The sequence below is a fragment of the Pseudomonas sp. FH1 genome (genome assembly GCF_000510895.2).
Taxonomy (GTDB): Bacteria; Pseudomonadota; Gammaproteobacteria; order Pseudomonadales; family Pseudomonadaceae; genus Aquipseudomonas; species Aquipseudomonas azotoformans_A.
In genome coordinates this window covers 1-57,671 of the sequence record NZ_AOHM01000032.1, presented here as the reverse complement: position 1 = coordinate 57,671, position 57,671 = coordinate 1, and the positions used below count along the sequence as shown (strand labels likewise).

The 57,671-nt window shown below is 60.4% G+C and carries 45 protein-coding genes and 1 pseudogene (1 of these 46 running past the window's edge); 25 read left to right on the top strand and 21 right to left on the bottom strand.

The annotated features are described in order from the left end of the window. From H096_RS12110 to idi, 7 genes are all read left to right on the top strand, one after another. Positions 1–288, top strand: partial view of a DMT family transporter gene (locus tag H096_RS12110; RefSeq protein ID WP_032902217.1) — the end only. The gene continues 648 nt to the left of window position 1, outside the view; only the last 288 of its 936 coding nucleotides appear in the window; its start codon lies beyond the left edge, outside the window; it ends in the stop codon at positions 286–288. A 37-nt stretch (positions 289–325) separates the two neighbouring features. Next, positions 326–4,420 (top strand): SDR family oxidoreductase, encoded by a 4,095-nt coding sequence (locus H096_RS12105; protein ID WP_032902216.1) that lies wholly within the window; start codon positions 326–328, stop codon positions 4,418–4,420. 4 nt (positions 4,421–4,424) lie between these two features. After that, entirely contained in the window at positions 4,425–5,432 is a 1,008-nt protein-coding gene (locus tag H096_RS33125) for an NAD(P)-dependent alcohol dehydrogenase (RefSeq protein ID WP_032902215.1), read from the top strand. Positions 5,433–5,462: 30 nt separating this feature from the next. Beyond that, positions 5,463–6,095 (top strand): adenylyl-sulfate kinase, encoded by a 633-nt coding sequence (gene cysC, locus H096_RS12095; RefSeq protein ID WP_050587212.1) that lies wholly within the window; start codon positions 5,463–5,465, stop codon positions 6,093–6,095. 868 nt (positions 6,096–6,963) lie between these two features. After that, a complete protein-coding gene (locus H096_RS33120) occupies positions 6,964–9,159 on the top strand; it encodes a cytochrome P450 (RefSeq protein ID WP_241495492.1) in 2,196 nt (731 codons plus the stop codon). After that, positions 9,156–9,962 carry a class I SAM-dependent methyltransferase gene (locus H096_RS12085; protein ID WP_033898442.1) on the top strand — a complete coding sequence of 269 codons (807 nt, stop codon included), beginning with the start codon at positions 9,156–9,158 and terminating at the stop codon, positions 9,960–9,962. Before H096_RS33120 ends, H096_RS12085 begins: the two co-directional genes overlap by 4 nt. Before the next feature lie 31 nt (positions 9,963–9,993). Then, complete coding sequence (gene idi / locus H096_RS12080; protein WP_051422014.1) at positions 9,994–10,536, top strand: isopentenyl-diphosphate Delta-isomerase; 543 nt, start codon at positions 9,994–9,996, stop codon at positions 10,534–10,536. 2 nt (positions 10,537–10,538) lie between these two features. Here idi and H096_RS12075 read toward each other — a convergent pair whose 3' ends face one another. Continuing rightward, entirely contained in the window at positions 10,539–14,831 is a 4,293-nt protein-coding gene (locus H096_RS12075) for an AvrE-family type 3 secretion system effector (protein WP_033898439.1), read from the bottom strand. 179 nt (positions 14,832–15,010) lie between these two features. Between H096_RS12075 and H096_RS12070 the strand changes: the two genes are divergently transcribed. Genes H096_RS12070 through pgeF form a run of 3 tightly spaced genes read left to right on the top strand, consistent with a single transcriptional unit; the run spans position 15,011 to position 18,408 of the window. Further along, positions 15,011–15,790 carry a PhzF family phenazine biosynthesis protein gene (locus tag H096_RS12070; RefSeq protein WP_033898437.1) on the top strand — a complete coding sequence of 260 codons (780 nt, stop codon included), beginning with the start codon at positions 15,011–15,013 and terminating at the stop codon, positions 15,788–15,790. 36 nt (positions 15,791–15,826) lie between these two features. Further along, positions 15,827–17,656 carry a gamma-glutamyltransferase gene (gene ggt / locus H096_RS12065; protein WP_051422012.1) on the top strand — a complete coding sequence of 610 codons (1,830 nt, stop codon included), beginning with the start codon at positions 15,827–15,829 and terminating at the stop codon, positions 17,654–17,656. A gap of 26 nt (positions 17,657–17,682) precedes the next feature. Then, entirely contained in the window at positions 17,683–18,408 is a 726-nt protein-coding gene (gene pgeF / locus H096_RS12060) for a peptidoglycan editing factor PgeF (RefSeq protein ID WP_033898434.1), read from the top strand. On the opposite strand, the gene ddlA is transcribed toward pgeF, so the two are convergent. Genes ddlA through H096_RS12040 form a run of 4 tightly spaced genes read right to left on the bottom strand, consistent with a single transcriptional unit; the run spans position 18,398 to position 21,001 of the window. Next, on the bottom strand, positions 18,398–19,492 hold the full coding sequence (ddlA, locus tag H096_RS12055; RefSeq protein ID WP_033898433.1) for a D-alanine--D-alanine ligase: 1,095 nt from the start codon (positions 19,490–19,492) through the stop codon (positions 18,398–18,400). The genes pgeF and ddlA overlap by 11 nt on opposite strands. Before the next feature lie 44 nt (positions 19,493–19,536). After that, positions 19,537–20,175: a LysE family transporter gene (locus tag H096_RS12050; protein ID WP_033898431.1), complete on the bottom strand. Its 639-nt coding sequence runs from the start codon at positions 20,173–20,175 to the stop codon at positions 19,537–19,539. A gap of 33 nt (positions 20,176–20,208) precedes the next feature. Further along, complete coding sequence (locus H096_RS12045) at positions 20,209–20,430, bottom strand: helix-turn-helix transcriptional regulator (protein ID WP_033898429.1); 222 nt, start codon at positions 20,428–20,430, stop codon at positions 20,209–20,211. A 7-nt stretch (positions 20,431–20,437) separates the two neighbouring features. Continuing rightward, complete coding sequence (locus tag H096_RS12040; RefSeq protein WP_033898428.1) at positions 20,438–21,001, bottom strand: DUF2975 domain-containing protein; 564 nt, start codon at positions 20,999–21,001, stop codon at positions 20,438–20,440. Positions 21,002–21,199: 198 nt separating this feature from the next. Here H096_RS12040 and H096_RS12035 point away from each other — a divergent pair, with 198 nt between their 5' ends. After that, a complete protein-coding gene (locus H096_RS12035; protein ID WP_033898427.1) occupies positions 21,200–22,021 on the top strand; it encodes an AraC family transcriptional regulator in 822 nt (273 codons plus the stop codon). On the opposite strand, the pseudogene H096_RS12030 reads toward H096_RS12035, so the two are convergent. Then, positions 21,998–23,325 (bottom strand): annotated as a pseudogene (locus H096_RS12030) (MFS transporter). The gene H096_RS12035 and the pseudogene H096_RS12030 overlap by 24 nt on opposite strands. A gap of 122 nt (positions 23,326–23,447) precedes the next feature. On the opposite strand from H096_RS12030, the gene H096_RS12025 reads away from it, so the two are divergent. Then, positions 23,448–24,332 carry a LysR family transcriptional regulator gene (locus H096_RS12025; RefSeq protein ID WP_033898426.1) on the top strand — a complete coding sequence of 295 codons (885 nt, stop codon included), beginning with the start codon at positions 23,448–23,450 and terminating at the stop codon, positions 24,330–24,332. Positions 24,333–24,335: 3 nt separating this feature from the next. Here H096_RS12025 and H096_RS12020 read toward each other — a convergent pair whose 3' ends face one another. From H096_RS12020 to H096_RS12010, 3 genes are all read right to left on the bottom strand, one after another. After that, on the bottom strand, positions 24,336–24,911 hold the full coding sequence (locus H096_RS12020) for a flavin reductase family protein (RefSeq protein WP_033898424.1): 576 nt from the start codon (positions 24,909–24,911) through the stop codon (positions 24,336–24,338). 53 nt (positions 24,912–24,964) lie between these two features. Continuing rightward, a complete protein-coding gene (locus tag H096_RS12015) occupies positions 24,965–26,281 on the bottom strand; it encodes a methyl-accepting chemotaxis protein (RefSeq protein WP_033898423.1) in 1,317 nt (438 codons plus the stop codon). A gap of 105 nt (positions 26,282–26,386) precedes the next feature. Continuing rightward, positions 26,387–26,719, bottom strand: coding sequence for a DUF2790 domain-containing protein (locus tag H096_RS12010; RefSeq protein ID WP_033898422.1), 333 nt, complete (start codon positions 26,717–26,719; stop codon positions 26,387–26,389). Between the two features lie 226 nt (positions 26,720–26,945). Here H096_RS12010 and H096_RS12005 point away from each other — a divergent pair, with 226 nt between their 5' ends. From H096_RS12005 to H096_RS11995, 3 genes are all read left to right on the top strand, one after another. Further along, positions 26,946–28,265 (top strand): OprD family porin, encoded by a 1,320-nt coding sequence (locus tag H096_RS12005; protein WP_033898420.1) that lies wholly within the window; start codon positions 26,946–26,948, stop codon positions 28,263–28,265. 344 nt (positions 28,266–28,609) lie between these two features. Continuing rightward, positions 28,610–29,284 (top strand): heavy metal response regulator transcription factor, encoded by a 675-nt coding sequence (locus H096_RS12000; RefSeq protein WP_033898419.1) that lies wholly within the window; start codon positions 28,610–28,612, stop codon positions 29,282–29,284. Next, entirely contained in the window at positions 29,281–30,717 is a 1,437-nt protein-coding gene (locus H096_RS11995; RefSeq protein ID WP_033898417.1) for a heavy metal sensor histidine kinase, read from the top strand. The genes H096_RS12000 and H096_RS11995 overlap by 4 nt, the downstream gene beginning before the upstream one ends. Here H096_RS11995 and H096_RS11990 read toward each other — a convergent pair. From H096_RS11990 to H096_RS11980, 3 genes are read right to left on the bottom strand one after another with little or no spacing between them, the layout of a single operon-like run. Next, a complete protein-coding gene (locus H096_RS11990) occupies positions 30,641–33,778 on the bottom strand; it encodes a CusA/CzcA family heavy metal efflux RND transporter (RefSeq protein WP_033898415.1) in 3,138 nt (1,045 codons plus the stop codon). The genes H096_RS11995 and H096_RS11990 overlap by 77 nt on opposite strands. A gap of 18 nt (positions 33,779–33,796) precedes the next feature. Beyond that, a complete protein-coding gene (locus tag H096_RS11985; protein WP_033898414.1) occupies positions 33,797–34,903 on the bottom strand; it encodes an efflux RND transporter periplasmic adaptor subunit in 1,107 nt (368 codons plus the stop codon). Positions 34,904–34,921: 18 nt separating this feature from the next. Then, positions 34,922–36,142, bottom strand: coding sequence for a TolC family protein (locus H096_RS11980; RefSeq protein ID WP_033898412.1), 1,221 nt, complete (start codon positions 36,140–36,142; stop codon positions 34,922–34,924). A gap of 242 nt (positions 36,143–36,384) precedes the next feature. Here H096_RS11980 and H096_RS11975 point away from each other — a divergent pair, with 242 nt between their 5' ends. After that, complete coding sequence (locus H096_RS11975; protein ID WP_033898410.1) at positions 36,385–37,755, top strand: gluconate:H+ symporter; 1,371 nt, start codon at positions 36,385–36,387, stop codon at positions 37,753–37,755. A 40-nt stretch (positions 37,756–37,795) separates the two neighbouring features. Here the strand turns inward: H096_RS11975 and H096_RS11970 are convergent, their stop codons facing one another. From H096_RS11970 to H096_RS11960, 3 genes are all read right to left on the bottom strand, one after another. Continuing rightward, a complete protein-coding gene (locus H096_RS11970; protein ID WP_033898408.1) occupies positions 37,796–38,293 on the bottom strand; it encodes a DUF4411 family protein in 498 nt (165 codons plus the stop codon). Then, on the bottom strand, positions 38,290–39,426 hold the full coding sequence (locus tag H096_RS11965) for an ImmA/IrrE family metallo-endopeptidase (RefSeq protein ID WP_033898406.1): 1,137 nt from the start codon (positions 39,424–39,426) through the stop codon (positions 38,290–38,292). Before H096_RS11965 ends, H096_RS11970 begins: the two co-directional genes overlap by 4 nt. Positions 39,427–39,496: 70 nt before the next feature. Beyond that, the gene (locus H096_RS11960) at positions 39,497–40,801 is read right to left on the bottom strand and encodes an MFS transporter (RefSeq protein ID WP_033898404.1); all 1,305 of its coding nucleotides are present in this window, start codon (positions 40,799–40,801) and stop codon (positions 39,497–39,499) included. A gap of 184 nt (positions 40,802–40,985) precedes the next feature. Here H096_RS11960 and H096_RS11955 point away from each other — a divergent pair, with 184 nt between their 5' ends. The 5 genes from H096_RS11955 to H096_RS11935 all read left to right on the top strand — a co-directional run bounded on the left by H096_RS11955 (position 40,986) and on the right by H096_RS11935 (position 46,598). Further along, positions 40,986–42,404, top strand: coding sequence for a TIGR00366 family protein (locus H096_RS11955; protein ID WP_033898403.1), 1,419 nt, complete (start codon positions 40,986–40,988; stop codon positions 42,402–42,404). A gap of 126 nt (positions 42,405–42,530) precedes the next feature. After that, positions 42,531–42,851, top strand: coding sequence for a hypothetical protein (locus tag H096_RS11950; RefSeq protein WP_033898402.1), 321 nt, complete (start codon positions 42,531–42,533; stop codon positions 42,849–42,851). An 82-nt stretch (positions 42,852–42,933) separates the two neighbouring features. Then, entirely contained in the window at positions 42,934–44,634 is a 1,701-nt protein-coding gene (gene acpA / locus H096_RS11945; RefSeq protein ID WP_033898401.1) for an acid phosphatase, read from the top strand. Between the two features lie 122 nt (positions 44,635–44,756). Beyond that, the gene (locus H096_RS11940; protein ID WP_033898400.1) at positions 44,757–45,926 is read left to right on the top strand and encodes a hypothetical protein; all 1,170 of its coding nucleotides are present in this window, start codon (positions 44,757–44,759) and stop codon (positions 45,924–45,926) included. A gap of 147 nt (positions 45,927–46,073) precedes the next feature. Continuing rightward, positions 46,074–46,598: a hypothetical protein gene (locus H096_RS11935; protein ID WP_033898398.1), complete on the top strand. Its 525-nt coding sequence runs from the start codon at positions 46,074–46,076 to the stop codon at positions 46,596–46,598. On the opposite strand, the gene can is transcribed toward H096_RS11935, so the two are convergent. Further along, positions 46,595–47,239, bottom strand: coding sequence for a carbonate dehydratase (gene can, locus H096_RS11930; protein ID WP_003188288.1), 645 nt, complete (start codon positions 47,237–47,239; stop codon positions 46,595–46,597). The two genes, H096_RS11935 and can, sit on opposite strands and share 4 nt — an antisense overlap. A 154-nt stretch (positions 47,240–47,393) precedes the next feature. On the opposite strand from can, the gene H096_RS11925 reads away from it, so the two are divergent. Further along, the gene (locus tag H096_RS11925; protein ID WP_033898397.1) at positions 47,394–47,696 is read left to right on the top strand and encodes a hypothetical protein; all 303 of its coding nucleotides are present in this window, start codon (positions 47,394–47,396) and stop codon (positions 47,694–47,696) included. 11 nt (positions 47,697–47,707) lie between these two features. Here the strand turns inward: H096_RS11925 and rimI are convergent, their stop codons facing one another. Together rimI and H096_RS11915 are read right to left on the bottom strand one after the other, a co-directional pair. Then, positions 47,708–48,160, bottom strand: a complete 453-nt coding sequence (gene rimI / locus H096_RS11920) for a ribosomal protein S18-alanine N-acetyltransferase (RefSeq protein ID WP_005784514.1) — start codon at positions 48,158–48,160, stop codon at positions 47,708–47,710. After that, positions 48,153–48,899 (bottom strand): hypothetical protein, encoded by a 747-nt coding sequence (locus H096_RS11915; protein WP_051422010.1) that lies wholly within the window; start codon positions 48,897–48,899, stop codon positions 48,153–48,155. The genes rimI and H096_RS11915 overlap by 8 nt, the downstream gene beginning before the upstream one ends. Positions 48,900–49,086: 187 nt before the next feature. Here H096_RS11915 and mksB point away from each other — a divergent pair, with 187 nt between their 5' ends. From mksB to mksF, 3 genes are read left to right on the top strand one after another with little or no spacing between them, the layout of a single operon-like run. After that, the gene (mksB, locus tag H096_RS11910; protein WP_033898394.1) at positions 49,087–50,364 is read left to right on the top strand and encodes an Mks condensin complex protein MksB; all 1,278 of its coding nucleotides are present in this window, start codon (positions 49,087–49,089) and stop codon (positions 50,362–50,364) included. Further along, positions 50,354–51,061, top strand: a complete 708-nt coding sequence (gene mksE / locus H096_RS11905) for an Mks condensin complex protein MksE (RefSeq protein WP_012722059.1) — start codon at positions 50,354–50,356, stop codon at positions 51,059–51,061. Before mksB ends, mksE begins: the two co-directional genes overlap by 11 nt. Further along, positions 51,058–53,898: an Mks condensin complex protein MksF gene (gene mksF / locus H096_RS11900; protein ID WP_033898391.1), complete on the top strand. Its 2,841-nt coding sequence runs from the start codon at positions 51,058–51,060 to the stop codon at positions 53,896–53,898. Before mksE ends, mksF begins: the two co-directional genes overlap by 4 nt. Before the next feature lie 61 nt (positions 53,899–53,959). On the opposite strand, the gene H096_RS11895 is transcribed toward mksF, so the two are convergent. From H096_RS11895 to H096_RS11885, 3 genes are read right to left on the bottom strand one after another with little or no spacing between them, the layout of a single operon-like run. Beyond that, positions 53,960–56,263, bottom strand: a complete 2,304-nt coding sequence (locus tag H096_RS11895) for an MlaD family protein (protein WP_033898390.1) — start codon at positions 56,261–56,263, stop codon at positions 53,960–53,962. After that, positions 56,256–56,879 carry a paraquat-inducible protein A gene (locus H096_RS11890; protein ID WP_033898388.1) on the bottom strand — a complete coding sequence of 208 codons (624 nt, stop codon included), beginning with the start codon at positions 56,877–56,879 and terminating at the stop codon, positions 56,256–56,258. Before H096_RS11890 ends, H096_RS11895 begins: the two co-directional genes overlap by 8 nt. Further along, the gene (locus tag H096_RS11885; RefSeq protein WP_033898387.1) at positions 56,866–57,525 is read right to left on the bottom strand and encodes a paraquat-inducible protein A; all 660 of its coding nucleotides are present in this window, start codon (positions 57,523–57,525) and stop codon (positions 56,866–56,868) included. The genes H096_RS11890 and H096_RS11885 overlap by 14 nt, the downstream gene beginning before the upstream one ends. Between the last annotated feature and the right edge of the window lie 146 nt (positions 57,526–57,671).

The following is a 57,671-nucleotide window of genomic DNA, read 5'->3' as shown; positions in this document are numbered from 1 at the left end:
GGTTTACGATTCCTGATTGGAGGCTGGTCGGCCATGGGCCAGGGCGACTGGTGGATCATGATCGTATTGGCGGTCCTGATGGTAGTCGTCAGCATCGGGCTCGCCAAAGCCTACCAAGTTGGTGAGACCTCGGTCATTGGTGCGTTTGACTACACCTACCTGATTTTTGCCATCGCCTGGGGCGCCCTGTTGTTCAACGAAATGCTGAACGGCCGAACCGCTACCGGCCTGGTCCTTATTCTGCTGTCGGGTTTCATTGTGCTGAAAAAACCCGCAGGCGAGCGCTAGACACCTCACGTGTACAGGCCCTGCCCAGGAGCTGTTTATGCTGACGTCATCTCATCTGCCCAACGTAATTCTCTGGGCCGTCTCCCGGAGCCGCTCGACCGCCTTCGAGCGGGCCGTGATGCAACATCCAGACGTGAGGGTGCTGCATGAGCAGCTGTCGGAACCCTTCCTGTTGCAGCACTTTCCCGCCAAGCATGCGCTGATCGAGCGCACCCGGCAGGCCGAACAAGGCCCCGTGGGCATCACCCGCTACAGCCAAGCGATGGACCTGCTGTGCCAACGCCCCGCTTTGCCCCTGCGACTGCAATTTGCTAAAGAGATCGCCTATTTTTTTGACTTCCAGGCCATTGATGGCGCCTGGTTGACGGGTTTCAAGCATGTCTTCCTGGTACGCCAGCCACTGGATGTCATGCAATCGCTTTATCGCGTCAGCCAGGGCGGCGGTACCACTTATTTCGATGCCGCCGAGTCGGGTTTCGATGAGCTGGCGAGCATTCATAATCTAGTACTGGAGCATTGCCCCAGCGACCAAGTGCTGTACCTGGACAGTGACGCCGACTTGATGGGGGAGACCCAAGGCACCCTGATGCGTTTCTGCGATTTTGCCGGTATCGACTATTCCCCACGACTGTTGTCATGGGAGCCGGAACAGATTGCGCAATGGCAGTTTTTCAAGGGTTGGCATGATGAGGCCGAGCGCTCATCCGGGTTCGCCCCGGTGACACACTCGGCCATGGAATTCCCTGAGATAGTGGAACAAACGGCGCGGAACAAGCAGGTGATTTATCGGTTTTTCCAGCTATCCGCCACCTGGCAACGGCTGGCTGATGCAGCGGATCACCTTAAGTGCCTGCATGAACCGATCACGACGCGACTCCAAGTCCTGTTACTGGCCCCATCCGACGAGCATCGCAGTAGCGCCCTGCAACTGGCGGCCCATCTCCCCGAAGACTATGCCCTTTGGCTGTTGGACAGCAGCGGCCAGATGCTGAACGAGGAAACCATGCGTGAACTGGCCATGTTGCAGGACGGGCCTCTGGTGCTGCTGACGACCGACGAAAATATAGCCTATTGCTCTCCCGCGCAGGCGCGTCAGCGGTTCCTGTGCCTGATGGCACCTGACACGCCATCGGCCAGGGCCCTTGACTTGCCCCTGATAGCCATCGATCCGTCCAACCCTGGCGCTCAGGCCCCGCGAATCAGTGCGCAACTGGCAACCCTTGCGCTAAATGCGAGCCTACGTAGCCGCACGCATCAAATCGCCAGCAACCGCCACGCCAGCACTGCCAGCGCGCCGGGCCTATCATGGCAGCAACACTTCTTTCGCTTACTGGACCAAGCCCCTGAGAGGTTGGTCGCGATGACACCGCATAGGCAACTGAATGCCAGGCAACTGCATGCCCATGCCACCACGCTGGCCGAACGCCTGTCGAAAGTTTGCACCCATAGCGGCTGGGTGGCTATCCGCCTGGACAAGGACCTTCCAAGCCTGATCACCATGACCGCCTGCAGCCTGCTGGGCTGGCCCTACCTCGATATTCCTCACTGGTATGGCCTGGAGGCTACCGCCAAGGCCCTGACCAACCTCCAGCCGGTGGTGGTGGTAGGTGACACCACCAGTCTCAACGACTTGCCGCCCGGTTATCGCACCCTGGTGTTCGACGAACTGGACCCCGCGCCCGCTGCCGTAACCCGACGTGCAGCTGTCGTCAATGACCTAGCTTACGGCCTGCTTACCTCCGGCACTACCGGCACGGCGAAGATTGTCACCATCGCCGAACACGGTCGCCTTGATTCCCTGGCGCTTTGGCAACAGCACATCCGCCCGGGCGACCGAGTGGGCCTCAATGCTTGGATGGCTGGATATGTCTACTACCCTATTTTCAGCGGTGCCACCGCCTGCCTGATTCCGGATGCCATGGTGTTGGATCCTCAGGCTCTACGGGCATTCGTCCAGTGGGGCCAGCTCAGCCAATTGATGATCACCCCCAGCCTGGCGGCAGGCCTGATGCAGGATGAGCCGGCGTTCAAACAAGCCTTTGCCGCAGTGCATTGCCTGTGGCTGAGCGGCGAACAACTGCCAGCGACCACGCGCCAGAATCTCGTGCGCTGCCTGCCGCATTGCCGGGTGATCGACCTGTATGGCTCGAATGAAGCCGGAGATGTCGCGTTATCCGCCCCGGACGGACATCTGCAATTTACCGCCGGAACCCAGGCCTACGTGCTAGACCCGGCCCTCGATTGCACGCCGCTGGGTGGCCACGGTGAACTGTACGTCCATACCCCAGGCCTCAGCATGGGCTACCTCAATGACGACGCGGCAAACCGCAGTGCCTTCGTGGAAAATCCAATGGCCACCGACTGCCCGACGCTGGCACACCGGCTGCTGCGCACCGGCGATATGGTGCGGCTGAGCGAGACCGGAGAGGTTTATCTGATAGGGCGTGCGACGACCCATTTGAAGGTGCGCGGTTTCAAGATCTTCAGCGCAGACGTCGAGCGGGTATTGATGACTCACTCCGAGGTACGCAGCGCGCTGGTCACTACCCGTGGCGAGGGCCAGGATATGCAACTGGTGGCCTTTATCAGCGCCCGAGACCCCGACAACCCTCCAGCTGCTGGCGCCCTGCGCCAGTGGGCAGGCCAGCACCTGCCCGCATTCAGCGTGCCACTGGGGTACTTTCTTGCCGCGTCGATTCCGGCGGGAGCGAGCCAGAAGCGTCTGGGTGCCCAAGCCCTGTTGCTGCAGCCTTTAGCACCGCTGTCGGATGACCTACCGCCGCTGACGCCGCTGCAAGTACGAGTGGCAAGGCTGTGGGCGCGCTGCATGAACCTGCAAGGGGTCACCCTGGGGCCCGATAGCGACTTTATCGATATTGGCGGCAGCTTGTTGCTGCTGGATTTGATGACGCGCATCAATCGCGCATTCGAGACGAACCTTACGATTGCCGATATCACCCGCGACTCGACGGTGGCAGGGATCAGCAGGCTGCTGGCCCATCGGCTGCAAGGTACGCCGCTGTTGGAAGTGGCCTTTTCGGTCACGGCAGAAGCCGAGCGTTATTTGGCCCGGTTGACCACGGCTGTGGCGAGCCTGCAGCAGGCGCCGCGACGCCTGGCCCGACGCACAATCATGGTCACCGGAGCGACTGGGTATCTAGGGCGCAGGGTGGTTGCCGAACTGCAACAAACAGCCGGTGTGGAGACGATCTTGTGCCTGGTCCGTGCGGATGATGCGGCCCAGGCTCAACGTCGGGTAGCCAAATTGGGATTGTCGCCCCGCACGGCTCGGGTCGAGGGCATGGCCGGGGATCTGGCGCAACCACAATTCGGCCTAGCGAGCGCGGCCTATCAGCGGCTGTGCCAAGACGTGGACTGCATCATTCATTGCGCCGCCGACGTCAACTGGCTCAAGCGCTATGAACGCCTGGCCCAGACCAACGTCGGCGGTGTGGTCGAGGTGCTCGGCCTGGCAGCCGCAAACGGGGCCGGCGTGGTGTTTGCCTCGACCCTACCGGAGCCGGTGCCATCGACCGGCTATAACCGCGCCAAGCTGGTGGCCGAACACTTGGCCATTGCGTTTTGCGAAAGCCGCGGGCTGTCCCTGAACATTCTGCGCTGTGGCGACATCAGCGCCCCCGCACATCCCGACAGTGGCGCGTCGATAAACCAGGAGGACTATGTCGGGCTACTGATTCGCAGCTGCTTGGCCCTCAATGCCTGGCCAGACGAAGCGAGCTGGTCAATGAACCTGACCCCCGTGGACTATGTCGCGCAGGTATTTACCCACACAGCGATCCACGGCCAGGCCTTGGGTTCACCGCCCGTACAGCACCTGTATAACCCTGCGGCGAACCTCAAATGGACCCAGTTATGCGCCTGGATACAGACGCTTCTGGGACCAACCCAGTATGCACCACTGCCCCTGGAACAATGGCAGGCCAGACTCAAGGAACAGGCCCCTGGCAAGGCCGTGTTGCAGCGCACGCTGTTAATCCTGCCGATGATCATTGATGACTTCAGCTACTTCAACCCTCCACCGCCGCTGCTACTTGATCATTTGGAGTGCCCGGTGATCGACGCTGAATGGACCCAACAGTACCTCACGGCACTGAACCTAACCCAGGAGTGAACCCATGACACGCACTACTAACGGCTGGGCCGCCTATGGGCCGGGCTCTCCACTGGAACCGTTCACCTACCTGCGCCCGGATCCCGGGGCCAACGAAGTGGAGATCCAGGTGACCCATTGCGGAGCCTGCACCAGCGATCTGCATTTGATTGAAGGCGATTGGGGTGAAGCTTCCCAATACCCACAGGTGTGTGGCCATGAAGTTGTGGGGCGCGTGGTGCGCACCGGGTCGGCAGTTACCCACCTTAGCCCCGACCAGCGCGTCGGCGTCGGCTGGTACAAGGGCGCCTGCCTGGCGTGCGAGTGGTGCCTCAAGGGTGAAGAGCAACACTGTGCGGCCGTGCTGCCAACCTGCAGTAACGGGCAAAAAGGCGGGTTTGCCGACTTCCTGACCTGCGACAGCCGCTTCGTGTTCTTGCTCCCCGACAACCTGCCCTCTCATGTGGCCGCGCCGCTGTTCTGCGCCGGGCAGACGGTGTTCACCGCGTTGCTACGGGGCACCCGGCCAGGCATGCGCGTGGGCGTGTTGGGCATCGGTGGGCTCGGCCACCTGGCCATCCAGTTTGCAGCCAAGTTCGGCTGCACGGTCACCGCGTTATCGAGCTCCGATAACAAGAAAGCCCAGGCATTACAGCTGGGTGCGCGCCATTTCTACACCCTGGACTTGGCCACGTTGCAGGCACAGGAAAATACCCTGGACTTCTTGCTAATCACCGCTTCCAACGACCAGGACTGGGAACGGGCCATCGCCCTGCTGCGCCCCCATGGCACCCTGTGTTTTGCCGGGATGCCCGGCCCGGTCACGCTGGACATTCCTGCCATGACCTACAAGACCTTGACCGTCAGTACCGCCAACGTCGGCGGGCGTCACGACATGCTGAAAATGCTGGAATTTGCCAGCGAACACCATGTCTGGCCGATGGTGGAGATTTTCCCGACAGAGCAGATCAACCAGGCCTTGGACGCCCTGCGCAACAACACAGTGCGCTACCGAGCGGTAATTGAATTCTGACTGTCATCCGCCCCCATGGAGATGTCTTTCATGCCCCCGTCACTGGTACTACCGTCACATCCCCTGCGTACCCCGGACCTGGTGCCCCACCCGTTTGAGATCGAACGCCAGGCCCAGTCCACCCTCAAAGGGCATCGCTCATTGCTCTTGTGGTTCACCGGTATGTCGGGGGCCGGCAAGTCGTGCATTGCCAACCGCGTGCAGGCCGGCCTGCACGGTAAGCGGCTGCACACCTGCCTGCTTGACGGCGACCGGCTACGCCAGGGCTTAACCGCCGACCTGGGCTTTGCCGATAACGACCGCAAGGAAAACATTCGGCGCACGGCCGAGGTCGGCAGGCTGATGGTAGATGCTGGGGTCATCACCCTGGTCTGCCTGATCTCGCCCTTCGAACAGGAACGCCGCATGGCCAGGGCGCTGTTCGTCCCCGGCGACTTTATTGAAATATTTATCGATGCGCCTCTGCATGTCCTGGAGCTGCGCGACCCCAAGGGCCTCTACGCCAAGGCACGCAAAGGCCTGATCAAGAATTTCACCGGCATTGACTCGCCCTATGAACGCCCGGAGGCCCCCGAAATTGTCATTGACAGCACAACCTCCTCAATCGAGCAGGCCGCACACACCATCGAGAGTTTCCTCAAACGCCAGCGGGTATGGGGGTAACCGTTACATCAGCAACAGGCAAGCACTACGAAACACTTGTTGTCGTCCAGGCCGGTTTCAACGGTGTGGCGGCGTCCAATAAAACCAAGCATCGGAAGCTCGTACCAATACGCTTAGCACTAACTGGTTAGCGCCGAAGCCGCAAACGACATCCCATCTGCGGAGATAGCTTGTTTGACGACTGTCGCCAACACCAAAGTCATTAAGACTTTCAGACCAAGCCCCTGAACATAGGAAGGCTCCGCATTCCTATGTTCAGGGGCTCACATCAAAATAACGATTAGCGGCTAACCATCTAATCCAACATCACCCGCAAATCCAGTTTTTCCAGCCTATTTGGCTAGTAATGCCACTCGGAGGCAATGGACGCCATGTTTTGGTAGATCAGTCCGAGGTCCGTCGTTTTGTCGAGACGCACGACATTATGCCAAGATCAGGTATGAGAGGTGCATTCGTTGAGATCCCGGCGGCATGTATGCCTATATGTATGCCAACCTGACTTAACAGCTAAAAATAATAATAAATACAGTAGGTTATGAATTTGGTTCAAATGACTGTGTAGCCACCAAGTACCGATCCATAGATGTCTACAGCAGTCTATGAATCACCTCAAGAAGCCCGCCTCGTGCGGGCTTTCTTGTTTCTGGCGTTTCAAAACACCACAGCCTCACAGCGCCTTCTCCTGAACGCCCTCCTTCCTGAAACCCCATTTCGCCTTCAGTTTTGCGGGGGTTCCCGCGCCTCAGTCGGAAACACCTGACATCCAAAGCCATTTACTTCCAAGCATGCTCCACAGGGTTTGAATACAGCCACGTTGCCCTGAACCTCCATCACTGGAGGTTGCTTGGACATGTAACAAGGATGTCATATGACAAATTATTCAGAGGGGCGCTTCATGCCGATAGCACCGCTGATCATTCCCGAAATACTGCTTCCGTTTTCCTGCCCGCCGCCACGTTCTGACAGCCATCGGTTGCGCGAGCATGCCCTGGCCTGGGCGCAACGATACGGCTTGATCGGCCGTCGGGGTGCGCACCGGCTAAGCACCACTGCGCTGCTCGACCTGGGAATAGCGCTGTGCGGACAAGCCCCGACGCACCAGGCCGAAACCCTGGTGTGCTGGTATCTGTGGGCACTCACACTCGATGACCGGATCGATGACGGCCCCTGGGCCGAAAACGGCGTGCTGGAACGTTTCGTCGCAGCGGTGCAGTCCATAACCGAGAGCGGCGGTGTCGACTCACTCGATGAAATCGGCCGGCTTGATGACCCAATGCTCAGTGTCCTGATCGATGATCTGTGGCCACGGACACGGAGCTGGGGTGACGAGCGTTGGCGGCATCGGCTTGTACGCAATTTACTCGGGCATTTGCGTGCGCAGGCGACCCTGGTGAGAATGCGCGAAACCGGCACAGCGCTCACGCTGGCCGAATATCTGCCGTTGCGACGGGATTCGTTCGGTGCACTGTTCTTCTTTGATCTCATCGACGCAGCCGAAACGCTCGATCCCTACGAGCATTCAGACAACATCGAAGGGTGGGACACACTCCGCGAGCACGCTGCCGATATCATCACCTGGACGAACGATATCCACTCGATTGCCAAAGATGTGGTGTGTGGCGAGCGCTTCAACCTGGTCTCCATTCTAGCGGACACCCATGGCACCGACTGGCCTGAGTCGATCGAAGCGGCCCTGCACATGCTGAATACAGCCGTCGAGGCATTCACCCAGGCCTCAGCTCGGCCCCACCGGGCTTCCGCCGCTACCGACCCGGAGCGGCTGCGCCAGGTTGCCCGAGCGGCGGGCGATTGGCACAAGAACGTTTCCCGGTATCACCTGCAGGCCACCGACGCCACGGGTCAGGCCAACCGACAGGTGGACCTGGCGTGCATCCCCCCTACCCTGAAATCCCGGCAATTCGAAATCGACCCCTACCCCCTTTATGAGCGTTTGCGTACCACGCTGCCCATTGTCTACGACGAGCCTACGGACGTGTGGCTGGTCAGCCGTTATGCGGATGTCAAAGCCGCGTTGACCCACCCCGGAACGAGCAGCAACAACTACAGCTGGCAAATCGGACCGTTGCTGGGGCACACCATTGTGGCCATGGACGGTTGTGAACACGCCCAGCATCGAGCGTTGCTGAGCCCGTCGTTCCGCAGCAAGGCCCTCACAGTCCTTGAAGCATCGGTCACCTCGGTGAGCATGGACCTGCTGGCGCAGATGCGTGGCCGTTGCCAGGTGGACCTCGTTGCCGATTTCACCTCAGTGCTGCCCGTCCGGGTGATGGCTCGCGCGCTGGGGCTCCCGGCTGAAACCCCGGAGGAAGTCGCTCGGCTGAAGAACTGGTGTGCCATCGGCTTCGCCTACATGGGCAACTATCGACAGGATCCGACCCTGTTGACCGGTGGATTATCCAACCGTGACAGTTTCTACGACTTCATCCGGCCCCACATCGACGCCCGTCGCGCGGCACCCACCGACGATTTGATCTCACATCTTGTGGCCGCGCGGATTGACGGCCAGCCCTTGTCCGAGGCGTTCGTGCGGGCCTATTGCGCGATCTTGATGACGGCCGGCAGTGAGACCAGTCACGGTGCCTTGGCAAACCTCATCGTCAACCTGCTGAACGAGCCCGGCGTGAAAGAAGCAGTGATGGCTGATCCGGACTTGATGGACAATGCGCTCGCTGAAACCTTGCGACGCAACCCTCCTTTGCAACTCATTCTCCGGGAGGCCCGTGAATCGCTGGAGCTGCCGTCCGGAACCATTCCTTGTGGCGCGACCCTGGCGTGCCTGATCGGCTCGGCCAACCGTGATCCGCACCAGTTCACCGATCCGGACATCTTCACTCTGTCGCGCCCCCATCAGGAGACGAATCACTTTGCGTTCGGCGCAGGGCGTCATTTCTGCCTGGGATCCATGCTTGCACGGATGGAAATCACCCTCGGCGCTCGCCTGTTACTACAGACCTTTCCAGACGTGCGCTGGGCTCCAGGGTTCCAGCCCGCCGAACACGGTTTTCTTAACCGCTGCCCTCCTCGACTGGAGGTCGTACTGTGAGCACCACTGACCCAGCCGAGGAGCCCGGCTACACCAACAGCTATCTCGGTGATCAGCATGCCGGCCAGTTGGCGCGGATGCGCACCCTGGAGCGTGCCTTTGACCCGCTGAGCCAAACAGTGTTTGGCCAACTGCCTCTTCCGGACAAACTGACCCTTCTTGACCTCGGCGCCGGTGCCGGATCATTCGCTGGCTGGCTGAGCAAGCGCCATCCCGACGCGACGGTCATTGCCACCGACATTGACACCCGGTTTCTCAACGACATACCCGGCATTCAAGTGGTCACGCATAATGCCGCGACCGATGATTTCCCCGCCGCCTATTTTGACCTGGTGCACGTCAGAGCCTTGTTGTGCCACCTGCCCGAGCGTGAAGACATACTGACCAGAGCAACCACCTGGGTCCGTCCGGGCGGCTGGCTGGTGATCGAAGATTTGAGCTTGCGACCCAGCTTGAGAACGGCGAACCCACTGTTCCGGAAAATCGCTCAGGCCGGTTTCACGCTCCTGGAGCAGTCCATTGGCTCCGACATGCTCTGGGCCGATACGCTCCCCGACCGGCTAGGTGAACGGGGACTGTGCAATATCGGGTATCGCACCCTGGAAGGCCGCATCGGCGACAACAGCCCGGCCGACGCATTCTGGGCGGCAACGACAGCACAAGCCGGACCGACGTTACTGAAGCTCGGGCTGCTCACTCAGGATGACCTTGATGCCATGGCCAGGCTGCGCGCCTCTGCGACCTTCACCGAGGCAGCGTTGACGTTCATCAGCGCCTGGGGGCAAGTGCGCGAGCGCGACTAGACAGCCGTGACTGAACAAAAAAGGACACCGAATGACAGACTCCGTGATTTTGGTCGACGCACACGATCGTCAGATTGGTGTGTGTGATAAACGCGACGCACACCTGGGGGAGGGCCAGCTTCATCGCGCATTTTCGGTTCACCTGATCGACAGTGTCGGGCGTCACCTGATTCAACGTCGTGCCGCAGGCAAAATGCTTTGGTCTGGATTCTGGTCGAATGCCTGCTGCAGCCATCCGGCGCCTGGCGAGACTGTTCTGGACGCAGCGTGTCGTCGCCTGCGCGAAGAGCTGGGGGTCCGCGCCTCCTGCCGCTTCCTGTACAGTTTTGAATACCATGCGCGCTTTGGGGTGATCGGTGCGGAACATGAGTTATGCCATGTATTGGTTGCTCAATCTGACACGGTGGTCTCGCCGGCCGTCGAAGAGGTCAGCGAGGTCCAGTGGCTGAGCCGCGCTGAAGTCTCAGCCCAACTCTCAGATCCGGCAGCACACTTCACGCCCTGGTTTCGAATGCAGTGGCGCCACCTGCTAGCGCAGCACCCTACATTCGACACACCCACCTTTCAGGAATGAGTTCAGCTCGCTGACAGACCTTGCGTCCTCACGCGCAGGTCTCCCAGGTCAATCGTCAGATCAGGGCGCGGCAGACTACCCAGCGTGTCGTTCAGGTTCATTCGCAATGGCTTGTCGGAGTCCTGTCCGTATTCAAGGTCTGCATTGACGCGCGCCTGGGAATGACTCAAGCCGGCACTGCTGGAAAAACTGAGATTCGTCATAGCGGGTATCGACATGCCATGGGACTGGGTGGCGGTGTAGCTCAGGCTCATGTGCTTGACCCGCAGATTGTTGCGATCACTCAATGCGCGCTTGACCAGCGGCTCGGTACTTTCTCCGGCAAGGTGACTGCGCTCTATCGCTCGCAGGACCTCTGGCTTGAGCTCCATGCCAAGCGTGACTGAAGTGCCTTCGCCACGCTGCAACTGATCGAGCACCTGGGCAAACTGCGGATCATCCTTCATCCATTGTTCAATCGCTGCTTTGTTGGCCGGCGCTACATCATCCAGCCAGGCATGGCGCCCATCGTCCCGCAAGCCGACACGGGTGACCGATGACTCAACCGACGTCAGTTGGCGCAACCCATTCCTTGCCAGGTTTTGCTGGTTCATCAGCTTGTCGAGTGATTGGCTGATCGCGTGATAGGCGTCCGGTTTTGTTGCAAGGGACGGATGAGTCGCGAGGAACTGCTGCAGAGTGGCCAACTGTTGATCCACTGTGCCCTCCGACAGCTCGGTCGATGCCAGCTCCCGCCTGAACGTCGGCGAGTAGAGCGACACGCTGCGTTTGAGCTCATCAACCTGCGACTGGCTCACCGGTTGCGGATGTTTGAAGGCAAAATTGAAGGCCTGGGATACCCCGCGATCAAACCGCACCATGACCGATAACTCCGGCAGCGCGAACGCAATCGCGCTGGGGCCACCACTGCCAGCATTGCCCAACACCAACGCGCCGAGCGGCACGCTATTGGCCCCTACTCCGCCCTGTCGCAGAAGCTGCGCGCCAGCGGCGCTACCGTGGCGGGTGCCTTGTGCGGTACGCGCGCTTGATTGGCTCTTATCCGCATGCGCGAGATTGAGGTTGCCCACCCCACCAATGCCCGCGCGGATCACTGAGTCGAGGGCGGCGATGTCCTCCTGAGGGCTGTACATCAAACGCAATTGCGCAAGTGCGTCCAGGTTAACGTCGCCACTGAGTTTCGAGCTTGTGCCGGCCGAGTGCCCCTCGCCCAGCGCCAGTAAGTCGTAGACGGTCCCGGTCTCGCAGGTCAGGATCGCCATCATCTTGCCAAAGTCTGACTCTTTCACATCAAAGCCAATGCTGGATCCCTTATTTTTTGCCACCATTGCGCTCAATTCCGCAGCCACCCTCAAGCCTGGCCTCACCGCACCTGCCCCACCTCCCAGCGTCACACCCGAAGCCACCGAACCCACCAACCGTCGCGCGTTGTCCGTGCTGATTTCAACGCGGGCACCTTTGTCGGTACGACTGATACTCACACCATGAGTGTGGGACGCGGATGCCTCCAGAAAAAACTCCACAGGGGCTACCGGTTTTATCCCCGTCACGATCAACCCCAGGGTTTTACCTTGGGTTCGGCTCGGAGAAAGGGTCTGGCCACTGCCCAGTTGCTGTACCTGCTGCGTCATCGCCTCTTTGATCGACGCATCCTTGGGCAACCCCAACAGACCCGAAAGATGCCAATGAAGCGCAGAGCCAGGCGTACCAAAGTCCTTGGCCAACAGTTTGAAATTGCCATACAACGATTCCGCCTGCTCGTAACTGGCAATGCCTTGGCTGGCCAACGTGTGCACAGGGCTATCCTGGAACGTTTGCATGACATCGCGCAGAGACGTTTCTATACGCGTCAAGGCACTAGGGCTATGACCCGACGTAGCGTCGAGCGCCTGTACCAGGTCCGCCAACTGCTTGAGCGTACTCGCATGATGGATCAGGTCGCCCTCGATCAGCGCCGAGGGGTGGTCAAGGTTTCGCTTGCGCTCGGGCATGGACTTGGGCAGCGACAAACCCTGCCCTTCGAAGTTGGCCAGCAACACGGCGGTCGACTTTTCCGGCGAAGGAGAGACTCTCTTGAACGCTTCATACAGCGAGTGCAGCGTCGAATCTGGCGTAATGGTCGCCCGGTTCAATGTGGGCTGAGGGTCAAACGCAACACCGTGTGCATCACCCAAGCGGCGCGCGCTTGACTGGCTGCTCTGCTCTACCTGCGTCAACGCCTGGCGGATCTGTTCGGCCAGTGCCTGTCGCGGCCCAGGTTCGCTCAGGGCAGCGAGCCGATGATTGAGATCAGCAGAAACCAGTCGGCTCTGAGCGAGCGTATTGAGTTGCTGGTGCAATCGTTGATCGTCAGCGTAAACGCTCTCCAATCCTTTGCGGCCATTGAAATGTTGCGCAACGCCTTTAGCCTTTTGGCCGAGGGCCTCCAGGGGGTGAAAGTGCGCGCTGATGCCTTGGAAAAATGAACGTTTGAGCGGTATCCCTTCACGGGTTTGTCCCAAGACATTACTGCTGACCGTCAGTGCCCCTCCGGAGAACTGCGCGCGCATTGGCGTGCTCGCCAACGTGTCGGCCAGCGACGGCGCCTGGGGCGCCAATGGCAGCGGGCCCCACTCCATTGCGCTGCTGGAAGCATTGTCCAGTTGGAAAAACTGCTGATCCCACCCTCCGATCAGGTGATGGTCAGCCCCCGTGCGCAAGGACTCCAACGGTTGGCGACCCGGTAATTCAACCCTGCTCCAACGTTGCGCGCTCGCGGTATTGCCCTGCCAGGCCTGACGATCCAACCTGAACAGCTCACCGCCCTGTGTGTGCGCATAAAGATTACCCACGTGATCCAAGGCCAGTGTTTTTATATCAATCGAAGGCGACGCGTGAAGCGGCCTCGCATCCCCATCGTGATGAACCTGAAGCTGGTGATTCTGATCGACGGTGACAAAATTGCGCCCGTCCACGACCGCGAATCCGGTAATGCGTCGCTGATCATTGCCTGCAAGCACTTCGTCAACAGACACCTGCGGGCGCGGAATGGGAAGCGCGGCCAAATCATGACTGGCCCCCTCAATCAGCGGGTCGCGCACTTTACCGATGGCCACGGCCTTCAGTTGCCCGTCTTGCAGCACGTAGGCACGACCATCCAACCCGCGCTCCAGATGTTCGACGCCAGGTTGAGCAGTGTCTTGCCAACGTTGCGCCGCCGCGTCCCAGGTCAGCAGGCTGCCTGCGTCCAACGCCACCTTGCCCCGCTGTCCAAGGTCGACCGCCGCCGCCAGTGCCTGTTGACTGGGCAGACGCAGGCCTTTCTCAATGCCCTTGACCAGTACGTCGCTGAGGTTCCATTGCGGACGAAGATCACTTGCTTCACGCAAGGGCACACTGTGCAATTGCTGCCGTGCGTCGCGCACCTTGGCATTGAGTTGTCCTTGATCATCATGAAAGAAGCCTTCGACATTGACCGCCCCCCTCAATGCCTGCTCCAGCGAGTCGACGGGCTGACGAACCAACAGCAATTTGCCATCGTGCGCCATGCGCAGGTCTGCCCGGACCCACTCACCGTCCGTGGTCGCGCCATGCACGGTGTTTCCCGATAACCCGATACGGGTCACTTGCACGGGCAAACCGGCCTCATCGACCAGGCGCATCGGCTGCGGGGTGCTTCCAAGAACATGCACATAGGAGGCATCAGCCCCTTGCCTCAGCAACACCGTAGTATGACCTTGCGTATCACTGTCTTCGAAGCTCGAAGGTGTCTTCAGCAGCTGCCCCTCATGGGTCAGGCCTAAGCGGCTGAAGGCCCGGCTATCCGCATCGGGCACCCAGGAAAGTGTGAGCGGTTCAAAACGAAACAGGCGCTGGCCATCCAGGCGAAACTGCTGGCCATCCACCGTCGTCTGAACAGCGCTGACGCTCCCCACATGCGCGCGCCCCGGGCTCTCGCCAGCGCCGCCGGTTGTATCCGCAAGACTGCTTTTGAACACCGCAGCAACAGACGGCGTGGATTGGATGTGAAACACGTACTGGCGCTCATCCTTCATCCGCAACGTACCTGCTACAGAAGGACCATCAGCCACATAGTGCTTATCGGGCTGGTTGAGGTGGCGGGCAATCTCACGCCCGGTGAGTGTCGTATCAGCCTGCACCTTGCCATCGCGCAGGGACACATCGAACTGCATCGAAGTCGGTTGCAACGATTGATAGTGCAACAACACGGGCGGAGGCGGTTCCTGGGCCGGCCTCTTCAAGCGTTCCACCAGGTCATGCTGCAACTTAAAGAGAGCTTTCAATTCTGTGCGCATGGCAATACTCCCAAACAAAATTCATCACAGCTGTCTAGTGGGTATCCGCCCTGTTTGGTTCCAGGCAGGCTTTTCCATAACGGCGACTGCATGCGCAGGAAAAAACCGCTCATCTGTATTTTGACGCTTGCCTGACCCACTGTTAGTGTCCGGCTCCACCCTTACACGGAGTGCTCTCGATGAAACTGGATATCTATCAAGTCGACGCTTTCAGCCAGTCCGTCTTCGGCGGCAATCCGGCCGCTGTCTGCCCGCTGACCGAGTGGCTCAGCGATGAGCAGCTGCAAAACATCGCGGCAGAAAACAACCTCTCTGAAACCGCCTACTTCGTGCCCCGTGACGGGTTCTACGAGCTGCGCTGGTTTACGCCGGAGGTCGAAGTGGACCTGTGCGGCCACGCCACACTTGCGGCGGCGTGGGTGCTGATTCACCAACTGCCGGACGCGCCTGAAGTGTTGCGCTTTGCGACACGCAGCGGCGAACTGCGGGTGACCCGCAACGGCAATGAACTGGCGATGGACTTCCCGGCAAAGCAACCCCAACCCTGCGAACCACCCGACGGAATGTTGAGCGCGCTGGGCATTGAACAGGCCGACGTGTTCAGCACCGATGACTACATCGTGTTGCTGGAAGACGAAGCGCAAGTCGCCGCACTGAAGCCGGATTTCGCCCGCCTCAAAGGCTTGCCGAAACGCGGGATTGCAGTGACCGCCAAAAGCGCGCGATTTGATTTCGTTTCGCGCTGGTTCGGCCCCAACGTGGGTGTGAATGAAGACCCGGTCACGGGCTCAGCCCACACTTCACTGGCGCCGTTCTGGGCCGAACGCTTGGGCAAGTCGCAACTGACAGCGGAACAAGGCGGAACGCGCCGCGGCCAACTGCGCTGCGAACTCAAGGGTGACCGCGTGATCATTTCCGGCCATGCCGTGCTCTACCTGCAAGGCACGATTTACCTGTAAAACGCAGTACCCCAAGGACAACAGATCATTCTCAAAATGAACGGAGTTCAGCGCGTGTTTTCGATTTCCCGCCGTCAACTGTCGGTGATTGCCGCAGCCCTCGCCCTGGCTGCATGCAATACCTCTGTCAACGAACAGCCACCGGCTCCCGAACTGGGTTCAGGCTATCGCACCGACCTCACCACCCAACACGCCGAGCGCCATATGGCCGCCGCCGCCAACCCCCTGGCGGCCGAGGCTGGACGCGAAATGCTGCGCAAAGGCGGTTCGGCGATTGATGCAGCAATTGCGATGCAGGCGGTATTGACCCTGGTGGAGCCGCAATCATCCGGCATCGGCGGTGGCGCATTCATCATGCTGTGGGATGGAAAAACCGTGCACGCCTATGACGGCCGTGAGACCGCACCGGCCGGGGCGACGGAGCGGTTGTTCCTGAAGGCTGATGGCAAGCCGATGACATTCCCAGAGGCGCAGATTGGTGGGCGTTCGGTCGGCACGCCTGGGGTATTGCGAGCACTGGAGATGGCTCACAAGAAGACCGGTCACCTGCAATGGGCCGAGCTGTTCGAGCCGGCAATCCGTTTGGCGGAACAGGGCTTCGCGATTTCTCCACGCCTGCACAGCCTGATCGCAGCCGACCGCTCTATCGCACAATCGCCAGACATGGCGGCGTACTTCCTGAACGCCGATGGCACGCCGAAAGCCACCGGTACCCTGTTGAAAAACCCGGCACTGGCCAATGTATTCAAACGCATCGCCAAGGAAGGCCCGGATGCGCTGTATCAAGGGCCGATTGCTGATGAAATCGTGCGCAAGGTGCAGGGCCATCGCAACGCGGGCAGCCTGTCCCAGGCGGATCTCAGGGGCTACACCGCCAAGGAGCGTACGCCGCTGTGCACCGACTACAAACAGTGGAAAGTCTGCGGTATGCCGCCGCCGTCATCCGGTGGAGTCGCCATCGCGCAAATCCTCGGCACCTTGCAGGCGCTGGAGGCCCGCGATCCCGCCCTGGCCATCGCCCCCATGCTCCCAGTGAAAAGCCCGTCGCCTGCCGGCCTTGAGCCCACACCGGAAGCCGTGCATCTGCTGGCCGAAGCTGGGCGCCTGGCGTTTGCCGATCGCGCGCTCTATGTCGCCGACACGGACTTCGTTCCGGTGCCGGTGGCGGGTCTTGTCGCACCGGACTACCTGGCCAAGCGTGCGGCCTTGATCGGCGAGCGCAGCATGGGCATCGCCAAGCCGGGCGTACCTGCGGGCATCCAGGTGGCTTACGCGCCGGACCGCTCGCCGCTGCGCATTTCCACCTCGCAAGTGGTCGCTGTGGATGACCTGGGCGGCGCCGTGTCGATGACCACCACGGTGGAAGCGGCATTCGGCTCCCATGTGATGGTGCAGGGCTTCTTGCTCAATAACCAGATGACCGACTTCTCGTTTATCCCTGAAGAAAATGGCCAGCCCGTCGCCAACCGCGTCGAGCCCGGCAAACGCCCGCGTTCGGCCATGGCGCCAACCCTGGTGTTCGAGCGCAACAGCGGCGAGTTACTGGCCACGGTCGGCTCGCCCGGCGGCTCGCAAATCATCGAGTACGTGAGCAAGTCCCTGGTGGCGATGCTCGACTGGAAACTCGACCCGCAAACCGCCATCAGCCTGCCTAACTTCGGCAGCCGCAATGGCGCGACCGAACTGGAAACCGGCCTGTTCAGCCCCGCGCTGAAACAGGCCCTCAAGGACAAAGGCCATGCGCTGAGCGAAATCGATATGACCAGCGGCATCCAGGCCATCGTCCGCACGCGGGATGCCCAGGGCAAGCTGTCGCTGAGCGGCGGCGCCGACCCTCGGCGCGAAGGCGCAGCGGTTGGCGACTGACGATTCAATCAACGGAGAATGCGCTCTTGCAACAGGCAGACAATCTCGGCGCCATTCCTGGCGTCGACCACGGTTTTTGTTCGATCAATGATCCACTGCGCCCGCAAGAAGTGTTTATCTGCAAGCAGGTACACAGCGCGTCAGTGATTGAATGGCAAGCGGATCAGGTGCCCAATACGGTAGAGGCAGATGGCGTGTGCACCGGCGAGCATCAGCCCATCGCGGTAATCACCGCCGATTGCCTGCCCATTCTCATTGCCTCAAAGAATGGCGAGAAAGTCGCCGCAGTGCATGGCGGATGGAAGGGATTGCACGCAGGGATTATTGCTAACACCGTGCAGCGCTTCGCGGATGAAGGCGTTGCCGCCGACCAGTTGCGGGTGGCGATAGGGCCGTCGATCAAGCCGTGCTGTTATGAGGTGAGCGAGGCGTTTATCACGCAGTTCCAGGCGGATCAGGGGCACTTGTGGTTAAGCGGGCGAGCGCCGTGGAGCGTGGTGCAACCCGCGCCATTGCTACCACCTGAAATCGCACCACCCCATCCCCGGCAAGCCGCAAGTGCGTGGTTTGATTTGAGTGGTTATGGCGTGATGTTGCTGCAAGCGGCCGGCCTGCGGCGGGAGCAGATCGAGGTGAGTGAGGTGTGCACTTACTGCACGTCACCCACCTTTGCCAGCTACCGCCGCAGGACGCATCATCCGGAGGAGGTGAAGACGCTGATTTATTCGTGGATTGCTCGCATCACCGACTGATCTTCAACCCCTTGCGCCCCGCATGCCGCTCCAACGCCAGCTCGATAAGCCGGCTCACCAGCTCGCTGTAGCTCATCCCCGCCGCCTGCCACAGCTTGGGGTACATGCTGATGCGGGTGAAGCCGGGCAGTGAGTTGATTTCATTGATCAGCACTTCACCCTCGTCCGTGAGAAACACGTCGACCCGTGCCAGACCGGAACAGCCCAGCACCTCGAACGCCTCGATGGCCAACCCGCGAATGCGCTCGCTGGCTTCCAGGCTGATGTCGGCGGGCACCACTACCTGGGCCGCCTGGTCGTCGATGTATTTGCTGTCGTAGGAATAGAAACCGCTGCTCACCACGATCTCGCCACAACCGCTGGCGATGGGGTTTTCGTTGCCGAGCACGGCGCATTCGATTTCACGGCCTTTTACGGCGGATTCAACCAACACCTTTTCATCAAAACCAAGGGCCAGTTCGACGGCGGCGAAGTACTCGGCTTCGTCGCCTACTTTACTCACACCTACCGAAGAACCCTGGTTCGCGGGTTTGACGAACATCGGCAGGCCGAGCTTGTTCACCGCAGCCTCGAACGAAGTGCGCGCCGCGTTGCTGCGGGTCAGGGTGATGAACGGGGTGACGGCAATGCCGGCATCGCGCAGCAGGCGCTTGCTGATGTCCTTGTCCATGCACACCGCCGAGCCGAGTACGTCGGAACCGACAAAAGGCAGGTCCGCCATGCGCAGCAAGCCTTGCAGGCAACCGTCTTCGCCCAGGGTGCCGTGGACGATGGGGAAAATTACATCCACATGTTCCAGCAGGCCCGAACCCGAGGTCTCCACCAGTTGCTGGCTGGCCTTGCCGGGCACCACCGCCAGCTCGCGGTTGGACTGGTTGAGGGCGATCAGGGCCGGGTTTTCCTGGTTGAGCAGGAAGTTCGACGTATCGTTGAGGTGCCAATGGCCGGCCTTGTCGATACCGATCAACACCGGCTCGAAACGGGAGCGGTCCAGCGCGTCAACAATGTTGCGCGCCGATTGCAACGAGACTTCGTGCTCGGCCGACCGGCCACCAAAAATAATACCTACCCGCACCTTGCTCATGACCCGGCCTCACTGTTGAAAGTAAGGCTTCTTACCACGGGCGGTCAGCGATTCGCTACCAGATGTGCACCGAACAGCAGGTAGCAGCCACCGGCAAAGCGGTCGAGCCACTTGCGCGAGCGGCTGTAAAGCTCGGCCATGCGCTCACTGGAAAACACCAGGGCCACGCAGGAATACCAGCTGAACGACAAGGTGGCCATAGTCATGACCGCCAGGGTCAGCAGCATCGGCGAGGGAGACGGTGGCATGGTGGACGCGAAGATGGTCGCCACAAACAGAGCCGCCTTGGGGTTGGACAAGTTGCCCAGCAACCCCAGGCGCCAGGCGGAGAACAATGAGCGACGCGCCTCGTCCGGCAGCACACTCTGGCTCATGGCGGGTGCCGAGCGTTTGAACAGTTTCAGGCCGAGATAAATCAGGTAGCAACCGCCGATGATCTTGAACGCCATGTACAGCATGGGCGCGGCGGTAAACAGCGACTTGATGCCCAAGCCGCCCGCGAGCCCCCACATGACAGTTCCGGTGGCCACTCCGGCCGATGCCACCACGCCATGGCGACGTGAGCAACTGGCCGCCAGTTGTGCGGTGTTGAAAAAGTTGGGGCCCGGTGTCACCACCGCGACCGTCCAGAGCAGGGCCAATGACAACAACGGCGCAGCGTATGGCAGGTTGGAAAGCAGCATCGAATGATCCTTCTTCGCAGTGTTGATAAGGCTCTACTGGTCGGCAACCGGCTCTGGCGTATGAACCAGCAAGTCACCGGGCTGACAATCCAGGTAAGTACAGATGGCATCCAGCGTCCCGAGCCTGATGCCTTTGACCTTGCCCTGCTTGAGCAAGGAAAGGTTCTGTTCAGTAATCCCGATGGCCGCCGCCAGGTCCTTGGACTTGACCTTGCGCCGGGCAAGCATGACATCCAACTCAATCACAATGGGCATGTCGATCTCAAACAAAAGTACGGTTTTCAGAATCCACTTCACTGGCCTGCAACAGGATACGCGCGATTACCGCAATACAGGCAGCCAGAAACAGGGCAACAAAGCTGGGCGCCGTCACGCTCAGGCTGATCATCCGCTGGCCGACCGGCTCGTTCATGGTCACCCAGACGCTCAATAGTGGCTCACATAAGAAATCCAGCAACACCCAGATCGCCACTGCTTTGCCAACCTTACCCAGATGCAACGCTGCCGCACTGGAGAAATACTCGCCTCGCGCATAATTCTTGAACAGCTTGCGCAGGTGATTCAGACCGGACGCCAGTGCCATCAAGGGAACACTGGACAACACGATCCCCCCCAGGATCTGCCAGAAGGGAAACAACGCCACCTGCTCGGCACGCCCTTGAATCTGGCGATCGCTCAGCGCGAAGCCAAACCCAAGCCCGTCGGCCGAAGAACTCAATACCGGAAACAGCCAGACAGCCGCGTTGAGCACCAACATGCTGATGATCAGCAGCAGGGTGATCATCGACATACGCTGGCTGAGTTGAGCAAGACGTTGGGTATTCATGAAAGGCCTCTCTGAAGGAATGTCGAGGCAAGACAACCACAAAATTATCGTAAAACAATAATAATTCATTATAAAACAATACAATAATAACCCTTTGACGCTCATAAACAGAAACCCGCACGATCATTCAAGACTCGGCAGACAACCCGCGCCAGACTGGGTTAACGTACTTCCCTCTCTTTTTTGTGACACACCACCATGGGCAAACCCACCGCCACTCTCGACTGGCTGCACCGCGCCCCGCATGCCAGTGGCCTGGACCGTATCGAGGCGTACTTTGCCGGCTTTGCCTTCGACCCGCATCGCCATGACACCTACGCCATCGGGCGTACATTGACCGGCGTGCAAAGCTTTCACTATCGTGGAGACATGGTCCACAGCCTGCCCGGCACCACCATGGTGCTGCACCCCGATGAGACCCACGACGGTCACGCAGGCAGTGATGAGGGCTTCAAGTACCGGATGATTTATGTCGAGCCGTCGCTGATCCAACAGATCCTCGGCGGCAAGCCACTGCCGTTTATCCCCAATGGTTTGTCCACCGACCTACGGCTGTTTCGCGCCAGCGAAGTGTTGCTGCAGAACCTGGATAACCCCATCGACCCGTTGCAGGAACAGGACGCCCTGTTCGACCTGGCCCACGCCTTGAGCAACGTCTCGGGCGGGATCATCAGCCGCAAGACGTTCGACTACGTGGCCGCCGAGCGTGCCCGGGAATTTATCCACGGCGCCCTGGGCCGCAGCATCACCCTGGATGAGATGGCCGACCATGCCGGTCGCGACCGCTGGGCGCTGTCGCGGGATTTTCGATTGCTGTTCGGCACCAGCCCCTACCGCTACCTGACCATGCGTCGGTTGGACTTGGTGCGCAGCCTATTGGCCCAAGGCCAATCGCTGGTCGACGCGGCAATGACCGCCGGTTTCACCGACCAGAGTCACATGACCCGGCAATTTCGCAGCACCTACGGCATGCCACCGTCGCGCTGGGTAAAAATGTCAGACCGTTTCCAGAACAGATAACCCGGCCGGTTGCCTGAGACACAGTGCCAACACCGCGCCTGCCAGGGCGATCGCCGCGCTCCACCACAACGCCTGCTCGATGCCACCGGCGCTCGCTGCACCGCCAACCCCAACGCCCCGCCTATCTGCTGGCTGGTGGACGCCATCCCCGCCGCCACGCCCTGCTCCCCTTGCCGGATACCCAGGCCCGCCGCCACCCACATCGCGGTCCAGGTCATGCCTTGCCCGACACTCAGGATGAAAATCCCCGGCAGTAACGACCAGAACCCCACGCCGGTCGGCAGCGCCCATACCACCAGCGCAATGCCCACCGCCCCCGCCAGTTGCCCGCAGACCAAGGTGTTGCGCAAACCCAGCCGAACCAGCGAGCGCTCTGCCAACCAGATGCCGAACGTACACACCAACGTCGCCGGCAAGAACGCCAGCCCCGCCTGCAATACGCTGTAGCCGTAGACCTGCTGGTAGTACAACGCGAGGAAGTAGTACTGCACGCCAAAACTGCTCATGAACACCGCCGTCAGCACCATGGCCATGCGCAGTTCGCGGTAAGCAAGCAGGCGCAGCGGCATCAGCGGGTCGCGGCCTCGGTGCTCGATCCAGGCGAACAGCCCGAGCAGTGCCAATGCCAAGACCAGGCAGCCGAGGGTGGACGGTGCCGTCCAGCCCCATTCCGGGCCTTGTACCAACGAGAACACCAGCAAGGTACCGCCGACGGTCACAGTCAACGCGCCGCTGATATCAAAGTTGCGTCCACCCGCACGCTCACCATCAGCGGGGATCCAGTACCGCGCCGCCCACGCACAGCCGCCCGCCAGAGGCACGTTCACCAGAAATACCGCTTCCCAGCCCCACACCTGGGTCAGCACGCCGCCCAGCAACGCGCCCAACGCCAGCCCGGCCGCCGACGCCGCACTCCACACGGCAAACGCACGGTTGCGCGCCGGCCCTTCGGCGTAGTGGGTGTTGATCAGCGCGAGCGTGGCCGGGAACAGCATCGCGCCGCCCACACCCTGCACCGCCCGCGCCAGTACCAGCAATGTCGCGCTGCCACCCAGCACAGCCGCCAGGGAGGCCAGGGCGTAGAGCGACTGCCCCACCCGGTACAAACGTCGTTTGCCGAGCAAATCGGTGGCCCTGCCACCCAACAGCAAGAACCCGCCAAATGCCACGCTGTAGGCGCTGACCACCCACTGCAGTTGTTGGGCGGAAAAATCCAGGTGCATGCCGATCTGCGGCAGGGCAACAAACACGATGGTGGCGTCCAGCGCGATGATCAATTGCGCGGTGGCCAGCAACGTCAGCATCCAGCCTGAGGGTCGAGAAGGAGACATCACAGCGTCCTGTCCGAAAATAAGAGAGCATCAGTTTCTTTCATGCCTGATCGATGATAAATACCGCTATCACTCTTTCAGTAATGACTTTAATCATGGATCTGAACGCTGTTCGCCTGCTGGTCCGCGTGGCCGAAACCCGCAGTTTCACCCGCGCTGCCGGTGACCTGGGGCTGACCCAGTCCGGTCTGTCCCGCGCCATTTCGCGCCTGGAAAGCGAGCTGGGGGTTCGCCTGCTGCAACGCAACACGCGCAGCGTCAGCCTCACCCCCGACGGGCAGATGTTGTACGAGCGCAGTGCACCGTTGCTGGCGGAACTGGCCGAAGCCGAAAAACTGATGCTCGACCGACGCAGCAACCCGTCCGGCCTGTTGAAGATCAGCACGCCGTCGCTGTTCGGACGCAAAGTGGTGATGCCGGTGATCGGCGAATTGACCCTGTGTTACCCCGAGCTACGCATCGAGGCAGTGATGACCGATCGCCTGGTGGATATCGTCGATGAAGGTTTCGATGCCTTGCTGCGTACCGGCGAGATCCAGGACCAGCGCCTGATCGCCCGCGCCCTACCGCCACTGCGTTGGGTCACGGTCGCCGCACCCGCTTATCTCGCACGTTTCGGCACTCCGCACTGCATCGATGACCTCAAGCACCACAACTGCCTCACCGTACGCAATCTACGCAGCGGCCGCCTGGTGGATTGGCAGTTCATGATCGACGGCAGGGTGCAGGATGTCAGCGTCGAAGGGCGGCTGATCTTCGATATCGGCGATGCGCTGGTGGACGGCGCCGTGGGTGGTTTTGGCGTTGCCCAGGTAATGGACTTTGCCGTGCGCGACGACCTCGCGGCCGGGCGCCTGGTTCCGGTGCTGGAAGACGTCGCCGGGCGCAGTCGAGCGATCTCGCTGGTCTATCCGCCGTCCCGGCAGTATTCCCCGAAGTTGATGGCGTTTGCCGAAGCACTGGCAAACGCACGCTGGTAAGGCTTAGAGCTGACGCCCATCAATCGGCTGGCCGATGGTAAGGAAATGCCCGCCCGCCACATGGTGCAAGGTGCGCAGTTCATCATGGCCTTCAAAATGCCAGCGGCCGTCGCTGAATACGCGCGCGTCGGCATAGGCCGCCACCACTTCACCGAGGAACAGATCGTAGGTCTGCTGATTGTGAGGCTCGGGCAGCAGACGGCACTCCAGCCAGGCCACACAACCTTCCAGCAACGGCGCTTCGGTGTGTTCACCCTTGAACGTCTGCAAGCCGTAGGCGGCAAATTTTTCAGTGTCGGCGCCGGTGGTGTTACCCACGGTTTGCACAAGGTCCGCCTGAGCCGCACAAGGCACCTGGAGCACAAAGGTGCCAGCGCTTTCGAGCAGTTGGCGGGTCCAGGTGGCCTTGTCCAGCACCACGGCGACCTTCGGCGGTTCGAAATCCAGCGGCATGGCCCAGGCAGCCGCCATGATGTTGCGTTGGCCGTTGTGCGCGGCGCTCACCAGCACGGTCGGGCCGTGGTTGAGCAAACGATAGGCCTTGGACAGCGGAACGGGGCGACGGTGGGTAGGGCTCATGGACGGTCGGCTCTTCATGCAAGAAAGCGCCTACGATACCTGAAGCCCCAGGCTCAACTCGACAGTTGGTTGGCGAACTGCCCTACCGCACTGACCACCTTTTGCGCGCCGTCCTGGATCTCCACGATCACCGTGCCCGCCTCGGCCGCCAGGGCCAGGCCTTGCTCGGCTTGCAGGCGACCCTCAGTCATCAGACTCACAGCATCGCGCGCCATGTCCTGGTTCTGACGCACCACGCCGACAATCTCCTCGGTCGCCTTGCTGGTACGCGAGGCCAACTGCCGCACTTCATCGGCCACCACCGCAAAACCACGCCCCTGCTCGCCTGCACGCGCCGCTTCAATGGCCGCGTTGAGCGCCAGCAAGTTGGTCTGCTCGGCAATGCCGCTGATGGTCTTGACGATGGTCCCGATCACCTGGGATTGAGCGTTCAGCGCCTCAATGCCCTCGCCAGCCTGTTGCATGTGCTTGGCCAGGTCGCGCATCACATCCACCGCCTGGGTCACCACGGTAGTGCCGCGTTGGGCGCTGTTATCGGTTTGCAGCGAAGTGCTGTAGGCAATGTTCGCGGCCTCGGCCACCGCCTGTTCCTGATTGACCTGATCGGTGATCACCGTGGCGAACTTGACCACTTTGTACAGCCGGTCGGTGGCGTCCAGCACCGGGTTGTACGTCGCCTCCAGCCACACCACACGGCCATGACTGTCGACACGCTTGAAGCGCGCCGCGACAAACTCACCGGCGTTCAGGCGTTTCCAGAAGTCCTGGTACTCGGTGCTGTTGTATTCCTCCGGCTCGCAGAACATGCGGTGATGTTTGCCCTGGATCTGCGCCAGGCTGTAACCCATGCCACCCAGGAACCGGTCGTTCGCGGTCAGCACGTGGCCACCGAGGTCGAACTCGATCACGGCGGTGGAACGCACCAGCGCAGTGATCAGGTTTTCGTGCTCGCGAGAAGCCTCGATGGTGCGGGTGAGGTCGCTGGAGTAAATCGAAAAATGCTTGATGCGCCCATCTGAGCTGCGCACCGGCTGCACAATCGAACGCAGCCAGGCTTCCTGGCCGTTGCCACGCATCAGGCGCACGGTGCCGGCGAAGTGCTCGCCGCGCACCAGGGCGTTCTTGAAGCGCTGTTGGAATTCATCCCGACGCACATGGACCGGCTCCAGATCTTCGATCTTTCGCCCCAGCAGTTGGCCGCTCTGATAGGCCAACTCTTGCAGGAAGTTGGCATTGGCCCACTCCACCCGGCCTTCGGCGTCCAGCGTCAGGCACAGCATTTCGCTTTCCAGGCTCTCCTTGACCTGATTCAAGCTGGACAATTCTTCGCGAAGAGCCGACAGCTCCTGCTTCAAACGGGTGTTGAACATGGGGCACCGATGGTCAAATGGGGAGAGTGATCTGACCTGCATCGGCGCTGTCGGCGTTTTCTGAAGAGGGCTTTAGCCTCAGGTCCAACAATATTTTTGGATCCATCAACTGCCATTGTTTCGGCACACCCCCATCACTTGGTACTCAAGGGTATTGAGCTTGCCGCTGGAGTCTTCGTAGGTCATGCGCGACGGCACCGGGTTGCACGAACGGATCGGCGGCGTGACGTTGACCACCTTGGCGATGTCCAGCTTCATGCCATAGCGGTACGCCTGCACCTCGGGCGCCGGCTTGCCCTTTTTGGCGGCATAGTCGGCCATGGCTTTCTGATTGCGCTCCATCATCAGCGCGAACGTACGATCGCCCCCGCCTTCAGCCAATGCACCGAACGATAAAACTGCCGTTAACACGCCCAGCGCGATTTTATAAAAGTTCATGGTTAGTTCCTCGGTTGAAAAGTTCAGTGCCGAGACTAACCAACTGACCCTGACGCAATCTTCACCAGAACATTACTTATTTGTTAGATAACGGTGAGCTCCCAGAATTGTAATCTTCACGCCACTTCTTCGTTATCCACGGTTTGCAACTATCAGCCCGGGCCAGATCAATAAGAACGCCCACTCCCATAAGAAGCTGAAAACTGCCATTACTTAGGAGCGAACCATGCGTATCCGTCACTACAGCCTTCCCCTTTCACTGTGCGCCGCCTTGCCCTTGGCCGCCGTGGCGGCGCAAGAGAAACCCGAGGGGTTTATCGAAGGCAGCAGCTTCAACGTGCTGGCGCGTAACTTTTACTTCAACCGCGATGATCGCAAGGGCCAGTCCAGCCCCACCGGCAACGGCTACTCAGAAGCCTGGGCGCAGGGATTGATTGGGCGCTTCGAATCCGGTTTTACCCAGGGCACCGTGGGGTTTGGCCTGGACGCATTCGCCATGGTCGGCGTGAAGCTGGATTCGGGCACCGGCCGCAGCGGTGGCAAAGGCTCGTTCGGCGTATTGCCGGTGGACAGCGATAACCGCCCGGAAGACAGCTACAGCAAATTCGGCGGCGCGGCGAAACTGCGCGTGCTGGATACCGTGATCAAGGCCGGTGACGTATTTCCGCTGACCCCGGTCGTGGCGTACGGTGATTCGCGCGTTTTGCCGGAAAGCTTTCGCGGCGTCACCGTGCAAAATACTAGCCTTGAGGGCCTGAGCTTGCAGGGCGGGCGTTTGAGCGGCATGAGCCAGCCGACACAAAGCGGCATGGACAAGGGCTTTGCCACCTTCTACGCGGGCCCGGTCGATTCGCCCTGGATCGGCTATTTCGGCGGCGACTACACCGTCAACAAAAACCTCAGTGTCAGCCTCTACAGCAGCCGCTTGAAAGACGCCTGGGACCAATACTACTTCGGCACCGCCGGCAACTATCCACTGGGCGAAGACGTCTCGCTGTTCGGCGACTTCAACTACTACAAGGCCGTGGACGAAGGTAAAAAGCTGCTGGGCGAATTCGACAACAACATCTGGAGCGCCAGGCTCGGGGTCAAGGTCGGCGCCCACAGCCTAGCCGTCTCGCACCAACGCAACAATGGCGATGACGACTTCGATTACCTGCGCCAGTCCGACTCGATCTTCCTCAACAACTCGATCCAGTACAGCGACTTCAACTCGCCCAAGGAACGCTCGTGGATGCTGCGCTACGACCTGGACATGCAGGCGTTCGGCATTCCTGGTTTGTCGTTCATGACCCGCTACGGCAAAGGCACCGGCGCTGACTACAGCAACGCCAACGCGGTGTACATGCGCCGTGACGCGGCCGGCAACCCGCTCACCGATCAACGCCGCTGGGAGCGGGACATCGAGGCCAAATATGTGGTGCAAGGTGGTCGCTTGAAGGACTTATCGCTGCGACTGCGCCAGGCGACAGTGCGCTCAAGTGCATTTGAATCGGACCTGGAAGAGGTTCGCTTGATTGTCGAGTATCCCATTGCAGCGCTTTAAGCGAGGCCAATTACATTCACTTGCCGATGCGCTACATCTGTTCACAAGTTGAAGTCTGTCAGAACTGTAATATTGGCCTCACCCTCCCGTTAAGTTGCACTTTTTACACTGCACATCGAACACAACTCATCTCTGCGGCTTTTGTGTAGCTCCTTTGGAACAGAGATGAACTTTTTGCGCCCCGATTGGGGCGTTTTTTTTGTGTGCTGGGTCAGTGACGAATCGTCGCACCCGCCTGACGCGGCTTGACCCTAAAGCTACTTCACGCTTCAGAGTTTTCCTACAGCCTACTCAGCCTCGCCATGAGGCCATGCCCCTTTTCGTTTTCTTTGAAGGTAACCCCCATGCGTATCCTTGTGGTTGAGGACGAACAAAAAACCGCCGACTACCTGCAGCAAGGCCTGACCGAAAGCGGTTATGTGGTCGATTGCGCCGCCAGCGGCGTTGATGGCCTGCACCTGGCCAGGCAACACAGTTATGAATTGGTGATCCTCGATGTCAACTTGCCCAACACCGACGGTTGGGAAGTGCTGGAGCAACTGCGCCGCGACGGCAACCAGCGCGTAATGATGCTCACCGCGCGCGGCCGGCTGGCCGACAAGATCAAGGGCCTGGACATGGGCGCCGATGATTACCTGGTCAAGCCCTTCGAATTTCCCGAGTTGCTCGCCCGTGTGCGCACTTTGTTGCGGCGCAGCGAGCACATCCCGCTACCAGACGTGCTGCGCGTCTCGGACCTGGAACTGGACCCCCGCCGACACCGCGCCTATCGCGGCAACCGTCGGATTGACCTGACCACCAAGGAATTCGCCCTGTTGCACGTACTGATGCGCCAGGCCGGCGAAGTGATGACCCGCACGCAGATCATCTCGCTGGTCTGGGACATGAACTTCGACTGCGACACCAATGTGGTGGAAGTCTCCATCAGCCGTCTGCGCGGCAAGGTCGATGACCAGAGCGAGGTGAAGTTGATCCATACCATTCGCGGTGTAGGTTATGTGCTGGAGGCGCGCCCATGAAGACCAGCAGCCTGTCGATGCGCCTGGGGCTGACGGTCAGCCTGATGGGCGCCGGATTGGTGGTGCTGCTGGCGAGCCTGGCATACCTGGCCCTGACGCACGAACTGGACAAGCTCGCGCGCAAGGGCCTGGAAAACAAAATGGAGCAACTGGCCCATACCCTCAACCAGGGCCTCGATGAACACCGCATCACCAACCGTCCTCATTCACTGCTGGACCTGGTGATGGGCCACGACAACATCTACCTGACCATCCTCGGCGCAAGGCCCGATGCACCGGTACTGCTCAGCGTCGGCGCCAAGCCCCAGCAACCGCTGCTGCTTGACGTGCCCACCGGCAAAAACCTCGCCTATTTGAACTGGGTCGATGGCCAGGGCAATCGCATCCTCAGTGCGACGCGCCTGATGCCCTTGCAAGGGGGCGAGTATGTCCGCGTGCTGCTATCGCTGGACCGCTCCGATGATGAAGCGCTGCTCAGTGCCTACCTGCGCTCCACGGTGATCGCCCTGCCGATGCTGTTGATCCTGATCGGCATGGGCGCCTGGTGGCTGGTGCAGCGCGGGCTCGCGCCGTTGCAACAGTTCAGCCGCGTGGCGGCCAAGGTCACGACCCAAGACCTGACCCATCGCCTGTCCCTGGACAACCTGCCCAAGGAGCTGGGCGAACTGGCCGAGGGCATCAACGTGATGCTGCATCGCCTCGACGCCGGGGTGCAGCAACTGTCGCAGTTCTCCGACGACCTGGCCCACGAACTGCGCGCGCCGTTGACCAACCTGATGGGCAAGGCCCAGGTGACCTTGTCCCGCGAGCGGCCTTCGCAGGAATACAAAGCCGGCCTGGAATCCTGCACCGAGGAAATGGAGCGCCTGTCGCGGATTGTCTCGGACATGTTGTTCCTCGCTCAGGTCAGCCATCCCGCCGCGCGCGCCGGTTTTGCCCCGGTGTCGCTGGCACAGGAAGCACAGCGGGTGATGGAGCTGTTCGCCCTCAGCGCCGAAGACAAGCACATCACCCTGAGCCTGCGCGGCGATGCCTGGGTGATGGGGGATCGCCTGATGATCCAGCGCGCCATCTCCAACCTGCTGTCCAATGCCATTCGCCACACCCCCGATGCTTCCAGTGTGTTGCTGCTGGTGGAAAGCTACGACCAGAACGTGTCGCTGTCGGTGGGCAACCCAGGGCGCGGTATCGAAGCCCATCACCTGCCCCACCTGTTCGAACGTTTCTACCGCGCCGACAACAGCCGCGCCCGTGCCGAAGGCGGCACCGGCCTTGGGCTGGCGATTGTGCAGTCGATCATGCGCCTGCATCAGGGGCACGCCGACGTCAGCAGCCAGCCGGGCCGGTTTACACGGTTCAGCCTGGTGTTTCCTCGTCCTTGCGATGCGCCCATTGATACAACGCCGGCAGCACCAGCAAGGTCAGCAACGTAGAAGAAATAATCCCGCCGATCACCACCGTCGCCAGCGGCCGCTGCACCTCAGCGCCGGTGCCGGTGGCGAGCGCCATGGGGATAAATCCAAGGGACGCCACCAACGCGGTCATCAACACCGGACGCAGCCGGGTCAGCGCGCCTTCGTTGATCGCCATCGACAACGAGCGCCCTTCCTCGCGCAGGTTGCGGATGAACGCGATCATCACCAGGCCGTTCAACACCGCCACGCCGGACAAGGCAATAAAGCCCACCCCCGCCGAGATCGACAGCGGAATGTCCCGCAGCCACAACGCCATGATCCCACCGGTCAAGGCGAACGGAATGCCGGTAAACACCAGCAGGCCATCCTTGAGGTTGTTGAACATCATGAACAGCAAGCCAAACACCAGCAGCAGCGCCACCGGCACCACGATGCGCAAGCGCTCGGAGGCTTCCTTCAGCTGTTCGAACTGGCCGCCCCAGGTGGTCCAGTAGCCCGCTGGCACTTTCACCTGAGCGAGGATGGCCGCCTCGGCTTCCTCGACGAACGAACCGATATCCCGCCCACGCACGTTGGCGCTGACGATCACCAGGCGCTTGCCATTCTCGCGGCTGATCTGGTTCGGGCCAAGCACCAGGTCCAGGCTGGCCACTTGGGACAACGCAATGAAACCCAACTGGCCAGACGCATTACCCGGCACCGGAATCAACAGCCGCGACAGCCCGTCGATATCGGTGCGCAACGCGTCGGACAAACGCACGACCATGTCGAAACGTCGATCACCCTCGTACAGCGTACCGGCTTGGCGTCCACCAACGGCTACGGCGATGGTGTCCTGCACGTCACCCACGTTCAGGCCAAAACGCGCGGCCTTGTCGCGGTCGATATTGATGGTCAGTACCGGCAGGCCGGAGGTTTGTTCTACCTTGACTTCCGATGCGCCACTGAGCTTTTGCAGGGTCTCGGCGATTTCCCCGGCGGTCTTGTTGAGCACCGCCATGTCATCGCCGAACACCTTCACCGCCACATCGCTGCGCACCCCGGAAATCAGCTCGTTGAAACGCAGTTGGATCGGCTGCGACAACTCGTACGCACTGCCCGGCACAATCGCACTGGCACGCTGGATATCAGCGATCAGGGTTTCGCGGGACTTCTTGGGATCCGGCCATTGGTCCTTGGGTTTGAGCATCACGTAGCTGTCGGAAATGTTCGGTGGCATCGGATCCGAAGCAATTTCCGCAGTGCCAGTGCGCGCGAAGACCCGCTCGATTTCCGGCACCTGGGCCATCAAGGTTTTTTCCAGTTGCTGCTGCATCTGCACCGACTGCGTCAGGCTGGTGCCGGGCACGCGCAGGGCCTGCTGGGCAAAATCGCCTTCGCTGAGGCTGGGGATAAATTCGCTGCCCATGCGGCTGGCGACAACGCCTGACGCAACGATGGTCAACACGGCCAGGCCGAACACCAGCGGACGGCGCGCCATCACCCAGTCGAGCACCGGTGCATAGACCCGACGCGCGCTGCGCATGACGATATTTTCTTCTTCCTTGACCTTGCCGGTGACGAACAGCGCAATCGCCGCCGGGACAAAGGTCACCGACAGAATCATCGCGCCCAGCAGGGCAATCACCACGGTAAACGCCATGGGATGAAACATCTTCCCGGCCACCCCGGTGAGGGCGAAGATCGGCAGGTACACCACCATGATGATCAGTTGGCCAAAGATCAGCGCCCGCCGTGCTTCCTTGGCGGCGGCGAACACTTCGTGCAGGCGCTCGTTGCGGGTCAGCAGTCGTCCATGGCGCTGCTGGGCATGAGCCAAGCGGCGGATAGCGTTCTCGACGATCACCACCGCGCCGTCGACGATGATGCCGAAGTCCAGCGCGCCGAGACTCATCAAATTGGCACTGACCTTGTTGGTGAACATCCCGGTAAAGGTGAACAGCATCGCCAGGGGAATCACCATCGCGGTGATCAGCGCGGCGCGGATATTACCGAGGAACAGGAACAGCACCGCGACCACCAGCAGCGCACCTTCGAAGAGGTTTTTCTTCACGGTGGCGATGGCTTTTTCGACGAGGTTGGTGCGGTCGTAGACGGTGACGGCGACCACGCCTTCAGGCAGCGAACGGTTGATCTCTTCAAGTTTTTTCGCCACGGCCTGGGACACGCTGCGGCTGTTTTCGCCGATTAACATGAATACCGTGCCCAGCACCACTTCGCGGCCATTTTCGGTGGCGGCACCGGTACGCAGCTCACGGCCGATCTCGACCTGGGCCACATTGCGCACGCGAATCGGCGTGCCATCCGAACTGGTGATGACGATATTGGCGATGTCGTCGATGGACGCCAATTGCCCCGGCGCACGGATCAGCAGTTGCTCGCCGCTGCGCTCGATATAGCCAGCACCGACGTTGGCGTTATTGCGCTCCAACGCCGTGACCAGGTCATTCAAGGTCAGGTTGTAGGCGGCCAGGCGCTTGGGGTCGGGTGCAATCTGGTATTCCTTGGCGAAGCCGCCGATGGTGTTGATCTCGGCCACGCCCGGCACATTGCGCAGTTGCGGCTTGATGATCCAGTCCTGGATAACCCGCAGATCGGTGGGTGTGTAGGGCGTGCCGTCGTCCTTGAGTGCGCCGTCCTTGGCCTCGACGGTCCATAGGAAAATTTCCCCCAGCCCAGTGGAAATCGGCCCCATCGCCGTCTCGATGCCCAGGGGCAATTGCTCACGGGCAACCTGCAGGCGCTCATTGACCAATTGGCGAGCGAAGAACAGGTCCGTGCCGTCCTTGAAGATCACCGTGACCTGGGACAAACCGGAACGCGACAGCGAACGCGTCTGCTGCAAACCCGGCAAGCCGGCCATGGCGGTTTCGATGGGAAAGGTGATGCGCTGCTCGGTCTCCAACGGTGAATACCCGGCCGCGGCCGAGTTGATCTGCACCTGCACGTTGGTGATGTCGGGCACCGCGTCGATGGGCAGTTTCTGATAGCTGGCGATGCCGACACCGGCCATCAACAGCACCGCCAGCAGCACGATGATGCGCTGCTCGATGGCAAATTGGATAAGGCGCTCAAACATGGGGAATCACTCGCGGGATCAATGGGCGTGTTCGGCCGAGCCTTTGCCCAGTTCGGACTTGAGAATGAAGCTGCCAACGGTGGCCACCTGTGCGCCGGCGTCGAGACCTTGGCGTACTTCGACGTAGCCGTTTTCGCTCGCGCCAAGCTCCAGGTGACGGGTGACAAACCCGTGCTCGGTGCGCATGAACACCGAAGGTTTGTCCTCGACGGTCTGGATCGCCTCCTGGGGGACGGTGACCTTGGCCTGGAACGTGTCGGTGGCCAGTTGCACGCTGACAAACAAACCAGGACGCCAAGCATCGTCAGGGTTGGGCACGCTCACGCGCACGGTGGCCGTACGGGTTTGTTCACCCAGCAGGCTGCCGACATAGGCCACAGTGCCCTGCACTTCGGTGCCCATTTCCGTAGAGCTGACCTTGACCGGCTTGCCGACTCGCACCTTGTTCAAATCCTTGGGAAACACGCCGAACGTCACCCACACCTGGGACAAGTCCGAAAGAGTGAAGGCGTTGGTGGTCTCACTCACGACTTCACCGACACCCAAGTGTTTTTCCACCACCACGCCAGCGAACGGCGCACGCAGCTCATAGCGATTGCCGCCCACCCATACGGCGCTGCCACTGAGAGCCGTCATCTTCTGGCGGGCATTGTTCAGGGCGATTTCGGCTTCCTGCAGCGCCTGGCGCGCCAGCAGGTAATCCTGCTCGGCGGAGATTTTGTCTTGCCACAATTGGCGTTCGCGCTGGAAGGTGGTGCGTGCCAGTTCGACCCGTCTCTCGCTGGCCGCCAATTCGCTGCGCTGGTCGGAAATCTGCTGGCTGGCGATCACCGCCAACAGCTCACCTTTCTTCACCGATTGGCCGAGGTTGACCTTTACCGACTCCACCACGCCCGCCGTACGCGGGAGGATGTGGGAGGTTCGATCTTCGTCAAAGCGCACTTCAGCCGGCAGCACCAGCAACGTGCTGATCGAACGCGGTTGAGCCTGGGCGACCTGAATGCCAGCGGCCTGAATCTGCTGCTCGGTGAGTTCAAGCTCGCCTTCTTCTTCGTCGGCCCTTGCAAAGCTGGACAGCATCAGGCTCAAGGCGACGGCAAGCGCCACGCCATGTTTGTTGTTCATAAAGGACTCCAGGAAAAATCAAAACCGGGCGAGGTCGCCGTAAATCCGTTCGATACGCACCCAGGCATCGGTGGCCTGGGCGGTGGCGTTGAGGTATTGGGTGCGGGCCGCGATCAGCGTGCGCTGGGCGTCCAGCACGTCGAGGAAGCTGAACTTGCCCATTTCGAAACCACGGGTGGCGCTGTCCACCGCGCTTTGGGCGGCGGGCAGGATCTGCTGGTTGAACGCGCGCACCTCGGTATTCGCGGACTGCCACAGGTCCAAGGCCTGGCGGGTTTCGGTGCGCAGGCGCAGTTCGGTGGCGTTGCGCAGGTCGCGGGCCTGATCGGCGCGGCGGGTGGCGGCGAGAACGTTGCCCTGGTTGCGGTTGAACAACGGGATCGGCATCGAGACGCCCACCAGGTTCACCCGCTCGCGCACGCTGGCGTCGTACTGGCTGCCGATGGACACGTCGAGGTCGGGAATACGCTGGGCTTTTTCCAGGCCAACGCTGGCTTCGTTTTGCAGGATGCTCAGTTTGGCCAGGCGCAACTCGGTGGTCTGCTCAAGGCGCGCCAGCAACTGGGTGGCCGACGGCACGGTCGGTGTTGACGGGTTTTGTGTGGCGACGGCCTGGAAGTTCGGCGCGGCGCTGCCAGTACTGGCGGCCAGGCGACGATAGGCATCGGTAAGGCCAATCTGCGCGCGGTCGAGTTCCAGACGAATCTCCGATAACTGCACTTGGGCCCGTGTGGCCTCCACCGGTGAGGCCTTGCCTGCTGTCACCCGACCGTTGGCGACAACCAGCCCGCGTTCCGCCACCGTCATGGAACGCTGCGCCAAGTCGAGGCGTTCCTGGGCAAGCAAAGCGCCGTAGTAGTTGTCGATGACTTCGGCGCGCAAGGTGTTGCGGCGCTGCTCCAACGTCAGCGCGGCGGCGTCCTGGGCGCGGGACGCCACGTCGATTCGCGCCCCCCGCTTGCCACCCAGTTCCAGGGCCTGGCTGATCTTGATGCTGGTGGTGCGGGAGTCACGACGGGTGTCCTCCACATCCCAGGAGGCCACCGGATTGGGGATCAACCCGGCCTGCTGGCGACCACCCTGGGCAATGTCGATGTCCCATTGTGCTGCCGCCAGTTCCGGGTTGTTGGCGAAGGCGGTTTGCAGGGCCGAGTCGAGGGTGAGGGTTTGTGCCTGGCTCGCGCTGGCAACCACCCACAACACGCCCGCCCCCAGAAGTTTTCTAACGGAAATTGCCATAACGAGAGTTCCACGCCCATGAAGTACAAGCGGGGGCAATGTAGCTGTCACGACTTATCAGGGCGGTGGAGCAAAGATTACAAATCCGACAGCAATGGCTCTGCGGCGGGCCTCACGGCGCCTTACCGCTGATCGCACCAAAACGGCACATAAGCACTTGGCCATCGCGGGATCAGGTATGCTTTTCGGGCAGGAAACAAAAAGAAACAATTTCCCAAACCTGTTCGATAAGGAGTCCCATTTTGGAGTTATCGACTGCCGCGTGGATGGTTCACGACACCCGCCTTATGTTCTGTGTACTGCTGGCCATCGCCAGCATCATCGTGCTGATCAGTGCGACCAAATTGCCGCCGTTCCTGTCGATCCTGATCGGCACGTTCATCGCCGGGGTCGGCGCGGGCCTGCCGCCTGAAGAAGTGGCCAAGGCGTTCAGTAAAGGTGCCGGCGCGATCCTCGGTGAAGCCGGGATCATCATCGCCCTGGGCTCGATGCTCGGCGCGCTGATGGCGGAATCCGGTGCAGCCGACCGCATCGCCACGACCTTGCTCGGGTTGGGCAAGGGCAAGTCACTGCCCTGGGTGATGGCATTGGTGGCCATGGTGATCGGCTTGCCGCTGTTCTTCGAAGTGGGCCTGGTCATGATGGTGCCGATCATCTTTGTGATGGCTAAGCGCTCAAACCAGCCGCTGCTGAAAATCGCCATCCCGGCACTGGCGGGCATGACCACCCTGCACGCCCTGATGCCACCCCATCCAGGGCCACTGATTGCGGTAGGCGCGCTGCACGCCGACCTTGGCCTGACCATGTTGCTGGGTTTCTGCATCGCGGTACCGGCGGTGATCCTGGCGGGCCCGATTTACGGCAACTGGCTGTCCAAGCGCCTGCATGTGGATGAACCTGCGGATATCGGCGCGCTGTTCAGCGCACCGCCCAAGGCGCCGCGCCAGCCGAGTTTTGCAGTGTCGTTGTTGATTATTCTGTTGCCGGTGATTCTGATGTTGGGCAGCACCTTGGCCAAGGTCGCACTGCCGGCTGAAAGCACCCTCGGCCTGACCCTGAAATTCCTTGGCGAACCGCTGATCGCCCTCGGCCTGGCCGTGATCGCCGCCGTGATCTGCCTGGGCTGGGCCGCCGGCATGCCGCGCACCGAGGTCGGCAACACCCTACGCAAGGCCCTCGCGCCCATTGCCGTGTTGCTGCTGACCATCGGCGCCGGCGGCGGCCTCAAGCAAACCCTGTTGGATGCCGGCGTGAGCCAGACCATCAGCAAGGTCGCCGAAGGCGCGCACATGCCCTACCTGCTACTCGCGTGGTTGATTGCAGTTGCGCTGCGCCAAGCCACTGGCTCGGCCACCGTTGCCACGACGACCACCGCCGGCATCCTCGCGCCGATGATGGCAGGTCTCGCGGCGACGCAGAGTTCGTTGGTAGCCTTGGCGATTGGCGCCGGCTCGGTGTTCTTCTGCCACGTCAACGACGCCGGGTTCTGGATGGTGCGTGAATACTTTGGCTTGCAGTTGAAGCAGACGATCTGGGTGTGGTCGGTGTTGCAGACTATTGTTTCGGTGGTTGGCTTGATCGGTACGCTGCTGTTCTGGCACTTCCTGACTTGAAATTGCCACGTCGAGGGGAAGTATCCTTCCCCTCACTCAATCAGTGATGCAGAACAAAACGAGCATCGAGCTTACCGAGTAATTCAAATGTGTTCATGTAAGGCACGCCAAACAGAGAACACACATTGGGAATCGTGAACTTACGCTTGATGTCAGGGTTGTAGACCTCATGCGTGACGACCACTGCGCCGGTGGTCATTGCCTTGGCAATCAACCAGGGATCTGCGCCCTCGAGAAACTCTTCAAACGCTCCGGCTTTCATTGCAGGCATCTGCTGCGCAATCTTTGCGACGATATGCCCAAACGCGGTTTGAGTTGGCTCATCGCTGGAGTCCTCGAACAGGTGCGCGTTGCCTTTAACCCACTGGGTCAAATCATCATTGCCTCTGGCTAATTCATCCCTTACCGGCACGATACTGGCAATTTCCAGAGCCTGATGCTGTTGAAGAATCCACGCCCAATATCCTGGGCAAATCGACATTCCGTAATAGCGATTTTTGGCCTCAATCAGCGTATTCGAATCCAGTAGATGCTTCATGCCGATAGCTTCATCCCATAAGTCTTCAGCTTGGCAGGCTGCACACCCAGCAGTTTTCCTGCGTCTCGTAGCAGAATTCGGCCGCTCTGCGCTTCTGCCAGGACGGCCTTGCTCAACCGGGTACTGTTTCGAATAGCTGCCGTGCGGTAGTAATCTCCTCCATTACCGCCCTTATCTCGATATTCCTGCAAGATCCGACGGTAATAAGCGCCGTATTGATCACTGCTGATATAGCCGAGATCACGGGCACGACGTGCAATCACCAACATGCTGACCCGAAAGCGCCCAGCCAGCGGCGCAAGGTTTTGCTCCCAGTGCACGTTCGAATCCCATTGCGCTCGAAAGACGAGCTCCGGTGCCAGAAACTCCCCCGCTACCGAATTGCAAAAAGCTTCTTCCTGACGCGCGCTGTGACTGCTGCCATCAGATACCCCCGTGCTACCAATCCAGATATGCGCCAGCTCATGCATCAAGGTAAAAAGGCGTGCCGTGGGTGCGTCCGCACTGTTGATGAAAACCACGGGGGCTAGAGCGTTGCTGATCGCAAATCCTCGAAATTCGCTGACATCCAGTTTGCGGTGGGTATTTCCCAAGGCAACACCGCTGCGCATGACAAGAATGCCTGCCTCCTCAGCGCCACTCACCAAAGCCCTGAAATAGTCTTCATAAGTCATACGAGCAAAGTCATCCGTCACGCCGAGTACGCGACGAATATCTGTTACCACTTCCTTGATAGGCGAACGGCTGTGGAAACTTCCCACGAAGGGCAGCGCAGAGCGTTCTTGATCCTGTAGGTATTCCAAGTACCAGTCTTGTTTACGCAGCACGTCTCGCACTGTGTCCAGCAGATTCAAACTGGGTTTGTTTGGAAGAACGCTACCCACAGTACGCAGGTCAGGAAGAGGAAGGTGCTCCTGCGGCGGAGCCTTGAGAAAGAGGAAGCCAAAGGGTACTTGCGCGATAAGGGCCCATTTTTGCGCTTGGTTGAACGTGGGAAGGTTCTGACCCTTCTCCCACGCTTTCACTTTTTCGACGCTGACTGTAAGGCCTCTGGCAATTTGCGCCTCAGACAACCCCGCCCGCTGGCGAGACCAGGACAGGATGGCGAAGTTGATAAAGGCGGTCTGAGTCATAGGGTTCTACATGCCAACCAGAAGTTGAAGTGACTATAGAAATGGCATCAACCCCCGTCAATTGATGGCCCTAGGTGCCATTTGTAACAGCGTCTACCGTGTGGCGCTTACCAAACAGCGCCACACTCACCACCCCCACCGCCCCCATCACCACGCAATACCCCACGCAAATCCACGGGCTGGTCGGCATCAGCGCAATCAGCAACAACGGCGTGGTACTCGCCCACAGCGCGTAGGCAATGTTGTAGGTAAAGGAGATCCCCGACACCCGTACCTGCGCCGGAAACAAGCCGACCATCACCGACGGCACCGCGCCCACCACGCCGCAACTCAAGCCCGCCACGGCGTACGCCGCGCCCAGCCAGATGCCGCCGCTGATCAGGCTGGCATACAGCACCGCAATCCCCACCGGCAGCAACAGGCTGTAGACCAGCACCGCGCGCCAGGCGCCGATGCGGTCGACCAGCAAGCCGGCCAGCACACAGCCGATATTGAGGAACACGATGCCCAAGGCACTCAAGGCGAAGGTGTGGCTGGGGCTCATGCCGAAGGTTTTCTGCATCATGGTCGGGGTGATGACCACCAACACCACCACGGCGGAGGTGAGCACGCAGGTGAGGATCATCGCCGGCAGCAGTACGGCGCGGTGGTCACGCAACACGGTGCGCAGGGGGAGTTCGGCGGCGGCCTGGCGGCGGGCCTGCATTTCGAGGAACACCGGGGTTTCGCTGAGCCAGCGGCGCAGCCACACGCCAATCACGCCAAACACACCGCCGAGCAGGAAGGGAAAGCGCCAGGCGTAGTCGAGGATTTCGGCCGGTGTGAAGACTTGCGCCAGCAGGGTCGCCGTCAGCGCACCGAGCAGGTAGCCGAAGGTCAGGCCGGCTTGCAGGAAGCCCAGAGCGTAACCGCGATGGTGGGGCGGCGCGTGTTCGGCGACGAAGGTCCAGGCACTCGGCACTTCACCGCCCACCGCCGCGCCTTGCAGCACGCGCAACGCCAGCAGGATCAGCGGTGCGAAATAACCGATTTGCGCGTAGGTTGGCATGATCCCGATCAGCAGGCAGGGCAGCGCCATCATCAGGATGCTCAGGCTGAACACGCGCTTGCGCCCCAGATGATCGGCAAAGTGGGCCATCAGGATGCCGCCCAGTGGGCGCGCCAGGTAGCCGGTGACGAAAATGCCAAAGCTTTGCAGCAGGCGCAGCCACTCGGGCATTTCCGGCGGGAAGAACAGCTGGCTCAAGGTCAGCGCGAAAAACACGAAGATGATGAAGTCGTAGATTTCCAGGGCACCGCCCAGGGCGGCCAGGCCCAGGGTTTTGTAGTCGGAGCGGGAAAAACGCTGCGCCTGTGCAGGAAAGGTGGCTGTCATGTGGAGGCTCGGCAGACAAACAAAATGGCGTGCAGGTTATGAGCTGAGCCCATTGATGGCAATCACGACAGATATATTTGTTTTCCTCATGGATCGATGAAGATAACTGCATTCCCATATCAATGGCCGTAGCGGAACATGCCGGAAAATTGCCTGCACCTAATAACTATAAGAGGAAAGACTCGTGGCCGACGCTATCGAAGAAAGCCGCTATGCCCGCTTTGCCCTGCGTTGCTCCAACTTCGCCGAACGCTGGTTTCCCGACTCCTGGGTGTTTGCGGCACTTGCCGTGATCATCGTCGCCGTGGCGACCCTGGGCATGGGCGCCGCGCCGACCGAGGCCGCCAAAGCGTTCGGCGACGGGTTCTGGAGCCTGATCCCCTTCACCATGCAGATGGCCTTTGTGGTGATCGGCGGTTATGTGGTGGCCAGTTCGCCGCCCGCGGTGAAACTGATCGACCGCCTGGCGCGTATCCCGAAGAACGGCCGCTCGGCCGTGGCCTGGGTGGCGTTGATCTCGATGGTCGCTTCCTTGCTGAACTGGGGCCTGTCTCTGGTATTCGGCGGTTTGCTGGTGCGGGCGCTGGCGCGTCGTACGGATTTGAAGATGGATTACCGCGCGGCCGGTGCGGCGGCGTATCTGGGGCTGGGCGCCGTATGGGCGCTGGGGTTGTCGTCGTCCGCCGCGCAGTTGCAGGCCAACCCGGCCAGCCTGCCGCCGTCGATTCTGTCGATCACGGGGGTGATCCCGTTCACTGACACCATCTTCCTGTGGCAATCCGGCGTGTTGCTGCTGGCGTTGATCGTGGTCTCGCTGATCATCGCCTACGCTACCGCGCCCGGCCCGAACAGCGCGCGTGATGCCAAGGCCTGTGGCGTCGACCCGGCGTTCAACCTGCCAAAGATTCAAGCACCGACGCGACCCGGTGAATGGCTGGAACACAGTCCATTGCTGACCATCCTGCTGGCGCTGCTGGCAGCCGGTTGGCTGTTCCACGAGTTTTCGACCAAGCCGGCGATCAGCGCAATTTCGGGGCTGAACACCTACAATTTCCTGTTCATCATGGTCGGCGCCCTGCTGCACTGGCGCCCGCGCAGCTTCCTCGATGCGGTGGCCCGTGCGGTGCCCACCACCACCGGCGTGCTGATCCAGTTCCCGCTGTACGGCTCGATTGCCGCGCTGATGACGGTGGTGAAAGGCGGTGACGGCCAGACCCTGGCCCACCACATTTCGACCTTCTTCACGTCCATCGCCTCCCACGACACCTACGCGCTGCTGATGGGCGTGTACTCGGCGGTGCTCGGTTTCTTCATTCCGTCGGGCGGCGGCAAGTGGATCATCGAAGCGCCCTACGTGATGCAAGTCGCCAATGACCTGCAATATCACCTGGGCTGGGCGGTGCAGATCTACAACGCCGCCGAGGCGCTGCCGAACCTGATCAACCCGTTCTATATGCTGCCGTTGCTGGGCGTGCTGGGGCTGAAGGCGCGGGATTTGATTGGGTTTTCGTTCGTACAGTTGTTGGTGCACACGCCGCTGGTGTTGTTCTTGCTGTGGGCGTTGGGGACGACGTTGAAGTATTTGCCGCCGGTCATGCCTTGACCGCATCTTCCGATTAATCGCGTGGGGTTGTCCTACTCCAGACAACGGCAACCCCTGACTCCTCCCATCAACGCCTTTGATTAACCTGTCTCGGATTCCTCCTCACCTGAAACCAAGGAAAATCCGATGACGCCCCTCTCCAAATCACTGGAAGAACTAATCACTGATATCTACAAGGACGATAACGTTTCGGTCACTGAATACCGAATCTTGCGCGACGACGCCGACCGCCGCATGGCCGCCGTGATCAAGGAATTCGGCCTGCATAACAACATCACCGCGTTCCAGAAATCGATCGACGTGGCGATGCAGCTGTTGCAGACCAGTGTCATCGATGCAAAGAAGCCCAAGCTGACCGACACCGGCGAGGCCATCGTCAAGGATGCGGTGACGGCCCAGGTCGAGTACTTGCGCGCGGGCAGCCAGCTGGCACTGCGCCTGCTGTGAAATCAGTGTCTTCGTTCCGTCACATTGCATTGCTACCGTCCTGCGAAATATCTTGCAACATCTCGCCAAGGACTCCCCCGCAATGAGTGACGAGCACGAAGACCGCCCTTCTCCTGATTCCGCCGCCCAACCACCGGTCGACACCAGCCGCCGGCGTTTCCTGGGGGGCGCGGCGGTGTTAGGGGTCGGCGCGACGTTGAGTGCCTGCGGCAACGCCGGCGAAGCACCAGGAAAACCGGTGTCCCGTCCGCTCACCCCACAAGAACTGGACAAGGCACTGCACGACCAGGTGAAAACCGTGGTGGTGATTTATGCCGAGAACCGCAGCTTCAATAACCTGTTTGCAGATTTCCCTGGTGTGGAGAAGCCGCTATCGGCGCTGTCCGCCGCCGATACCCAACAACGCGACCGCGACGGTAGCCTGCTGACTACCCTGCCACCGGCCTGGGGTGGCGTGCTGCAAGTCGGGCCGCAATCGGTGGACGGGGTGACCTACCCCAGTGAAGTGCAATTCCAGGAAAACCTGCCCAACGCGCCGTTCGCGCTCAAGGGCCCGAATGCTGAAGACCTGCCCCTGAGCCTGGTCACCCGCGACTTGTGGCACGTGTTCTACCAGAACCAGATGCAGATCAACGGCGGTAAAAATGACAATTTCGTCGCCTGGGCCGATTCGGGTGGCCTGGTGATGGGTCACTACGCCCAGAGCCGTTATTCCCTGCGCCTGTGGGACGTGGCCAAGGAGTTCGTGCTCTGCGACAACTTCTTCCAGGGTGCGTTTGGTGGCTCGTTCCTCAACCACCAGTACCTGATCAGCGCCACCGCGCCGTTTTATCCGAATGCTGCGCAATCGGTGGCCAAGGCGCAGATCGCCACGCTGCAAAGCGATGACCCCACCGACCCGCGCCTCAAGCCGCTGGACAAGTCGCCAGCCAGCGCCATGACCGGCCCACCGCAGTTTGGTCCCAGCGCGTTGACCCCAGACGGTTACGGCGTGAATACCCTGGCCCCGCCCTACTGGCCGACCTGGATCCGCGATCCGGAAAACCCGGATTACTCTAAACCCGACCTGCCCAATGTGCTGGTGCCGCAAACCCACGAACATATTGGTGACAAGCTGTCGAAAAAGAATGTCGACTGGGCCTGGTATGCCGGTGCGTGGCAAGCCACCCTGGATCAGTTCAAGGATTCGGGCGGCATCCCGAAGATCCCTAACTTCCAGTATCACCACCAGCCATTCAACTACTTCAAGCAGCAGGGTCCGGAGAATCGCGTCGAGCGTGACAAGCGTCTGCGCGATGGCGGCCTGGGTGACGAGTCCAGCACCAACAAGTTCTTTGCTGACGCGCAGGCCGGCAAACTGCCCGCCGTGACCTTCTACAAGCCTCAGGGCAACCTGAACATGCACGCGGGCTATGCCGACGTGGCCTCGGGCGACCGCCATATCGCCCGCGCCCTGAAGGTGCTGCAAGAGAGCCCGCAGTGGAAAAACATGGTGGTCGTGGTGACCGTCGATGAAAACGGCGGCTGGTGGGACCCTGTGGCACCGCTCAAGGGCGACCGTTGGGGCCCTGGCACGCGGATCCCGGCCATTGTGGTGTCGCCGTTCGCACGTAAGGGCACCGTTGACCATACGGTTTATGACACGGCGTCGATCCTGCGCTTGATCACCCGCGTATTCCAGCTGGAGACCTTGGACGGCCTCAAGCAACGCGATGACGCGATGACCGCCCGTGGCCAGAAGCCCATGGGCGACTTGAGCAACGCGTTGCAGTTCAGCCTGTAGGTTTTCTTATCCAATAGCGACACACCTGGCGATTTAGCACGCGGTTTTCCTGGTCAACCGCTACTGTGTGGAGGTGGGCTTTCACCCCGCGCAGACGGGCTTTCGCTGACAAGGAAACAACAATGTTTAAACCGACCAGGTTGTCCTTCACCCTGGCCGCACTGATGGCGAGTGCGGTCGTACAGGCCGACATCGAGGTGCCATTGGGGAGTACGCAACGCGTGACCCAACTGTTCGCCTTCCCCAACAATTGCAATGTGATCTGCTTTCGGCCATGGACGCTGGAACAGACTGCCGAGCATTACTTGAACCAGAGCCTGCAACGGGATGGCTACAGCCGCGCAAAAGTCAGCGTCAAGACCCATGACGGGCAGGTGTCAGCGACCTTCAGCGGTGTGCCTGACAATTACGGCCAACCCCTGACCACGCTGCTCAATACCGCCGACCTGGCCTACCAAGGCGCCAACAAACTCAACACTGACGGCAAATGGGCCTACAACTGGTACCTGTTCCTGCCGTTGGGCATGGCCCTGGAAAACCGCAAGAGCATCGAACTGCTGCACTTCCCTCCGGATTATTCGCTGACCCAGGCCCAGGATTACCTGGAATCGGCCACCACCGACCGCTGGGCCACGTTGCTCACGGATAACGGCATCCCGGCCACCGAAACGCCGGCTTACCAGACCATCATCGATATTGCGCCTATCGCCGCGCCTTCCAACGCGGGCAAGGACCTGGAAACCGTCTACAGCTACTTCACCGATTACCAGACGCGCATGGTCCAGGAACTGAGCCTGTCCGCCAAAGGCGCATTGCCGATGGTGGCATTTGGCGCACCGGTACGCAGCTGGATCAAGCAGCAGTATGGGCAGACCGTGAACGTGCTGAGCCTGGCACAGATCAGCCCGACGCCGGGCGAAAGCGTGTCAGTGCTGGGCGCCAATCACCCGAGTTATATCTGGTATGCCGCGAGCCCCGACACCTACGATGGCAACGAGCAGAAAGCCGATGAGGCCGGCTTGAAGGTGATGGGTCAGGATCTGAGCGCCGCCTGCTGGCAGGCCGGAATGGGTCAGAAACCCGCGAGTGATCCGAACGTGTTGCTCAAGGCGTGCATGAATACCTGGCAGGTCACGCGCAAGGAGCAGACGTGTGAATTGTTCTACACCTCGGTGCGCCATATGACCTCGGTGGATGCCAATGCCAAGTGCGCTACACCCGCCATCAAAGGCCAGTTGAAACAGCTGAAAAACGCCGCCCCAGCCCCCGCCATCACAGCGCCTGCGCTGTAAATCGCACAAAAAACGACCGATTTCTACTGTCAACATTGACAGTAGAAATCGGATCCACGTTCAGCGAGTCTTGAACCGCGCCCATCCGCTGCAAGACTGGTAGTCAGACACCACCCGCAGGTCGATGCAGCCTAGCCAAGGAGAGTTATGAAAACTCAGGCCATGGACAAGGCTAAAACTGCTGTGAGTGACTGCCTTTACCCTTTCGCGAACCTATCTCCTGCAAGCGGCTACCCCTCAAGCCGCGAGTTTCAAGTGGTTAACAACCGAGAAGGTGAGTCCATAGGGATCAAGGCCCGCGTCAATTTTGACAGTCAGACGTGTATTGCCAGGTTATCCGGCTATGCGTTGAGTGAACTGGGGCAACATGCGTTCCAGATTTCTTCGCGCATTTACCTGTATGACCGATGGTTCATGAGCCTGATTCGTCACTCGTGCGCTCCCAATACGTGTGCCGACACGGACTACCTGGAGCTGTGGACGGTGGCGAAAGTCACCGCCGGCAGCTGGATCACACTCGACTTCACGTTGACGTTCGACAGCTTGCACCGCCAATTTTCTTGCCATTGCGGCGCCCCTCATTGCAGAGGCTGGATCAAAGGAGGGAAGCAACAAATCAACACAGAGGGGCTGCGCTTCCTGGAACAGAAGCGCAGCCACGACGGCCCTTAGGCCTCACCCAACGGACGCAGGCGATACTGCGGCGGCAATTGCTCGAAGCCACTGATCGTGGTGTTCAAGCTCTTCCAGCGTCCATCCTTGATGCCGTAGATGCAGCCATGGATCGACAGGCTCTGCCCCCGGTGCCAGGCGTTTTGCACAATGCTGGTGTGGCCGACGTTGGCCACTTGCTGGATCACGTTCAGCTCGCACATACGGTCGACGCGCTCTTCTTCAGTTGGCAACTGGGCCAGCACGTCACGGTTTTCGTAATAGAGGTCACGAATGGTGCGCAGCCAGCCGTCGATCAGGCCGAACTGACGGTCCTGCATCGAGGCGCGCACGCCGCCGCAGCCGTAGTGGCCGGTAACGAGGATGTGTTTGACCTTGAGCACGTCCACTGCGTACTGGATAACCGACAGGCAATTGAGGTCGGTGTGCAGCACTACGTTGGCCACGTTGCGGTGCACGAACAAATCCCCCGGCAGCATGCCGACGATCTCGTTGGCCGGCACACGGGCGTCGGAACAGCCGATCCACAGGTATTCCGGAGTTTGCTGGCGGGCGAGCTTGGCGAAGAATTCGGGATCTTCCTGTTTGATCGCGTCCGCCCAGCGTTCATTGTTATCAAGCAGGTCTTGTAGTTCGTTCATCAGGGAAAGCCTCAGGAATGATGCGCAGTTTTGTGACTGACAACCCCACGTCCAGGTCACGCCCTGCCGGTGAATAACAAGCATGAATTAGCTTGAATCTTTGGACCGCGCAGCCTGTCCACACACTATAAGCCCCACAGTATGAGGATAGGCCATGACTGAATCACGACGTCCCTACGGCGCTACGCAGCCCGAACCCATTGATGACAATGAAGATCGCATGGGTTCGATGCGCGAGCTAGATTTTGACCAAGATGAACCCTCGGCGCAGACCGGTGATGATTTAACCCCGGAAACCTTGATCCCTGAGGATGGGGCACGAGATGCCAGGGAGGAAGGCGAAGACAATCCGGCGGATTACGACCTGAGTATCGTGGACGAGGACGAGATTGGCGGCGGGAATGGCCTGGATGAGGCTGAATTGGCGAAGCGGGATCCGCTGGACGGAAACCGCTAGGTCAGGCGCGGTCAGTCGACCAGGGTACAGGCCATGACGACCGCATCTTCGCGGCCACCCACGGCGGGGTAATAATCCCGCCGACGGCCGATTTCGTTGAAGCCATAACGCTCATACAGGCGGAAAGCGCCGGTGTTACTGTCGCGCACTTCCAGGAAGCACTCACGCGCACTGGCGGCGTAGGCGCGGGACATCAGGTGCTCCAGCAGCGCCAGGCCAAGGCCGCGTCCCTGGTTTTCCGGTTTGACGGTGATGTTCAGCAGGTGGGCCTCGTCGAGGATGATCTGCACCACACCATGCCCTACTTGCTGCTCGCCTTCGAACATCAGCCAGATCTGGTACTTGCCCAACCCGTCGAGAAAGATCCCGCGGGTCCAGGGGTGGCTGAACGCCGCGTATTCGATTTTCAGCACGGCGTCGAGGTCAGCCTCGGTCATCGGGCGAAAGGATAAAGCCTCACTCATCGGTTGTTTTCCAGCGCGCCATCAGCCGGCGCATGGCTTGCCAGACATCAGCCTTACGCTGTGGCTCTTCCATTAATAATTCCAGGCCCGGCAGGGCCCATACCGAACCCAGGCCTTCGACCTGCAGTTCGCGGTACCAGGCTTCGGCATTGGCTTCGCCTGCAAAGCGCACAGCGGGAAGGCCAATCAGCCACAGGCACACGCAGGGTTCGTCTTCCAGGCGCGCAGACACAAAACCTTGCACAAAATCCCGCGCGGCTTCCGGGCCCTGGTCCATGTTGCCGCGCACCAGCAGCGGCCAGCGCACCGGGTCGCCGACGATTTGCGGGCTGTCGGGCAGGCCGGCGGCGCGCAGCATGTCCTTGAGCAGCATGTAGGCGGGGTCGCGGGTCTGGAAACGTTCGCCGGTGGGCAACTCGACCAGCAACAGGCAGCGGCCGGCTCGCAGCAACTGCAGGGCGAAACGCGGCGGCGGCACCACCGGGGCCTTGACCACCGGGGCCGCCTCTTCCACGACTTTGGCCGCTTTAGTCACCGGCGACGGGCGCGGTACTTCGACCTTGGCCCGTTCGACGACCGGGCGCGCTTCAGGCGCAGGCTTGACCACCGCCACTGGCGCGGCCGCCTCCTCGCCGGACGACTCGAACGTCTCATAGGGCTCAAGCGCCTGCAACAGCTCGGGCCGCGACGGCGCGGCAAACGGCAGTTCGGTGCGGGGCAGCCAGTTGACCACCTGCATGGCGGTCAAGTAAGCGCGACGTCGGGACTCGATAAGCACAGCTCGGCCACTTGTGGATAACTAAAGAGCGGGGATTCTACCGCTGTTCGGCAACAATCGCCCACTGCGCACTGACCGGCTGTGGATAAATCCCGCGTCCGATGCAGTACAATCGCGACTTTTAATCGCCAACCAGCCGGCCATTCCGATGATCGAACCCAAGCGCGTCTTGCGCGCCCTCGCCGAACACTGGGCCCTGCTTGAGCCACTGTGCGAACACTTCGACCAAGGCACCTTGAGCCTTGGCGAGTTGCGCGCGCAACTGGCGGCCCAACAACTGGACAGCACGCCGCAGGACATTACCAGCCTGTTGGACGTGTGGATTCGCCTGGATATCCTGGTGCCTGTCGCCAAAAGCCCGAACCGTTTCGAGCTCAACGCACAGATCCACGACTTCCTGGCCTATCTTCGCAAGGAGCACCGGCTTGGCCTGTGCCTGGAAATCGAAGCCTACCTGCGCCATCTCGAGCGCCTGGCGGGTTATATCCAGGACGCCTTCGACATCCGTGATGGCCACGACCTCGCCCGCCAACTGCGCCTGCTCGATATGCGCGTGCGGGACGTGCTGAAAAAACTCGCCAACGACGAACAGGCCCTCGCCGCCGTGGCCGACCGGGCCAAGACCAGCGACCGGCAGATCCCGTTGCGCCAGCGTTACGCCGAAGTCCTGGCGACCTGGGACGAGTACGTCGAACCGATGATCCAACTGGTGAACGCCGATGGCGCCTTCGAACAAGGCGTGCGCAAGGTGGAAAATGTGCTGCTGCGCATGCTCACCGAGCAACAGCGCCTCGGCCATTTGGTTGACGATGACATGCTGCTGCGCACCCATGCGCGCATCCTCGAAATGCAGACCAGCGCCCAGCTGACCTTGCGTCATGCCCGCGAACTGCTGCTGCCGCTGCGTGAAGAAGCACGGCGGCACAACGCCGTGACCCGTGGCGCGGCGCTGGCCCTGTCGGCCATCCGCCGTAAAGGGCTGGACGCGGTGCCACAGGCCGCGATGCCGATGTTTACCCGCCCGCAAAGCACCTTCCTCGGCAGTGCCAGCCAAGTGGAAGCCTATGTCTACGCCCTGGCGAATTTCGAGCCGAAACCGGCAAAATTCCCCAAGGCGCACAAATCCCACAAGGGCGACGCCCAGCGCGCACCGCGTACGGTCAAGGAAATGCTCGAACGCTGCGAAGACGCGCTGCCGATGCCAGACCTGATGACCTGGCTGCTGGAGCAGGAACCGGACGGCGCCACCGACGAATTGCTGTACTGGTTCTCGCGCCTGTCCCGCGAAAAACGCTTCAAGCGCGAACGCCTGGAACGCCGCGAGTACCACACCACCGAGCACCAGGTCAGCCTGCGCTCCTTCGCCCTGCTCCCGGTCGGTTCCGACGCCGCCGAGCACTCTGCGAGTACACCCCATGCATCTTGATCTATCCGAACTGTCCCAGCTGGCGCCGATCTTTCGCGAGCTGTTCAAGGGTTACCACGTCAGCCGCCGCGACCCGGAGCTGTACGCGCAACTGTCGAACTTCCAGGACCAGTACCGCACGCTATTCAAGGCCCTGGGCTTTGAACTGGTGTGCGATACGCGGGGTTTCTACTACTTCGTGCCGGACTCCGCCATCGCCAGTGCGCAGGTGAACAAGACCGCCCAGCGCCTGGCGTTGTTCACCTTCATCATCGTCGAGCATTTGGCCGACCAGGGCCGCGACCCGATTGCCGTGCTCGATGGTGGCAGCCTGGGCCGTGATGAACTGCCGTCGCTGCTGGAGAAGTACCGCGACCTGTTTATCCAGGCCGAAGTGCAGACCCAGGAAGAACTCGAAGAAAAAATCATGCGCCGCATGACACAGCTGGGTTTTGCCAGCGAAGACAACGGCATCTATCGCTTCCTGCCGCCGATGCACCGCTTCCTTGATGTGTGCCTGTCGGTGCAGCAAGACCGTGACCTGGCGGCCAGCGTCCACAGCGTGTTGCCACTGCCGGCACCGGTGATCATCGATGAAGACAGCGATGAGAAATTGCTGAAAACCGATGACCCACTGGACTTGAGTGACTTTGCCGACGAAAGCGAAGAAGACGCCCTGGCCCGCGCCATTGCCGAAGAACAGGAGACCGACGCATGAGTAAGGAACGCTACGGCATCCGCCGCTTCGCCCTATTGAATACCGCAGGTTACAGCCTGGGTTTGTTCCCGCTGGAAGAGCCGCTGTCGGTGTATGGCGCGAACAACCTGGGCAAATCCGCGTCGATCAACGCCTTGCAGTTCCCGATCCTGGCACGCATGTCGGACATGAGTTTCGGCAAGTACACCCTGGAGCAATCGCGGCGCTTCTACTTTGCCACCGACACCAGCTACATCCTGGTGGAAGTCTCCCTGCCCCACGGCCCGCATGTGATCGGCGTGGTCGGGCGTGGCCCGGGCGGTGGTTTCGGTCACCAGTTCTTTGCCTATGCGGGCAAGCTGGACCTGGCTCACTACCAGAAGAACGACACCTGCCTGCGTCAGAAAGAACTGTTCACCAACCTTGAGCGCGAAGGCCTGAAAGCCTACGAACTCAAGCCGGATGAACTGCGTCGCTTGCTGGTAGGCGGCCACACGTCGATCCCGCTGGACCTCACACTGATTCCGCTGCGTTCTACCAGTGAGCAGAGCCTGAAGACCTTCCGCGCGCTGTTTATAAACCTGCTGCATATGCGCGAAATCACCGCGGCCAAGCTCAAGCAACTGTTCCTGGATGCCTTCGAACATAGCTTGCGCTCCGGTAGCGTAGATTACATTGCGGCGTGCGAAGAAGCCTTCCGTGATGTGCGACGCATGGAACAGGACTACAACTCGCTGGTCGCCGCCGGCCCATTGGTTGAAGCCCTGTCCAATGGCGTTCGCCAGCGCGACGTGTTGCGCGGCAAGTTGCATCGCCTGTCGCCGTTGCTCGATTCGCTGCTGGGCACTTGGTCGGACTACGCCAGTGCGCGCAAGGAAGAACTGACCATCCAGGCCGAGCATTACCGCAACGAGCAAGACGCGCTGCAGAACGACCAACGCGGCGGCACCCAGGAGTTGATGCGCCTGGAGCGGGAAATCAGCGGAATTCAGCGTTGGTTGGGCGAGCTGTCGGTACTCAAGCACCGTTTTGCGTTGGTGGATGACGTGAAGGTGCTGGAGCAACAGCTGTTGGCAGCCAAGGATGCTCACGATGAACTGGCGGGCGCATTGGCGCAGTCGCGACAGTTCAGCGCCGAGGATTTGGACGAGCGTCTGCGTGATTTGGAAAAGCGCTTGAAGTCGGTCAAGCAGCAACTCGACCACGCCGACAACAACAGCTACGCGAAACTGCGGGAAGAATTCTCACAGCCGGATGTCGAGCGTCTGATGCGCCTGTTCAACAGTTCGTTGTTCAGCCTGCCATTGGGCGCGCATGGCATCACGCTGGACGAGGATGGCCTGTGGGTTAAATCCCTGGAGCAGATCCTCGATGGCTTCAAGGGCGAGCGTTTTGAGGTGCCGGGGCTGTCCATCGACATCTCCCACATCGAACCGCCTGCGTTGCAAGCCTTGGCAGACCGCGCGGCGTTGCGCGACCAGAAAGAACGCCTGGAGAAAGAACTCAAGCAGCTGAAAACCCAGCAGGCTGTCGCGTCTGATCGCGCTGCGAGCAAGACCCAGACCGAAGCGTTGTACCAGCAGGTGCTGGATGCGCAAAAAGCCCTGGAAGACTTCCGCCGTGCGCAAACCCTGAGCGCAGAAGAAGGCGAAAAGCTGGAAAACCTGGCGCAGATGGAAGCAGCGCAGGACGAGTTGAAGCGCTCCAGCGATGCGTTCACCGAGCGCGTTCAGCAACTCTCGGCCAAGCTGCAACTGGTGGGCCGTCAGATTGGCGACATGGAAGCCAAGCAGCGCACTCTGGATGACGCGTTGCGCCGTCGCCAGTTGCTGCCGGCAGACTTGCCGTTCGGCACGCCGTTCATGGACCCGGTCGACGACTCCATGGACAACCTGCTGCCACTGCTCAATGACTATCAGGACAGTTGGCAAGGCCTGTTGCGCGCTGATGGCCAGATCGAGGCGCTGTATGCCCAGGTACGTCTCAAGGGCGTGGCCAAGTTCGACAGCGAGGATGACGTTGAGCGTCGCCTGCAGTTGCTGATCAACGCCTATGCACACCGTACTGATGAAGCCCTGACGTTGGGCAAGGCACGCCGTGCGGCGGTCACCGACATTGCGCGGACCCTGCGCAATATCCGCAGCGATTACGACAGCCTTGAGCACCAGTTGGCGTTGTTCAACCGCGAGATCAACAAACGCCAGGTCTCCAACCTGCAAAGCTTCCGCATCGTGCTGGCGCCGAACAAGGAAGCGCTCAAGCATATCGACCAGATCATCCACAGTGCCGGCCGGTATGAAGAAGGCGAGACGCTGTCGGTGTTCGACCTGAGCCAAAGCGCCGAGCAGGACAACAAGAACGAAGAAGCCAAGGAATACCTGGCGCGCCTGGTGGCCGCCAACCATAACCAGTTGGGCCTCAAGGACTTGTTCGAGTTGGCGTTCGAGATCACCAAGGTACACGGCCAGCCGGTGATTCACACCGACATCGATGGCGCGGCGTCCAACGGCACCACCATGACCATCAAGGCGTTGACCAACATGTACTTGTTGCTGCACTTGATGGACCGCGACCAGGCCGGGCGCGTGCGTCTACCGTACTACCTCGACGAGGCGGCGGACATCGACGAGAAAAACCAGGCGGCGCTGCTGGAAACCAGCTTGCAGCTGGGCTTCGTGCCGATTCTGGCCAGTGTAAAGCCGCAGGTGTCGGCGCAGGTGGCAATCGACCTGGAAGGCGGCAGCGGGCCGAACGGGATCTATATCGATGAGGCGGACTGGAAGTACATCCGTCGCCATGATGTGGTGAAGGCGACGATGAATGTACAGGCGAACGAGCCGGAGCTGGATGAAGTCTGATTTGATTCGCTGAAATGCAAAAGGCCGCGATCTTCTGGATCGCGGCCTTTTTTATGAGCGCTTATTTGCCGAGTGGAATTTTAGGCGCCCAGGTCAGCCATTCATCTTCGAACTTGTCGAACAGCGGGAAGGTTTGTTGTGGGCGGGCGGCGTTGCCCATGCGTTCGCCGTCGGGTGTGGCGAAGGCGATGCCGCCGGCAACCAGGGTTTCCAGGGACTCCGTGCGTACGGTGGCACCTTTGAACAGACCGAAGTCGAGGCCAAAGCCGCTGGTGTTCCAGAAGCGACTGCCGCCACGTACCAGGGGAGCGTACTTAGGTTCGATCAGGATATGGATCAGTACGCGGTCTGCGGTCTGGCCCAACTCGTAGCCGGTGACCTTGCCCACGGTGACTTCACGGTAAGTGACCGGTACACCTTCCTTCAGCGAACCACGGCGTGCGGCGCTGAGGGTCAGGCTCAGGCCAGCTTCCTGATGCACAGCTTCAGGCGGCTGGTCCAACGCGACGAAGCTCTTTTGCGGGCCGGCGTTTTTCGCAGCCGGTTGCACTTCGATGTATTGCCCGGTGACCAGGGTTTCCAGGTTGGAGGTTTTCATCAGGCCCAGCTCAGGCTTGACCACCCAGAACTGGCTGCCGACGCGTGCAATGCGGTCCGCCACTTGGTTGATACGTGCGCTGAGCAGTACCGACTGCATGTCGGCGCTGAGATCAACACTTTCAATCTTGCCCACGTCCAGGCCTTTGAAACGCACGGGTGTGCCAGGACGCAGGCCGTCGGCACGGTCGACCTTGATGGTCACCAAGGTGCCGTGTTGATTGGCGGCCTCGCGGTCGGCAAATAGACGGAAACGCGGAATACGCTTTTTCAACGGGACATTCGGTTCCGGGGTTTCGAAGGCGATCCCGCCGGCCATCAGGCTGGCCAGCGACTCACTCTTGACCTGAATACCACCGGTGAGGCCACCGGTCAGGGTGACGCCGCTGGCATTCCAGAAGCGCGTCGAGCCGTTGACCAGGTTCTCGTATTCCTTCTCGATGTGGACGCCGATCACCAGTTGCTTGTTCTTGCGCGAAAACTGGTAGCTCTGCACCGAGCCGACCTTGACCTGTTTGTAGAGGATCGGGCTGCCGACATCCAGGGAGCCGAGGTTGTCAGTGAACAACACCATGTGCAGGCCAGGGGAACGCAGATCCAACGGCGGCGCCTTGGCACGAGCGACATACTCCCTTTGTGGAGGGGTGCCTTTGTCGCCTGGGCGGATGGCGATGTAGTTACCCTTGACCAAGGCTTCAAGCCCGGTGATACCGGCCAGGGAGATAGACGGTTTGACGACCCAGAATTGAGTGTCCTGTACCAAATAGTCTTCGGCCAAAGGATCGAGCGTCAGTTCTGCGTTGGCACTGGAAAGGTCAGGGTTGATCTTCAGGGTTTTCAGGCTGCCGACTTGAATGCCTTTGTACATGACTGGCGTACGCCCCGCCTGCAGGCCTTCGAAATCGGTGAGCTTGACCTTGACCCTGATGCCGGCCGCGGCCGCATCGAAATCTTCGTACAGGCGGAAGGGCAGGCTCGGATCAGTCGGCGGACTGTCCTTGCGGTTCTCCGGCGTGGCAAAAGCGATGCCGCCAGCGACGATGCTGGAGAGTGATTCACTGCGGACTTTCACACCGGAAAGATTGGCGTCGATGCTGATGCCGCTGGCGTTCCAGAAACGCGTGTGTTTGCGCACCAGGCTGGCGTAGGTCGGTTCGATATAGACCTTGATCTCGACAGTACTCTGGTCCTCGGAGAGCAGGTAGCTTTTGACCTGGCCGACCTGGATCTGCTTGTAGAACACCGGGCTGCCACGGTTGAGGGAGCCAAGGCGGTCGGCCTTGACGGTCAGGTGCAGGCCGGGCTTGGCATCGGACAAAGGCGGCTCTTCAGAGAGCGCTTTGAATTTGCGTGTGGGCTCACCATCGCCTGGGCTGGCAGCAATGTAGTTACCTGATACCAAGGTTTCCAGGCCGGTGATACCGGCGAGGGTGACGCTCGGTTTGACCAGCCAGAAGCGCGTATTGGTCTTGAGGTACTGGTCGACGTCCTTGTTCATCTCGATGGTGGCGATCACCCCGCGATTGTTGCCCTCATCATCCAGGGCCAGGGCCTTGACCTTACCTACCGGCATACCTTTGTAAACCACTTCGGTCTTGTTGACCTGAATGCCTTCACCGCTTTCAAAGCGCACCTGGATATCGATGCCCTGTTGGGAATAGGCACGCCATCCCAGCCATCCACCGATGATCAGGGCAATCAGGGGCAGCACCCAAATAGCCGACCAGTTGGACGCTGGGCGGGTTTTAGCTTTAGGCAAATCACTCATGGTCGTCGTCCGACTCCGTGTTATCCCAAATCAGTCGGGGATCGAAAGTTACTGCGGCAAGCATCGTCAAGATCACCACACTGGCGAACGCTGCAGCACCGAGATTGGCCTCGACACTGGCAAGTCGCCCAAAGTTTACAACCGCCACCAGGATGGCGATCACGAAGATATCCAACATGGACCAGCGGCCAATGAATTCGATAAAGCGGTACATCACGATGCGTTGTTGCGCGGACAGCGGTTGGCGACGCTGCACCGAGAACAGTAGCAGACCTATGCCGACCAGCTTGAACGTGGGCACCAGGATACTGGCAATGAACACCACAGCGGCGATGGGGAACATGCCATGCTGCACCAGTTGGATCACACCGGCCATGATGGTACTGGGATCGCCCTGACCAAGGGAATTGATGGTCATGATCGGCAACAAATTGGCGGGAATGTACAAGATGGCCGCCGTGATCAGCAGCGCCCATGTGCGGGCAAGGCTGTTGGGGCGACGAGCATGGATCAGCGCACCGCAACGCGTGCAAATTTGCTCGTCGCTGTCGGCGTCTTGTTTGTTCAACTCATGGCATTCGGTACAAATCAGAATGCCTGCATCAATCGCCCGCATGTTCATCCTCTCCTGACAACGCTTGCCAGATCTGGTGGGGCGACATCACCACCTCAAGCAACACCTGAACCATTAACAAGCTGACAAAGCAGACAAGACCGAGGCCTACCGTGATGGCGGCCATATCGGCGAGCTTAACGATCGCCACCAGGACGCCCATCAGATAGACCTCCAACATCCCCCAGTCTTTCATGTGATGGTAAATACGGTACAACAGCAGTCCATAACTACGGCCGATATTCCAGCGAATACTGAGCAACACTGCCAACTGGCAAAGCAGCTTGAGCAAGGGAATCCCCATGCTGCACAGGAAGACGACAGCGGCGACGCCTTGCATGCCGGTATCGAACAGGGCGACGACGCCGCTCCACACGGTGTCTTCAGAGGACTGCCCAAGTAGATTGAGCTGCATGATCGGCAGAAAGTTCGCGGGGATGTACAACAGCAACGCCGCCAGCACCAGGGCGAGACTTCGCTCAACGACGTTGTGGCGGTGAGCGTACAGCTCGTAACCGCAACGCGGGCATTGGGCTTTTTCGCCGAGGGCGAGCACTGGTTTGCGCATCAGCAAGTCGCACTCATGGCATGCCACCAGGTCGTCCAGTGGTAAATCCGATACCTCTAGGGCATCAACCGGATCGGGCATAAGTAGGGCTCGGACTCTAAAAAAGGTTAGGTGCCTATTCTAGTGGTCTGGTTCAGAAATAACTGTGCAAATTTGTCGGGAGGTTCGCGGCGCTGAAGTTTTCGACCGCCCAAAACAAAACCCCATCTGCTTTCGCAAATGGGGTT

Coding starts and splice junctions, on each gene's coding strand:
- H096_RS12105 (WP_032902216.1), top strand. CDS start 326: ATGCTGACGTCATCTCATCTGCCCAACGTAATTCTCTGGGCCGTCTCC.
- H096_RS33125 (WP_032902215.1), top strand. CDS start 4,425: ATGACACGCACTACTAACGGCTGGGCCGCCTATGGGCCGGGCTCTCCA.
- cysC (WP_050587212.1), top strand. CDS start 5,463: ATGCCCCCGTCACTGGTACTACCGTCACATCCCCTGCGTACCCCGGAC.
- H096_RS33120 (WP_241495492.1), top strand. CDS start 6,964: ATGACAAATTATTCAGAGGGGCGCTTCATGCCGATAGCACCGCTGATC.
- idi (WP_051422014.1), top strand. CDS start 9,994: ATGACAGACTCCGTGATTTTGGTCGACGCACACGATCGTCAGATTGGT.
- H096_RS12075 (WP_033898439.1), bottom strand. CDS start 14,831: ATGCGCACAGAATTGAAAGCTCTCTTTAAGTTGCAGCATGACCTGGTG.
- H096_RS12070 (WP_033898437.1), top strand. CDS start 15,011: ATGAAACTGGATATCTATCAAGTCGACGCTTTCAGCCAGTCCGTCTTC.
- ggt (WP_051422012.1), top strand. CDS start 15,827: ATGAACGGAGTTCAGCGCGTGTTTTCGATTTCCCGCCGTCAACTGTCG.
- ddlA (WP_033898433.1), bottom strand. CDS start 19,492: ATGAGCAAGGTGCGGGTAGGTATTATTTTTGGTGGCCGGTCGGCCGAG.
- H096_RS12050 (WP_033898431.1), bottom strand. CDS start 20,175: ATGCTGCTTTCCAACCTGCCATACGCTGCGCCGTTGTTGTCATTGGCC.
- H096_RS12045 (WP_033898429.1), bottom strand. CDS start 20,430: ATGCCCATTGTGATTGAGTTGGATGTCATGCTTGCCCGGCGCAAGGTC.
- H096_RS12040 (WP_033898428.1), bottom strand. CDS start 21,001: ATGAATACCCAACGTCTTGCTCAACTCAGCCAGCGTATGTCGATGATC.
- H096_RS12035 (WP_033898427.1), top strand. CDS start 21,200: ATGGGCAAACCCACCGCCACTCTCGACTGGCTGCACCGCGCCCCGCAT.
- H096_RS12025 (WP_033898426.1), top strand. CDS start 23,448: ATGGATCTGAACGCTGTTCGCCTGCTGGTCCGCGTGGCCGAAACCCGC.
- H096_RS12020 (WP_033898424.1), bottom strand. CDS start 24,911: ATGAGCCCTACCCACCGTCGCCCCGTTCCGCTGTCCAAGGCCTATCGT.
- H096_RS12015 (WP_033898423.1), bottom strand. CDS start 26,281: ATGTTCAACACCCGTTTGAAGCAGGAGCTGTCGGCTCTTCGCGAAGAA.
- H096_RS12010 (WP_033898422.1), bottom strand. CDS start 26,719: ATGAACTTTTATAAAATCGCGCTGGGCGTGTTAACGGCAGTTTTATCG.
- H096_RS12005 (WP_033898420.1), top strand. CDS start 26,946: ATGCGTATCCGTCACTACAGCCTTCCCCTTTCACTGTGCGCCGCCTTG.
- H096_RS12000 (WP_033898419.1), top strand. CDS start 28,610: ATGCGTATCCTTGTGGTTGAGGACGAACAAAAAACCGCCGACTACCTG.
- H096_RS11995 (WP_033898417.1), top strand. CDS start 29,281: ATGAAGACCAGCAGCCTGTCGATGCGCCTGGGGCTGACGGTCAGCCTG.
- H096_RS11990 (WP_033898415.1), bottom strand. CDS start 33,778: ATGTTTGAGCGCCTTATCCAATTTGCCATCGAGCAGCGCATCATCGTG.
- H096_RS11985 (WP_033898414.1), bottom strand. CDS start 34,903: ATGAACAACAAACATGGCGTGGCGCTTGCCGTCGCCTTGAGCCTGATG.
- H096_RS11980 (WP_033898412.1), bottom strand. CDS start 36,142: ATGGCAATTTCCGTTAGAAAACTTCTGGGGGCGGGCGTGTTGTGGGTG.
- H096_RS11970 (WP_033898408.1), bottom strand. CDS start 38,293: ATGAAGCATCTACTGGATTCGAATACGCTGATTGAGGCCAAAAATCGC.
- H096_RS11965 (WP_033898406.1), bottom strand. CDS start 39,426: ATGACTCAGACCGCCTTTATCAACTTCGCCATCCTGTCCTGGTCTCGC.
- H096_RS11960 (WP_033898404.1), bottom strand. CDS start 40,801: ATGACAGCCACCTTTCCTGCACAGGCGCAGCGTTTTTCCCGCTCCGAC.
- H096_RS11950 (WP_033898402.1), top strand. CDS start 42,531: ATGACGCCCCTCTCCAAATCACTGGAAGAACTAATCACTGATATCTAC.
- acpA (WP_033898401.1), top strand. CDS start 42,934: ATGAGTGACGAGCACGAAGACCGCCCTTCTCCTGATTCCGCCGCCCAA.
- H096_RS11940 (WP_033898400.1), top strand. CDS start 44,757: ATGTTTAAACCGACCAGGTTGTCCTTCACCCTGGCCGCACTGATGGCG.
- H096_RS11935 (WP_033898398.1), top strand. CDS start 46,074: ATGAAAACTCAGGCCATGGACAAGGCTAAAACTGCTGTGAGTGACTGC.
- can (WP_003188288.1), bottom strand. CDS start 47,239: ATGAACGAACTACAAGACCTGCTTGATAACAATGAACGCTGGGCGGAC.
- H096_RS11925 (WP_033898397.1), top strand. CDS start 47,394: ATGACTGAATCACGACGTCCCTACGGCGCTACGCAGCCCGAACCCATT.
- rimI (WP_005784514.1), bottom strand. CDS start 48,160: ATGAGTGAGGCTTTATCCTTTCGCCCGATGACCGAGGCTGACCTCGAC.
- H096_RS11915 (WP_051422010.1), bottom strand. CDS start 48,899: ATGCAGGTGGTCAACTGGCTGCCCCGCACCGAACTGCCGTTTGCCGCG.
- mksB (WP_033898394.1), top strand. CDS start 49,087: ATGATCGAACCCAAGCGCGTCTTGCGCGCCCTCGCCGAACACTGGGCC.
- mksE (WP_012722059.1), top strand. CDS start 50,354: ATGCATCTTGATCTATCCGAACTGTCCCAGCTGGCGCCGATCTTTCGC.
- mksF (WP_033898391.1), top strand. CDS start 51,058: ATGAGTAAGGAACGCTACGGCATCCGCCGCTTCGCCCTATTGAATACC.
- H096_RS11895 (WP_033898390.1), bottom strand. CDS start 56,263: ATGAGTGATTTGCCTAAAGCTAAAACCCGCCCAGCGTCCAACTGGTCG.
- H096_RS11890 (WP_033898388.1), bottom strand. CDS start 56,879: ATGCGGGCGATTGATGCAGGCATTCTGATTTGTACCGAATGCCATGAG.
- H096_RS11885 (WP_033898387.1), bottom strand. CDS start 57,525: ATGCCCGATCCGGTTGATGCCCTAGAGGTATCGGATTTACCACTGGAC.